This window comes from Gordonia sp. UCD-TK1, from assembly GCF_001691435.1.
GTDB classification, from domain to species: Bacteria; Actinomycetota; Actinomycetes; order Mycobacteriales; family Mycobacteriaceae; genus Gordonia; species Gordonia hongkongensis.
In genome coordinates, this window is sequence record NZ_LZMP01000031.1 from 1 (window position 1) to 42,170 (window position 42,170).

The following is a 42,170-nucleotide window of genomic DNA, read 5'->3' on the forward strand; positions in this document are numbered from 1 at the left end:
TGGTGATCACCGCCGGTGACAACGTCGAGCGGATGGGCACCGAGGCACGGTTCGCCAAACTCGTCGGCGCCGCCCCGTTACCGGCATCCTCAGGCAAAACCAGCCGTCACCGACTCAACCGGGGCGGGGACCGGCAAGCCAACAGTGCTCTGCACATGATCGCGGTCGGACGCATGAAATCCCACGCCCCCACCCGCGCCTACGTCGAGCGACGTTCCGCCGAACACAAAACGAAGAAAGACATCCTCCGCTGCCTCAAGCGCTACATCGCCCGCGAAGTGTTCCGCGACCTCACCACTGACCTCGGAGCACTTGACAAGCTATAGGACCCTCTCGCTTCGCTCGCACCTCAGGGAGCGGGGCTCCTTCCTGTTCTYGAGATCACGCGGTTCCGAAGATGCGATCGCCGGCGTCACCGAGTCCGGGGCGGATGAAGCCGTTGTCGTCGAGTTCGCGGTCGACCGCCGCGGTGAAGATCGGCACGTCGGGGTGTGAGCGATGCAGCACCTCGATGCCCTCCGGGCAGGCGAGCAGGCAGACGAACTTGATGGACTTCGGACCGTACTCCTTGATCCGGTCGATCGCGGCGACCGCCGAATGCCCGGTCGCCAGAAGCGGATCGACGATCACGACATCACGCTCGGACAGCTCCGACGGCATCTTGAAGTAGTACTCGACGACGACCATGGTCTTCGGGTCGCGGTAGAGGCCGATGTGTCCGACGCGCGCGCCGGGAACCACGGTCAGCATGCCGTCGGCGATACCGGCGCCGGCCCGCAGGACCGCGGCGAACACCAGCTTCTTGCCGTCGATGACCCGGGCGGTGGTGGTCTCGAGCGGTGTGTCGATGGTGATCTCGTGCATCGGGATGTCACGCAGGACGTCGTACGCCATCAGGATCGAGATCTCGTCGAGCAGACGGCGGAAGTCGTTGGTCGACGTCTCCTTGCGACGCATCAGGGTCAGTTTGTGTTGGACCAGCGGATGGTCGATGACGGCGACGCTGCCCATGGGTTCCTCTCGGTCGGTGGTCGGCTCAGAAAACAGTGCCGGTACTGCGTATCGTCAACGGCGGCAACCCATCGCGAAGTCGGCTCGCGAGCACGCGGCCGGCCGCCCACGTGCCACCCTCGAGCACGCAGGCCAGGGGCATCGAGGCTGCATCGGCGTCGAGGCGGTCGCGTACGAGGTCGGCGATCTCGTCGAGAAGGGCGACGGTGAGCGCCCGCCATTCGACGACGAGCTCGTCGCCGACCTCCCACTCCCGGTCCGCCCAGGCCTCCTCATGCAGCGCGAGCACACCCGAGTCGAGGAGAAGGCCACCGTTGCGGTATTCGGGGAGGCCGGTCAGCTCGTCGAGTCCGGTCACCTGGACACCGGCCCAGCGGAACGGTTCGAGAAGCGAATAGGTCAGCCACTGGGACAGTTTGTGGAACGGCACCCAGCCGGCGGTGAGGCCCGGGCCGACGACGGCGTCGTGATGCCAGCAGTCGCCCAGTGGGTGGGTGTCGATCGTGTTGTCCGACGGCCAGATCGGGCCCAGATACTCGAGTACCCCGCTCAGGATGTCGACCGCGGGCACCTCCGCACGACCACCGCGGGTGAGGTGATCGAACAGGCCGCCCGGCCGGGCGGCCGGTCCGAAGATCTCGGGGCGGCTCGACAACACCTCGCCCAGGCGGCGCAGGAGATCGACCCGCCCGGGCAGGCCCGTGAGCGGGTTGTCGGGACCCACCTGGAAGGCCGCGCCGAGAGTGTCCGCCGTGACGCGGCCCAGACCGGCGGCGTCGACCCGCAGGGGATCGGCCGGGTCACTCGAGAACACCCCCTCGCAGAACGCCACCCAGCTCGCGACGCCGAGCCCCTCGGACCGGGTGAGAACCAGGTCGCTCGACCGTTCCCGAAACGACCACTCGGGTCCGGCGCCGGCATCGAGGAGAACGCTGACCAGCACGACGTCGATGAGCGCGCGGGTTCGCTCCGCCGAGCCGGCCGGGGGCAAGGCGGCGTCGAGAGCGCCGAGGCGGTCGATACCGCCTGCCTCGAAATGTCGCCACCTGCTGTGAAAAGGGATGTCTCCGTCGGGATATCGCAACCGAGTCGTTTCCACGACGATGTCAGCTGCCGCGTCCCGCGCATCGTCGTGGACGATGAACCACGACGACTCGCCGGCCCGCGCCCGTTCGAGGAGTTGCCGCGACCGGCTCCGGACGGTGGCGGTGGAGCGCAGCAACCGGGCGGCCTGTGAGGCGGACAGTTCCACCTCTGGTGCACCGGTCATCACAAGCCCCGGCCCTTGACCTGTCGCAGCTGTTCGGCATCGGGCACGGGTCCGGGCGTGAAGTAACCGGCAGCCATCTTCGCGTCGATCTCGACGCGGGCGTCGGCGGGGATCAGTTCGTCGGGGATGTTGACCCGTTCGCCGACCTCGATACCCGAGCCGGTGATGGCGTCGTACTTCATGTTCGACATCGACACCAGGTGATGGATCCTGGTGATCCCGAACCAGTGCAGGACGTCGGGCATGAGCTCCTGGAACCGCATGTCCTGTACGCCCGCAACGCATTCGGTGCGGGCGAAGTACTGGTCCGCGGTGTCACCGCCGAGTTGGCGTTTACGGGCGTTGTACACCAGGAACTTGGTGACCTCGCCGAGGGCGCGTCCCTCTTTGCGGGAGTAGGCGACCAAGCCGACGCCGCCGCGCTGGGTGCCGCGGATGCACTCCTCGATTGCATGCGTCAGATATGGACGGCACGTACAGATGTCGGAGCCGAACACGTCGGAGCCGTTGCACTCGTCGTGCACCCGTGCGGTGAGTTCCACCGAGGGGTCGGCGAGGTCGCGGGCGTTGCCGAAGATGTAGACCGTCTGCCCGCCGATCGGCGGGAGGAACACCTCGAGATCCGACCGCGTGACGAGTTCGGGATACATGCCGCCGGTCTCCTCGAACAACACCCGGCGCAGCTCGGCCTCGGAGCAGCCGAACCGCTCGGCGACGCCGGGAAGATGCCACACCGGTTCCACGGCCGCCTTGGTGACCAGAGCCGCGCCACTCGGCAGCAGAACCTCACCGTCGGGGACCAGACGGCCCTTCTCGATCGCCTCGGCGATCTCGGGAAGGATGACGTGCGCCTTGGTCACCGCGATGGTCGGCCGGATGTCGTAACCGCGAGCGATCTCGTCGGGGAAACTCTCGGCGACCGTCGCACCCCAGGGATCCAGCGAGACGATCGCGCGCGGATCGCCCCACTGTGGATACGGTCCGATGTGGTCGGTGGGCGAGGTGTTGGTGAGATCGGCTCGGTGCTCTCGTGCAAGGGCGCCGGCGGCGACGGCCAGTGCGCGATAGACGCTGTAGGAGCCGCTGTGGGTGCCGATGACATTGCGATGCGCACGTGTGCCCGTCGTCCCGATGACGGGACCGCGTTCCGCCGCGGTGGCCGCCCCCCAGTGGATGGGCGGGGCGTCGACCCCGCCGCTGTGTGAGGTCAGTCGGATGTGGCCCAGGGACCTGTGTTCGCCGGACATCGTCGTCATCCTCACCTTCGTCTCGAGGCAGTCACCCGCCACGGAGGGAAAGCGCCAGCATAGTTCCGGATGTCCCTGTGCGCCGGGTGATGCGAAACGCCACGACGGCGGCACCCACGAAGGGTGCCGCCGCCGCATCTGAGTGCTTCGACGATGAACCGGTCTCGCTCAGAGTTCGAACCGGTCGAGGTTCATCACCTTGTCCCAGGCCGCGACGAAGTCGTTCACGAACTTCTCCACTGCGTCGTCGGCCGCGTAGACCTCGGCCAGGGCGCGCAGCTGTGAGTTCGACGTGAACGCCAGATCAGCGCGAGTGCCGGTCCAGGTCTGCTCGCCGGTGGCGCGATCGCGCCCGACGTACAGGTTCTCGCCTTCCGACGCCGACCAGGCCGTCGACATGTCCAGCAGATTCACGAAGAAGTCGTTCGTGAGGACGCCGGGACGGTCGGTCAGGACGCCGGCCGTCGAGCCGCCGAAGTTGTTGCCCAGCACCCGGAGTCCACCCACCAGCACCGTCATCTCGGGGGCGCTGAGAGTCAGCAGCGACGCCTTGTCGACGAGGGCGAACTCGGCCGGGAGACCACTGGTCTTGCCGACGTAGTTGCGGAACCCGTCGGCGGTGGGCTCGAGATGCGCCATCGAATCGGCGTCCGTCTCCTCCTGGGTGGCGTCGGTACGTCCCGGGGTGAACGGCACCGTGATCTCGACTCCGGCATCCCGCGCCGCCTTCTCGACTGCTGCCGTGCCGCCGAGGACCACCAGGTCGGCGAAGGAGACTTTCGCGCCGGCCTCGCCGGTGAACGCATCCTGGATGGCTTCCAGGGTGCGGATCACGGTGGCCAACTCGTCGGGTTCGTTGACCTTCCACGATGCCTGCGGCTGCAGCCGGATCCGGCCGCCGTTGGCGCCGCCGCGCTTGTCGCTGCCACGGAAGCTCGACGCCGCCGCCCACGCGGTCTTCACGAGTTGCGCCACAGTCAGTCCCGAGTCGAGGAGCGTCGCCTTCAAGGCTGCCACGTCGGCATCGGTGACGAGTGGGCCCTCGTGCGCCGGGACATTGTCCTGCCACAGGTATGTCTCGGTCGGAACAAGCGGACCCCGATACCGGACGGCGGGTCCCATGTCGCGGTGCAGGAGCTTGAACCAGGCCTTGGCGAACTCGTGCGCCAGTTCCTCGGGGTGATCGAGCCACCGCCGGGTGATCTTCTCGAAACCGGGGTCGTAGCGCATCGCGAGGTCGGTGGTGAGCATCGACGGGTGGGTCTTCTCGTCGCCGAATGCCGTGGGGACGGTACCGGTTCCGGCGCCGTCCTTCGGACGCCACTGGTTGGCTCCGGCCGGACTCTTGTAGAGCTCCCACTCGTAGCCGTAGAGAGTCTCGAGGAAAGCGTTGTCCCATCGGGTCGGGGTCGGATTCCAGATCACCTCGAGGCCGCTGGTGATCGTGTCCGCGCCCTTGCCGGAGCCGTGCGAGCTGGTCCAGCCGAGACCGGCGTCCTCGACGGCGGCGGCCTCGGGTTCGGGACCCACCAGGCCGGCGTCACCGGCGCCGTGGGTCTTGCCGAAGGTGTGGCCCCCGACGATCAGGGCCGCGGTCTCGACGTCGTTCATCGCCATCCGCGCGAACGTCTCGCGGATGTCGGCCGCGGACGCGAGGATGTCCGGATTGCCGTTCGGTCCTTCCGGATTCACATAGATGAGCCCCATTTGCACTGCCGCAAGCGGTGTCTCGAGTTCGCGGTGGCCCGAGTACCGCTGATCCGCCAGCCACTCGAGTTCGGGGCCCCAGTACACCTCGTCGGGCTCCCACTCGTCCACGCGCCCGAAGGCGAAGCCGGCGGTGGTGAACCCCATCGACTCCAGGGCGACGTTCCCGGCGAAGACCAGGAGGTCGGCCCAGGACAGTGCCGTGCCGTACTTCTTCTTGATCGGCCACAGGAGGCGGCGCGCCTTGTCCAGGTTGGCGTTGTCCGGCCAGCTGTTGAGCGGGGCGAATCGCTGCATTCCGGCTCCGGCACCGCCACGCCCGTCCTGCACCCGGTAGGTACCCGCGGCATGCCAGGACATGCGGACGAACAGACCTCCGTAGTGGCCGAAGTCAGCGGGCCACCAGTCCTGCGAATCGGTCATCAAGGCGGTCAGGTCGGCGCGCAACGCCTCGACGTCGAGATCCGCGAGCGCCGAGTCGTAGTCGAAGTCGGCGTCCATCGGATTCGCGACGTCCGGATTGTGCTGAAGCACCTTCAGATTCAGCTGGTTGGGCCACCAGTCGCGGTTGCCGCCGCCCTGGGTGGGCGGCGTGAGCCGACCGTGCGCGACCGGGCAACCGCCCGCGGCGGGCTCGGTGTTCGCCTCGGCGATCGGGGGATGTTCCTTCGCGTCGCGGATGGGCTCGTGGTCTTGCTGCGCCATGCGGGGTTTCCTTTCGGGCACGGTGAGAACTGCGATCGCCGGGTCGGTGATCGCAGGGGAGGAAAGCGTCGTGGTCGGGGGTCTATCGGTCGGGGCCGGCGCCCGGAGCGGGTCGGTTGGGTTCGGGGATGCAGTCGGGGCAATGACCCCAATAGATGACCTCGGCTTCGTCGATGACGAAACCCCGGTCGTCGGACGGGGTCAGGCACGGGGCCTCGCCGACTGCGCAGTCGACGTCCCCGATGGATCCGCATGTACGGCATATCACGTGGTGATGGTTGTCCCCGACGCGTGACTCATATCGAGACACATGGCCGGACGGCTGGATGCGTCGCACGAGACCGGCCGAAGTCAGTACGCCCAGAACGTCGTACACCGTTTGCTGCGAGACCTCCGGCAACCGTTCGCGCGCGATTCGGAGGACCTCGTCGGTGTCCGCATGAGGATGTGCTCGGACGGCTTGCATGACCGCGATGCGCGGACGGGTCACCCGCAGTCCGGCGGCGCGCAGGTGCCGGGCGCAGTCCTCGTCGGTGAGCATGGTGACCATCGTGCAGTCTTATCTGGAATGATTCAAGTTAAGAAGGCGAAGTGAGGTGGCCGTCACGGGCGCCGTCGTAGTATCTGCTCATGCGGACAGCGACGCCGACCACCGCTCGGGCAGCCCCATGACCCCGTACGACGAGATCGTCGACGAGCTGTACGGTCTGGCGCCGGCGGCGTTCGTGACACGCCGGAACGAACTCGCTCGGGAGATCAAAGCGGACGGCGACCGTGACCTGGCGGGGCGGATCGCGAAGTTGCGTCGGCCCACGCAAGCTGCATGGGCCATCAACCAATGGGTTCGCGCGCACCCCGACGACAGTGCCCTCATCGCTGGGTTGGCGTCGGATTTGACTGCGGCCCAGCGCCGCTCGGCGGTCGACAAGATGAAGACGTTGTCGCGACGCCGTCAGGATCTGATCAACGAGTCGGTGACCGCGGTCGCCGCCACGGCCGCAGATCTGCGAGTGCCGCTGGCAGACAGTGCCATTCGCGAGGTCACGCAGACACTGCGAGCCGCGGTGGCCGACCCGGAAGTGCTCGAGCAGGTGTTGCGGGGAAACCTCATCGCATCCGCCGAATACAGCGGCTTCGGGCCCGCCGGCGTGTTCGTCGTCCCGGAGCCGTCAGAGAAACCAGACGCGGACGAGTCCGAGGCCAGCGGCGCGGTCACAGACGGTGCCGACAGAGTGGGTGCCGAGAGGGATGTCGCCGACGACTCGGACCACACGGCGTCTGACGAAGCGGAGCGTCGTCGACGGGACCTCGAAGCCCGACTGGCCGAGGCCGAGACAGGGGAGCGAACGGCCCGATCCGACCTCGACGCCGCCTCCCGAACTGTGGACGGGGCTTCGTCGGAGGTCGACGAGATCGTCCGGCGGGCTCAGGAGTTGCGGGCCGAGCTGGCTCGTTGCGAAGAATCGCTGCGGTTCGCGCGGCAACGACTCTCGACTGCGGAACAGGGCCGGGCCGAGGCGCGGATCGCGCTCCGTGAAGCCGTCGCGGCCACCAATGAGATCCGCTCGGCGCTCGCCGAGCTGTGAGCCGACGAAGGCGTCGAACCCGAAGTCTCCGCCGTGGTTGCCCGTCTCCCACGGTCAGCGCGTCAAGTGAAAGCGCAGCAGCTCGGTGGTGCCGTTCAGCGCGCGGCCCCAGTAACCGCCGCGGCCGTCGGCTCGAAGCTCGTCACGCACGAATTCCACGGCGGTTCCCGAGTAGTCGACGACGATGACCGGTGCACCGTCCTGCACGGAACGCCCGGGGTACACCGCGCCGGGGAAGGCCCACCCGATCGCCGTGTTGTTGACGACTCGCGAACCCGTGAAGTTCTTGCCGAACCACACCGTGTCGGCGATCGGGGCGCTGGTGACGTCGCCGCGGTAATACCCGGACGGCATCGGCGGTGCAGCCTGGGCGGTCCCGGGTGCGGCCAGTGTCACGGCGCCCGCGAGGGCGCCCGCAGCGACCGCGACGGCACCCCGGCGGAGGTGGGAGGTGGGTGAGGTGTCCATCTACCCATTGAACGCCTCCGCCGGCTCGCCGGCTCATGGTTCGTCGGCGCCGTCCTCGCGTCGCCGAGGATCAGTGACCGACGAGGATCAGTGGCCGACGAGGCGGAGTGAGTCGTCGCGGCGGAGCACGAAGAAGTACGGCTTCGGCGACCCCTTCAGGTCCATCGCGCCCAGGACGGCATCATCGGAGAGACGGTGGAAGACGTCGTTGATCGGCAGCTGATCGTAGGACATGGTCGCGGTGTCCGTGCCGCGGTACCGGGTGGTGCGCAGCCGGGCCCGTGCTCGTCGGGTCTGACTGAGAAGGCGGGTCGCGGCGATCGGCGTCCCCAGCGACAACGACTTGACCCCGGGTGCCTTCTCGGCGATCCCCAAACCGCCGAAAGCGATCGCCGGGTTCATGGCCCACAGTGCCGAACCGTCGCGTGTCGGAAAGAGCAGGGGGTGGACGGTCTCGGCGTCGACGAATTGCTTGCCCCACCAGCCGCTGGCCGCGAGGAAGCCGTCCAACGGGTGGTCGGTGGGCAGCTCGGCGCCGCGCCAGGTGCCGATCATGAAGTCCGGTTCGATCGCGGGGGCGGAGTCGAACAGGTCGAGGGCCTCGGCGGTCGTCGTCGGCGTGGTGGTCAGGATCTCGCGCACATGCATGTCGACGATCGTACGTGTAAAGACACAAGATCTGAAGAATGTCGCAACGGATCGGGGAGCCATGCCCCGGGGTGTGCGGCCCGTCCGGAATAGCCTGCACGCACGCCGGGTTGCCGCAGGCATGAACCAACCCGCGTATGACCCTCGTGATCTTCTCGCCGAAGGCGGAGTCGGCGTCCTCGCCACGATCAAGTCCTCGGGACTACCACAGCTGTCCCCGGTGACCCCTTTCTACGACCGCGACGCCGGGACCATCTACGTCTCGATGACCGAGGGCCGGGCCAAGACCGCCAACCTCCRACGCGATCCGCGCGCCGCGTTGGAGATCACCGGGCCCGATCGCTACACGTGGGCGACCGCCGAGGGCACTGTGACGTTGATCGGCCCGGGCACCGAACCGGACGGGCCCGAGGTCGAGGCGCTCGTCGACTACTACCGCAAGGCGGCAGGCGAGCACCCGGACTGGGACGAATACCGCAGGGTCATGGTCGCCGATCGCCGCGTCCTGATGGTCATGTCCGTGGACCGGGTGTACGGCGAACGTCTGCGCTGATTTTCACGATCGAGGACCCGGGTTGTCCTCGTCGTGTCGCACAGTGGACGCATGACAACCGACTTTCAACTTACCTTCGACTGTGGTGACCCGGCTGCTCTGTCCGCATTCTGGGCCGAGGTGCTCGGTTACCGGCTCCAGGACCCGCCTACCGGATTCGACAGCTGGGAGGCGGCGCTCGACGCATTCGGTGTGCCTCCGGAGCGTCGGAACGACGCCTCGGCCGTTATCGACCCGGAGGAGCGCAGGCCACGGTTGTTCTTCCAACGCGTACCCGAGGGCAAGACGGCGAAGAACCGGGTGCACCTCGACGTCCGTGCTGCCCCTGGCCTGAGTGGCGACGACCGGATGCGCGCTCTCGAGGCCGAAGCCGACCGGCTCGTCGGACTCGGTGCGACCCGGGGCGAACGACACGACCCCGCACCTCCGCTCGGCGAGGGGCACATCGTGATGCGCGACCCCGAGGGCAACGAGTTCTGTCTGGACTAGGGGTTTCGTAGCAACAATGCGCGCTATGTGCGCTCTGTTGCCACGAATTCCGATGTCAGACAGATATTTCCGGCTCTACCCAGGGTCCCGTCCAGGTCGGGCTGCTCGAAAGTGACCTCGGCGAAGCGTCCCTGAACCGAGAGCGTCGCGATGGTGTTGCCGAACAGCGGGCCCAGGGTGTTTCGCCAGGCGACGGGCAGTTCGGGCGAGCCACCACGACGCGCCCAGCGCCGGACGACCGCGGCGAGCCGATTCGACCACCCCAGCCGGAACACCACCTTGATGTACGGCGGGATCGCGTTGTGCACCGGCGAACACACGAGCTGGTGGACGTCGGCGCTCGTCGTGTCCGGGAAAGTCGCACGCGCGGCATAGCTGTGGTGGACGTCGCCGGACAGCACGCTGACCGTCGCCGGCCCGGGGTCGCGCGCCGCAACCTGCCGGATCATCTCGCTGAGCCGGACGAAGGAATCGAAGAAGGCCGGCCAGTGCTCGAGGTCGGCACCCTGCCGGATCTTCTCGGCCAGCTGTCCACGACGGCCCGGCCGCCGGGCGCCGATCTCGTTCACGGTCTCCGCATCACCGATGACCGGCGGGAGCAACCACGGCAGTGATGAGCCGAGGACCAGGTGGTCGAGTCGCTCGATGTCGTCGTCGACCTGGCTCTCTACCCAATCGAATTCGTTGTCACTTACCATCTTTCGTGTTCCGTCGGACAGGATGCGACCGTTGCGGGAGTCGATCATGACCAGCCTGGTGTTGCCCAGGTTCCACCGGAAACTGAACCGGACACCCTTGGTTCCGTCGGTTTCCCGGTCGGCGCGATCCGCGACCTCGACCAGGTGGGGCCAGCAGTCACCGTCGATCTCGCGGACGCGGCGGTAGTCCTCGGACTCGGCGAGTTCGGCGGGGGAGAGGTTGCCGAGGTGCTGATACACCCAGTACGACGCGAGGCCGGCGCGGATCCGGTCCTGCCACCACGGCTTCTCACTCATCTGCCGACGCCAGGTGTCCGAGGTGTTCCAGTCATCACGGATGTCGTGATCGTCGAAGATCATGGCCGTCGGCACGGTCGAGAGGATCCATCGGATCTCGGGGTCTCCCCAGGTGTGCCGATACAGTCCCTCGTACTCCTCGAAGTCGACGACCTCGTCGGACGGTCCGGCGGTCGAGGCCCGGCTCGACTCCAGCGACTCCTTCACCTGCGGGGTCAGCTCGTCCGCGTACACCTGATCGCCGAGCAGGATGAGGGTGTCCGGCCACTCCTCCACCGGGAGGTGGCGCATCCGGACCGCGTAGCAGTCCAACGCGTCGAGTCCGAGCTTCTCGTCGAGCTTGGGGTCCTCGGCCCGCGGATACCGGCAGGACCCGAAGACGAACCGGTGCCGGTCCGCGGTGTCCGGTCCCCGGGTCCGGATGACGCTGGGCGGGAACTCGGTGTCCGGGAGGGGCCACTCGAGGGCGCCGTTGACGCGGACCTGATACTCCGAGACCGTGTCGGGCACCAGGCCGCTCACCTCGACCAGCGCGTAGTGATGACCGGACACCTCGAACGTCCGGGTCGCACAGCCGAGGACTTCGACCTCGCCGGGTTCGTCGGTCTGCACCCAGACCAGCGCGGAGGTTTCGCCGACGTGCCGGAGGATCGGACCCAGAACCAAAGCCATTCGATCAGAGTAGGCCGTGGCGCGGCGTCGCGCGGCCACGTCGATCGTGAGCGATGAGTTCGCCGGGTCGTGCCGGTCTGCACTCCTGGCGCCCTCACCACAGCGGTGACGTCTCGCGCCGGGACACCGGTGCACCGGAGTATCGATGGAGGAGCAACCAATGGTGATCGTTGCCGGCAGTCTGCGAGTGGACCCGGACCAGCGCGCGGCGTACATCGCCGGCTGCGACGAGGTGGTCGGTGCCGCCCGTCGGGCACCGGGGTGTCTCGATTTCGCAATCTCCGCGGACTCGATGGACCCCGGCCGGATCAACATCTTCGAGCGCTGGGACTCGCAGTCGGCGGTCGAGGCTTTCCGTGGCGACGGGGTCGGCGAGGACCAGTCACGGGCGATCCGGTCGGCGTTCGTTGCCGAGTACGACGTCGCCGACGTGCGGATACTGGCGGGCCCTCCGGCTTGATGAGCACACAACCCGCGGCGACATCGAGCGTCGTAGGCTGTGTGCGCACTTCCAGAGGGGATCATGACCGGAATGTCCGACATCCAACAGACTCTCGCCGACGTCCTCGGCGAGCTCCGCAGTCTCGACGACCCGCGGATCCGAGCGGTCAACGAGAAACACGGCGACGACCACGGGGTCAATCTCACGAAGCTCAGGGCGATCGCGAAACGACTGCGAACGCAGCCCGAACTTTCCGCAGAGCTGTGGGCGACGGGCGACACCGCGCCGCGTCTGCTCGCACTGTTGATCTGTCGCCCGCGGGCGTTCGACCCCGCGCAGCTCGACACGATGATCCGCGAGGTCGACCGGCCGAAGGTCCACGATTGGCTCGTCAACTACGTCGTCAAGAAGAGTCCGGATGCCGAGGAGTTGCGGAGGTCGTGGATGGCCGACGCCGAGCCCGGTGTCGCCGCGGCGGGATGGGCCCTGACCGCTGATCGAGTGGTCAAGAAGCCCGGTGACCTCGACACGGCCGGGTTGCTCGACACCATCGAGTCCGACATGGGGAACGCACCGCCACGCCTGCAGTGGGCGATGAACACATGCCTGGCGACCATCGGCATCGAGAATCCCGACTTCCGTTCCCGTGCAATCGACATCGGTCAGCGGTTGCGAGTGCTGGAGGATTACCCGACCTCCCCGGGCTGTACTTCGCCGTATGCGCCGGTCTGGATCGCCGAGATGGTACGGCGTCGATCGTCGTGACCTGAGCGGCAGCTCGTTGCCCCGTCGCTCAGGCGTCGGATCCCGACACTCCCGGGGATCCTCTGCTGCTCAGTMATTGTGGCGGCTGTGGGAAACCGGCATGACGACCGTGGTGAGGTCGCCGCCGTCTGCGGACCGAATCGTCATCGGGAGGTCCCGATTGCGGACGTCGATCWTCATCTCGGCCCCGATCGACACATGGACCGCGGGGTAGAGCGTCGAGACCTCGAACCACAGTGCGATCGGGGGGCCGCAGGTCTCGGCTGGCACGACGGCGAGTTGTGCCGACGAGGCGTCGCTCAGTGTGAGCGCCGCCGACGTGAAGTCCAGGTGCACCCGGTCGGTTGCACAGCGCTCCAACGATTGCAACACAGCGGTTTTCGCGACACTCGCACGCATGGTCACCGTGGGCAGGGCTTCGATCATCACCTGGTGCGCGGGAAACGGCCCGTCGAGTAGGCGGCACCATAGATCGTCCCGACCGTCGAGCCGGAATCGAACTGCGCCGGCCACGGCGTCGATGACGACGACGCCGCCCCGTGCCAGGTCGGACAGACCATCACGGAGGTCGGCCGCACACAGCGTTCTCGACTCCGCGGCGATCGACATCTTGATCGTCCTGGCCTCGCGCCGAATCCGATCGGCATCGGCTGCGACGGTCCGCACGTGCTCGTCGATCAGTCCGCCGGCGGTACCCGGCTCGGCGGCGAGGACCGTGCGGATGTCGGCGAGCGACATCCCGATCTCGCGGAGTCGCCGGAGTGCGATCGCGTGCCGCTCCTGCGACGCGCTGTACTGGCGATATCCGGTCGACGCGTCGACGGCGGCCGGGGTGAGCAACCCCGAGTCGTCGTAGAACCGCAGCGCGGACGCGGTCAAACCGGTGCGTTGCGCGAACGCGCCGATCGGGACGAGTTCGCTGACTTCGGGAACGGAGGGCATATCGCAGATCATCCGGCTTCGACCAACCTGAAGGTCAAGAGGAAGCGAGTCGGCGTCCGAATCGGGTCAGATGAGACCGAGTGCGAGCATCGCGTCGGCCACGCGAGTGAACGCCGCGATGTTGGCACCGGTCGCGTAGTTGCCCGGCGCCCCGTATTCGTCTGCCGTGTGCAGGCAGTGGTCATGGATGGCCGTCATGATCTCCGACAATCGGTCCTCGGTGTGCGCGAACGTCCACGAATCCCGAGAAGCGTTCTGCTGCATCTCGAGTGCGCTCGTGGCGACGCCGCCCGCGTTCGCGGCCTTGCCCGGGGCGAAGCCGACGCCGGCGTCTGCGAAGATGCGCACCGCCTCGGGGGTGCTGGGCATGTTCGCGCCCTCGGCGACGATGCGACATCCGTTCTTCGCCAGTTGAGTGGCGTCGACCCCGTTCAGTTCGTTCTGCGTCGCGCAGGGGATGGCGATGTCGGTGGGCACACTCCACATCGATCCGGTGTCGACGTGACGGGCGGACCCGCGGCGGGCGTCGGCGTAATCCGAGATACGGCCGCGCCGAACGTTTTTGATCTCCTTGAGCAGTTCGAGGTCGATACCGGCATCATCGACGACGTAGCCCCCGGAGTCCGAGCACGCGATCACGCGACCGCCGAGTTGTTGCACCTTCTCGATGGCGTAGATCGCCACATTGCCCGAGCCCGAGACCACCACGGTCTTGCCGTCGAGATCATCACCGGCCGCGGCGAGCATCTCGCGGACGAAGAACACCACGCCGTACCCGGTCGCCTCGGTGCGGACCTGCGACCCACCCCAGGCGAGTCCCTTGCCGGTGAGCACGCCGGACTCGTAACGGTTGGTGATGCGCTTGTACTGGCCGAAGAGATAACCGATCTCGCGACCGCCGACGCCGGTGTCACCCGCGGGTACATCGGTGTACTCGCCGATGTGGCGGTAGAGCTCGGTCATGAACGACTGGCAGAACCGCATGATCTCCGCGTCGGAGCGTCCCTTGGGATCGAAGTCGGCGCCGCCTTTGCCGCCGCCGATCGGGAGCCCGGTCAGTGCGTTCTTGAAGATCTGCTCGAACCCGAGGAACTTGACCACGCCCAGGTAGACGCTGGGGTGGAATCGAAGGCCGCCCTTGTAGGGGCCGAGTGCGGAATTGAACTCGACCCGGAACCCGCGGTTGATCTGCACCTGTCCCTGGTCGTCGACCCACGGCACTCGGAAGATGATCTGGCGCTCGGGCTCCGTCAGTCTCTTGATGATCCCGGCGTCCGCGTAGTGGGGATGTTTCGCCAAGACCGGACCCAGACTGTCGAAGACCTCCCGGACGGCCTGGTGGAACTCGGCCTCCCCAGGGTTCCGCGCAACAACCTGCGCGTACAGATCGCTGATCTTCTCGTCGAGCACGATGGCGACCACTTCCTTCTCCGTAGGTGTGGGACGGCGACGTGCCCAGGTGAGCACGCCGCCACCCGCACCCTATCGAGTGACAGGAATTCGACCGCAGACCGGTCCGTCGGACGACGACCGCGGTGTGTCCGCAGTGAGGTGGTCGGACCCGCTCACCTGCGGAGCAGTCCGGTCGGGCACCGCTATGCGCGGATCACGCGCGGGCCAGAACAGGTCGTCGCACCTGGAGCGACGGATGTCGGGTCACGATCTCATGCCTGGACGTCGGATCGGCACCAGTGGTGAGCGTCAGGATCCAAGGCACCGACTCGGCGTCGTCGGACACCCACGGATCCAGTTCGAGGTGGGCCAGGATGTCGCGTGACAGGCTCTCGAGTCTCGCGACGGTCAGTCGTCCGGACGAGTCCGCGAAACCGAAGCACACATCCCGCCCCTCCGGTACCCCGAACACGTCCACGTCGTTCTCGCGGTGCCATTGCCGTCGGAGGAGCAACGACTCCGACTCCTCGACGACAACCGAACACCTGGCGGGGTGGGAAAAGGCGTCGTGCGCGCGAGTCGACGCTTGCTCGACGAATTCTCTGACCCGACCGGGGGAGCCACACACGCGTATTCGGCACTCCATCACAACCGCATTCACGGCCACTCTTCCTTTCGCTGCTACCGGCCATCTGCGACCGGTGCCATGGACTCTAGCCCAGAAAAAAATAAAAGCCAGTCCGGCGCATTTCGCAGGCCCACAGTAAATGAAACGTACTGTGTGACAACGTATGAAGTCGGCAAGTCGGCATCAGATCGGACGGGCTGGACTTCTGCCATTTCTGGGCTATGGTCACGAAGGAGAGCGGGAGCGAACCGTTGTAGACCACGACCGATTCGAGGATAAATGGCGGAAAGGAATTCGAGCTCGAAAAAGCGGCGGCAAGAACTCAAGGAACGTCGTGAGCGAAAACGGGCACTCGAGGATGTCTCGTTGATTCGGAAGAGGAAAAGCGCGCGTTGACGCCGACGCTCGCGTCAGCCCGCGCTTTTCAGTGCCCGGGCGATCGTGGGCCAGGCTCGGTGCAGATCCTGGTTCCAGTAGCCCCACGAGTGGAGACCGGCACGGAAGTCGTAGGTGATGTCGACCCCGGCTCGGTCTGCGCGACGCTTGAAGCTCTCGGTGCATCGGGCGACGATGCCCTCGAGCACGCCTCCGACGGGTGAGGCCAGCCCGGCCAGCCCTAGGGCCGGGTCGGGCAGACCGTTGCCGACCGCTACATACACGGGCTTACCGCGTAGCGCGGACACGTGACCGGCGGGATTGTGGGCATCCCAGTTGTCGTGATCGAGCGGGCCCCACATGTTCTCCGGGTTCCCGCCTCTCGTCGTGACCGATGTGGCGGTCGCCTGCCGGAACTCCGGCGACCCTTGATCGAGGCACCCGCTGAAGGCGACCACACCCCGGTAGAGATCTGGGTTGCGGACCGCGATGGACATCGCGCCCAACGCCCCCATCGACAGCCCGCCGATCACGTTCCGTCCGTTGCCCCGGAAGCGTCCGTCGACCAGCGGAGGGAGTTCCTCGGTCAGGAAGGTCTCCCACATGTTCCGACCCAGGACGGGATCGATTCGGCGCCAGTCGGTGTAGTACGAGCCCGTACCCCCGATGGGCAGAACCACGTTGACCTTCTTGTCGGCGACGAAGCGCGCGATGTCGGTCTGAAAGGTCCACCCGCTCTGCGTGTAGCTGGTGTAGACCCCACCGTCGATCCCGTCGAGGAGGTATACGGTCGGCCGTGGGCCGGTCCGCTCGCGGGGGGCGAGCACGCTCACCCGAACGGGCCGCTTCATGGCGGCGGAATACACGGTCATCGTCGTGCGTGTCGCCGTCTCCGAGGACACCGCAAGGATCCGCGCCGAGTCGCCGAGCCTCGGCGGGGTCGCTCCCGCCGGCTGCCCCGTCGAGACGCTCGCGACGACCGCGATCAGAAATGCACAACCGAGCCCTGCGGCTCGCTGCCAGCGTGACACTCTTCGTTCCCCCTCGGACACTGCCGTCACGACCGGCGACCCACCCCCAGGTCGACGTCCGGCATTCGCCGCGTGTCGGTCGATCACGGGTCCGGACACGGACCGCGGACCCATTAGAGCAGGTCTGGGGCCGCCGTGTGACCGAAGCGCGCCGACGACCGAGGTTTTGCGTACAGGGACCCGGGTACCCGAATGATCCCGGGCTGTGGACAGTCGGGATTCACACGACAGAGGAAGGTAGGTGCTCTGATGGGCACATATGTCACCGCGAATCCGACCACCGGTACGACCGAACGGGAATTTCCCGGACTGAAGGACGACGAGGTGGCCGGCGTGGCCGAACGGTCACTCGCGGCATACCAGGAGTGGCGAGCGACCGAGGCATCCGAACGGGCCGCAATTCTCTCCCGGACCGCTGACGAGTACGAGAGGCGAGCCGATGAGCTCGCGGCCGTCATCACGACCGAGATGGGCAAACCCGCCAAGGAGGCGGCGGGAGAGGTCCAGCTGGCCGCGGACATCTATCGCTGGTACGCCGAGCACGGACCGGATCTGCTCGAGACCGAGGCCCTCGACCCGCAGGGCGCGGACGCGTCGATCGTGCAGGTCGCGCCGATCGGACCACTGGTGGGCGTGATGCCGTGGAACTACCCCTACTACCAGGTCGCACGTTTCGTCGCGCCGAACCTGTTGGCCGGCAACACCGTCATTCTCAAGCATGCGTCGATCTGCGCGGCGTCGTCGGCGCTGATGGCTGAGATCCTGCACGACGCGGGTGTCCCTGCCGACGCGTACATCAACGTGTACGCGAGCAGTGATCAGATCGCAGACCTGCTCGCGCACAACGCGATACGCGGTGTATCGCTCACCGGCAGTGAGAAAGCGGGTGCAGCCGTGGCAAAGGTTGCCGCGGAGAACCTGAAGAAGTCCGTGCTCGAGCTCGGCGGTTCGGACCCGTTCATCCTGCTCGACTCCGCCGACATGGAACGCACGACGAAGATCGCGGCGGGCGCACGGCTGTCGAACGCGGGCCAGGCGTGCAACTCGCCGAAACGGTTCATCGTTCTCGACGAGTTGTACGACGACTTCGTCGATGGTGTGGTCAAGCAGTTCGAGTCGACGGTGGTCGGTGATCCGTCCGACGATTCCACTCAGATGGGTCCGCTGTCGTCCCTGTCGGCGCGCGACACCGTGGCCGAACAGGTCGAGACCGCGGTGAAACAGGGCGCCACCCTGCGGACGGGTGGGAAGCCGCTGGAGCGCGACGGAGCCTTCTTCGAACCCACTGTGCTGACGGACATCACCCCGGACATGGACGCCTACTCCGAGGAGATCTTCGGGCCGGTCGCGATGGTCTACAAGGTGTCCTCCCCGGAGGACGCCGTGGCGCTCGCCAACGATGTCGAGTTCGGATTGAGCGGCTCGGTGTGGAGCGGTGACATCGGCAAGGCCGAGGAGGTCGCCGATCAGCTGGAAGTCGGCATGGCGTATGTCAACGAACACGGCACCACGCTGCCCGGCCTTCCGTTCGGCGGGGTGAAACGGTCCGGCTATGGTCGCGAACTCGGGCGTTGGGGCATGGGCGAGTTCGTCAACACCAAGCTGCGTCGCACCGCGTCCGAGTAGCCGGACGATCGGCGATGGCCGGACGGGCCGATGCGGAAAGCGTCGGCCCGTCCCGCTGTCCGGCTCGTGATCCGACGGCCGGCCGTCCGACGTGTCAGCCGTTGGTCTGACGCGCCCGGTCGACCGCGACGGCCACCCCGTGATGCCACGGCACTCCGTGCCCGGGAAGCAGAGACTTCGCGTCCGTCGCTGCCAGCGCGTCGAGCGACGCCCGATTGCGATCGAGGTCGGCGGTTGCGGAACCGGCGATCATGCGCGGGCCGGTCGCCGCGGTGTACGGATCGAGGGTGACGAGCGCGTCGCCGGCGATGACCGCGTCGCGCAATGGAAAGTGCAGCGACACATGGCCGTAGGTGTGACCGGGAGTCGGCACCACCTGCGCGCCACCGGGGAGCAGGGCATCATCGCCGAAAGGCGTCACATCCAGGTGATCGACGCCGCGCACCGTGAACGCACCGGCCGCCGCCATGCGTCCGAGCAGGCGTAGCGAACGCGGATGACGAAGGGGCACTCCGAATCTGGTCGCGTTCTGATGCGCGTAGCGGTAGGGATGGGACGCCAGCCACGCATCGTCGCGATGGACGTGGACCGGGATCCGCCACTCGCGCGCCAGGCGGCGCGCGGTGCCGACGTGATCGAAATGACCATGCGTGATGATCAGGTCGGTCACGGCATCGGTGTCACGGCCGAGTTCCCGGATGGCCTTGACGAGGGGTTCGTACGAACGGGGGAGTCCACAGTCGACGAGGATCAGCCGGTCCTGGTCCTCGATCAGGTACTGATTCGTGTAGGCGTACTCGAGCCAGTGGATGCCGGGGACGACGCCACGATGGAAGGTCATGACGAGACGCGTACCCGGTGGTCGCGGCAGCAAACCGGGACGACCTTCGAAGTTTGGACAAGACCGGGGGTTTCTGTAATCACCCCGGCCTCTGGCTCGACATGCGGGTTACAGCACCGCAGGAGCGTGACTGCGACAGTAACAGGAACACCCCGGTGAACGCGAATCACCGATTGCCGACCTGATGTCGATCGTCGATGAAGACCTGCCAGCACAGGTCATTGCGGGCACGCTGGTCGTCGAGCACCAACTCGCGTACCCGAACAGGGAGATGTCTTCGCTGCCAAGCGCATTCGTGTCTACCCGCGTCGACCCCGTGTGCGGACCGGACCGCCTTGATCGCGTACGCCGCGGCACCGAGGTCGTGCGATGCGACGTGCGCGGTCACCGCCGCTTGCCCGGCGGCGTAGGCGGCGAACCGCGGTGCGCCACGTAGATCGCGGGCGGCACCCATGGCGTGTCCGCCGGCGGCGCGCGACTCCATCATCGCCAGTTCGCCCCGGGTCCACGCGCGGACCGCCGCGATTGCCTCCCTGGGGCGAGCGTCATCCGGCCGTGCCGACTCGAACAAGGGCAGAACGTGCTCCGCACACCGTGCCGCCCAGAGCGCCAGCAAGTGGTGATCGGCGTCGGTGAGTGTCCCGCCACGACGGATGGTGACCAAGCGGGGGTCGAACACTGTGGGGAGGATCATCGCGACCTCTCTGCCGGCACGGACTCAGCGGCGGCGCCGGGCGATTTGCACCTCGACGTCCTCGGGTGTGAGAACCGCGGTGGGTTCGGCGACGACGCCCACGCGTACGGGCGCCTGGGCTCGGTCGGTGACGGTGAGCGGCGGGCCGTCGGGCTGCAGATGGTCGTTGCCCCACTGCATCAACGACATCACCACGGGAAACAGATCGCGGCCCATGTCGGTGAGCTGATACTCGAACCGTTCGCGCTGCCCGGCGTCGCGGTAGGGGACCTTGGTGAAGATCCCGGCCTCGGTGAGTTCGCGCAGGCGGGCCGACGCGACCGCGTCGCTGATCCCGACCCGCCGGCTGAACTGATCGAACCTGGTGGCGCCGTAGAAGGCCTCCCGCAGGATGAGGATCGCCGACCGGGTGCCCACCAGGTCGATCGCCTTCGCGATCGAGCAGCCGCTCGCCTCCCAGCTGTCGCGTTCGGCCAGCGGGCCCTTCAGGTGCATCATGCCCCCAGCCTACCCTGACTTGACAAGATCATAGCCAGAGCGTAGACCTGACTTTGGCAGACAAAAGTCAGCCATCATCCGGATCGGGTTGCGTTCCGATCCGCACACTGACGGAGGATCAGTCATGAGATCTGCGGTCATCGTCGACGCTGTTCGCACACCCATCGGCAAGGGCAAGCCCACCGGCGCCCTCCATGACGTTCATCCCGTCGACCTCCTCGCGCACAGCCTCCGAGCAGTCGTGGACCGTTCGGGTGTCGATCCCGAACTCGTCGACGACGTGATCACCGGTGTTGTCAGTCAGGTGGGGGAGCAGAGTTTCAACATCGCGCGGCGCGCGCTCCTGGCCGCCGGCTACCCCGTATCCGTGCCGGGGGTCTCCGTTGACCGCCAATGCGGAAGCGGGCAACAGGCCATCGCGTTCGCCGCGCAGGGCATCATCGCGGGCACGTACGACATCGCGGTCGCCGCGGGTGTCGAATCGATGTCCCGTATCCCGATGGGCTCGGCCGTTGCCGGTACCGCCGATCTCAACGGACGGGCGTTCGGCGAACGATACTCGCAGGGCCTCGTGGGTCAGGGCATCTCGGCGGAACTGATCGCCGCCCGCTGGGCCATCTCGCGACGTGAGATCGATGAATTCTCCTTGCGGTCACACGATCTCGCCGCCACTGCCACCAAGAACGGACTCTTCGACGACGAACTCGCGCCCATCGCGGGGCTGACGTCAGACGAGGGAATTCGTCTCGGGGGCAACCTCGACGACCTCGCCCGGCTGCGGCCGGCCTACTACGACGAGGCGATCGCGCGTCGGTTCCCCGAGATCGACTGGCGGATCACCGCGGCGAGTGCGAGTCAGATCAGCGACGGGTCGTCGGCGGTGCTGCTGATGAGCGAGGAGAAGGCCGTCGAACTCGGTTTGCGTCCGCGCGCACGGGTGCACACCATCGCGGTCGCCGGCGACGACCCACTCCTGATGCTCACCGGCATCATCCCGGCAACGCGGAAGGCACTGTCACGCAGTGGTTTGCGTGTCGAGGACATCGACCTGTTCGAGGTGAACGAGGCGTTCGCGCCGGTGGTCCTGGCGTGGTCGCGGGAGTTCGGGGTGGACGTGGATCGAGTCAACGTCAACGGCGGTGCGATCGCGCTCGGCCACCCGCTTGGTGCCAGCGGTGCCCGCCTCGCGACCACGGGACTCAACGCGCTGGAACAGCGCGGCGGTCGTTACCTCCTGCAAACGATGTGTGAGGCAGGCGGATTGGCCAACGCGACGATCTACGAGCGACTCAGCTGAGCCGTCGGCGGTCCGGGCGGGCGTGCTCGTCGTCCATTCGGCGTATCTCGGTCGCACACGTTGCGTCCGCCCGGTACCGTGATTGCGCATACCCGCTGTTCGGGGCGGGGCCGATGACTGCGGGGACCTCATGAACCCAACCGACCCGAATGCAGCAGCGCTCGTCGCGACGCGGGAGGCCACCGTTCTGGCGCATCTCGAGACCGAGAATCGGCACGACGTCGCTGCCACGCTGGCGACGTTCAAAGACGGCGCGGCACGTACCGAGTTGCCTGGTGAGATCGCCGATGGCCACGACGCGGTATCGGCCTCATATCACGAACTGTTCACCGCATTGCCGGACATGCATTTCGATGTCGATCCCGAGACGCTGTGCCATCACGACGATCGAGTCATCTGTGAGACGCGAGTTCGCGGAACACATCTGGGCCCATACCGCGGACTTGCCCCGACGGGTCGGCTCTCTACCTGCCCATCGTCGCGGTGTTCACCTTCGCGGGCTCAGATCTGGTTGCGGAGCGCGCCTACTTCGACCGTCTGGAAATGTTCATGCAGCTCGGGGTCGCGCGGGATCCGAACACCCTCGTCGGCCGGATCGCCACGCTGCTCAATCACCCGATCACGGTCATCGGTGCTGCTGTCCGACGCCGAACCAACCGGTCCGCCGCGTCGGCTTAAGCCCGCTGTGGATCACACGCCTAATCGGCGCCTGACCACATCGATGTCGAACGACGTCGGGTCGAAGGCCGAACCAGGTGTCAGGCCCGCCCACTCGCGTAATTCCAGATGGCGCGGGTGCGTCTCATCGTTGACGGCCTCGATGAAATCCGCCCATCCGGGAACTCCGCCGACATCCTCGAAAGGGGCGGTTCCGCCGCCGGCGACGATCGACACCGGCGGTTCGCCGTCATTCATCGGGGTGAATGCCTCGACGACAATGCTCACTTCCCAGCCGTCCCCGAAGTCGTACTCATAGGACACCACGTCGCCGGGCTCGTCGACCAGCTCACCCAGAGTCGAGTCGAAGACGGACTCCGTGTACCTGCCGGCCCGTGCGGTGCCCATCGCCTCGTCTGATAGATACCGGTGCTCGTGGCCGAAGCATGGAGTCGTGAACGCGTAGAGATGCGTATCGTTCCAGGCGAATGCAGCTTGCAGCACTTCGTGGAGTTCGTTCAATGGAACCAACGCGAGTATTCGAATCCGTCGCCAGACTCTGGGTCGGACGCCGGCGAGTTCGGCGCGCACAGTGATCATGGTCGTCGCCTCCCCGCTTTCCGGAATGTGACGTTCCGGAAATCCGTCCCACACAGCGGGTCGCAACCCCTCGGGGACGACGTAGTCACCGTCCTCGTTGAGGACGAGCCACCCGTCCTCGATGATGTGCTCGATGCGAGAATGGGCCCTGGGCATCTCCGGTGAGATCAGCCCGTCATCGCGCAGGGCGGCGAAGCGATCGGCGGCAAACGGCATGATCGTCAGACCGTGGTATACGACGCGCGCGACGATTCCGTCCACAAACTGTGCCATTGCACTCGAATCAGAGGTCAACGCTCTGCCGACGGCCGCAGCCAGCGTGCTGCGTCGCGTCGTCAACGACTCTGATCCACGCCAGGACGCGGCCGCCGGGCCCGGGTAGACATGGGATGGAGTGATTGCGATCAACTGGGCATCCCGGGCGAGCTCCCAGATCTCAGCAAGAACGCGATGATGTTTCATTGCCTTGAGTGCTGCTGCTGGTGGCTCGATCTCCAGCGCATGCAATAGGTCCGGAAGCAGTGCCGGCTTGAGCCATCCACTTGGCGTCACCGGCCGTTTGTGGCCGATCCAGTCCATCAACACATCGAGCCGCTGCAAAACCCGAACCGATTCCAATGCATCGCGCTCGGTGGAGCTGTCGATGTCGTCTACATCGACCTTCAGCCCGCCCATGGAGTCGAGGAGGTATTGCTGGCAAGCCCCCATTACGACATCGGCGCTGATGGCTGCAGTCCACCTGGAAGTGGTGACGAGGAAATCGATGAACAAGCGCAGTGCGAAGACCGCAATGCTTGCCGGTAAGGCGTCGTCCTCTTCCTCTTCCATGTACTCGGCGAAGTCGATTGCCGCATCGACCTCCTCGAGCGACCACTCGGTGGGCCGATGGTCTGGCAATGCGTAGCCGACGGCAAAGTCCAGCGCTCTGACGGCGTCGACGATGGCTGCCTGCTTGTCCGGATCGTCTTCGAATTCCACACTGGGCAGCCAACGTTCGAACTCGCGTATCAGCATGTCGATCTCCGAGGTGTCGCGACCGCGAATCGGGATCACATTGCTACTTCGGCGCGCGGCCCGCTTCTTCGTCTTTTCGGTCCGCTTGGCGCCGCGGGACTGCTTGTTCTTCCGGCTCATCGGCACCGATCCTATCGCGAGCATCGCCGTCATCGGCCAGGTCGAGTGCTGGTCCGGCCGGCGGTCGAACGGTCCCGGCTCCTGAGGGCCGGGACCGTCGGCTGTTCGGTATGAAGAGTCCGGACTTTCCTAGTCCTGCCTTGGTCCTGCCTCCACCAACTCGTCGTCCTCCGGGACATCTTCCTTGTTCGCCAGCGCGCTGGGCCACCACACGGGACGGCCAATGTCGTAGACGAGCGCCGGGACCAGCAGCGTCCGGACGATCAACGCGTCGAGGAGGACGCCGAAGGCGACGATGAACGCAATCTGCGCCAAGAAGATCAGCGGGATGACCGCCAGGGCGGAGAACGTCGCCGCGAGGACCACGCCGGCCGAGGTGATGACTCCGCCGGTGACCGTGAGCCCACGGAGAACACCTCGGCGCGTACCGATCTGCAGTGCTTCCTCGCGGACGCGGGTCATCAGGAAGATGTTGTAGTCGATGCCCAGCGCGACCAGGAACACGAACGCGAACAGCGGCACGACCGGGTCGGCGCCGGGGAATCCGAGTATGTGGTTGAACACGATCGACGAAATTCCCAGAGTCGCCGCGAAACTCAGGATGACGGTGGCCATCAGGAGAATCGGGGCGACGATCGCCCGGAGCAGCGCGCACAGGATGAGCAGCACGACGATGCTGACGATCGGGATGATCAGGTTCCGGTCGTGGATGGCCGTCGTCTTGGTGTCAAGGTCGACCGCGGTAGGACCGCCGACGAGCGCGTCGGCGCCGTTGACGTTCCCCACCGCGTCGCGAAGACGCTCGATGGTCTCCTCGGCGGCCAGGGAATCGGCCGGATCGGTCAGGGTCGCCTGCAGAGCGACCCGTCCGTCGACCGTCTTGGGGGCGCCGCCCGGATCGGTGACCGGGACGACCTCGGCGACGCCGTCGACATTCGCCGCCGTGTTCTGCACCTGCTGCAGCGATGCGGCGTCGGCGATGATGACCGCGGGTGAACCGTCCCCGGCGTCGAAGTGGGCGGTGAGGACTTCTTGGCCCTCCTGCGACTCCACCGCTACGAGGAAGGTGTCGGACTGCGCGACACCGTCGGCCTTGAACTGGGGGAGGAACAACGCGAAGAGCACGAGGAGCAACGTCGTTGCCACCCAGAAGCGCCGGGGGTGCCGTCCGATCCGGTTCGCCAAGGCGCCCCAGAAGCGATGGTTGCTGCTGTCCTCACGCTGCGCCGACGCCGGGTCGACGACCGGTCGCTTCGGCCAGAAGGCACTGCGTCCGAGCAGGGTCAGCGCCGCAGGGAGGAACGTCATCGACGCCAGGAACGACGCCGCGATACCGATCGCGGCAACGGGACCGAGACCGCGGTTGGAGTTCAGATCCGACAGCAGGAGGCACAACACACCGGCGATGACCGTGCCGGCGGAGGCGGCGACGGGTTCGAGGGTCGCGCGCCACGCGGCCCGCATGGCGTCGTACTTGTCGGCGGTGAGTCGCAGTTCTTCTCGATAGCGGGACACCAGGAGCAGGGCGTAGTCCGTCGCCGCACCGAACACGAGGATGAAGAGGATGCCCTGGCTCTGGCCGTTGAGGGTGAGCACGTCGTTCGACGCGAGCACGTAGACCAGCAGACTGGCGAGCCCCAGCGCGAACACGGCGGACACGATCACGACGAACGGCAGGATCGGACTGCGGTACACCACGATGAGGATCAGGATGACGACCGCGCCGGCAACCAGTAGCAACAAGCCGTCGATCCCGCCGAACGCCTCGGTGAGGTCGCCCGCGATGCCTGCGGGTCCGGTCACATACACCGACAGTCCCTCGGGCGGGCCGTTCGCGAGTTCCGCACGCAGAGCCTCGATGCTTTCCGAGATCTCCCCGGAGGAGTCGACGGGCACGATCATCTGGATCGCCTGACCATCCTGCGAGCGGATCGGCGGAGACGTTCGCTCGGAGATCCCGTCCGTGCCGGCGACCTTGCCCACCGCCTCGGACACGAACGCGAGGTCGGCGTCGGTGATGCCGCTCGTACGTTCGGCCACCACGACGGCCGGGATCTCGGAGGAGTCCACGAAGTCCGCTTCCAGGCGGGAGACCTCGGTGGCTTCGGCGGATGCGGGCAGGAACGACGTGTTGTCGTTCGCCTGTACGTCACCGAGTTTTCCGGCGAACGGTCCGCCGACAGAACCCAGCGCCAGCCATCCGATGACCAAGAGGGCTGGCAGAATCCATCGCAAGCGACTGACTCGTCGAGCAGAGGTGGGTGGGTTCACGGGCTTCCGTTCGTCGGTTGCGGGTGGAGTGCGTGAGCACCATGATGTTCAGCAGGCTGAACAATTGCAAGTCTGCGGGGTGTGACGTAGAGAATCGGCAGGACAAGGTGGACGACGGAAACGACGGGATGGACGGGTGGCCGACCGGTCGGCTGCTGTCGGTGGCGGCACGGCTCGTCGAGCACGCCTGGGAGGCGGTACTGCGGGAGTACGACATCTCGAGCGCTGGACTCGTCGTCCTCCATGTGGTGAGCACGGGACCGGCCACCCAGCGCGAGGTCGCCAAGAAGGCCAGGGTGACCGATCAAACTGCGAGCCGCACCATCGAGCGACTGGAACGGATGGGTTACGTGCGGCGTCAGGTCGATCCCGACGATGAGCGGAGAAAGCACGTGAGCGCGACTCCGGCCGGTGCCGAGGTCTACCGCGCATTGCTGGAACGGGAGCGAACCGACCCGGCGCTGATCGCGTCCATCGGCGCGTCAGAACCGGAACTCCGTCGATTGTTGCTCGAACTGATTCGCGTGCAACAGGATCGGAGCTCGGGGCCGTCATAGCGTCGCGTCGGTTGCTCAACCCGCGTCGCGGGCTGCTTCGAGTCCGGCGACGAGTGCGTCGACCTTCGCCCGGTTCTCCGCCGACGTCATCAGCCCGACGAACGGCGGGCGCGAGAAGGTGAGGGTCACCTGGAGGAGCTGTTCGCGTTCACCGCCGAACAGCTTCTTCCGTCGGTTGGTCTCGGTGACCTCCGCGGAGACGAACGATGCTGCCGGCAACCGGGTCTTGGACGTGCCGCCGCGGAGTTTCTCGAACCACTCGCCATCGAGTACGACCGTTTCGTTCGACAGACCATGGATCTCGAGCACGTGCTACCCCTCGCCCTGCGGATTGTGTCGTGATCACGATATCCGCCGAGAACGGCGATGCCGGGGTTTGCGGCAGATCACAACACCGTTGCCCTTCGACGCCGGCGCGCACTACTGTGCCGATCGTGCATACACCGACCTGCTGGGCCCGCGCTCGTTCGGCGACCCGTGGCTGAGGTGAGACTTCGGCAGGCCGACGACGCCGACACGGACCGCCTCGTGGCCGTGTGGCGTTCGGCGGTCGAGGCTACGCATCACTTCCTGACTCCTGCCGACATCTACGGCTACGCGGATCGGCTCGCACGTGACTACTTTCCGGCGGTCGAGTTGGTCGTCGCGGAGGCCGACGGAGTGGTCGTCGGCTTCAGCGGAACCGCAGAGAATCGGCTCGAGATGCTGTTCGTCGATCCGGCCGCCCACGGGCGGGGCATCGGCACGGTGCTGCTCGATCACGCGGTCGCGCACGGCGGCGTCGACGAACTCGACGTCAACGAACAGAACCCGGGCGCCGTGGAGTTCTATCGGCGCAGGGGGTTCGAGCAGGTGGGCCGCTCGCCGGTGGATTCCGACGGCCGGCCGTTTCCGTTGCTGCACTTTCGGCGCGCCGGGGTCCCGTGAGACCTAGTTTCACGCCGCGGCGAATCGCGGGTGCAGAACTTGTTCACCGTCACCACGGCCATTCGAGGCCTCTAGAAGTCTCGCGGACGAGTGTCGGCTCACGTTCGGATGTGTCGAACTGCGACTGCTGCCCTACGCAGCTGATAACGCGCCGAAGACAAACGGGGACGGGAGAGTTCGAGTCCGGCATCGTCGGCGATGAATCGGTCCTCGCCAAGCCGGGCGACGCACCTCCCAGTCTGTTTCATCGCCCAGGTCTCATCGGCGCCGAGGATGGGGCCGAGACGGTGAGCAAGGCGGGCTCTGAGACGTCGATGGATCACTTCGACGGAAGCGGTCAGGGTGTAGTGCCTGACATCGACGCCATGCTCTTTGAGTCCACCGACGATCTCGTCGAAGTACTCAGCGTCGACGAGCGTCATGGGAACGATCACCGGGGAGTCGCTGGATTGTTCGGCATCCAAGAGGGTTTGGGTGACGCCCGTGCGCCACTGCGGTAGGTCCTGAAAATCGTCGCGCCGGGCGGGCGGCAGCATCTTGTGCATCGCGAATCCGAGGAGTTCGGGATCGGCCACGTGCGACGCAGTCAGCCGGCGGTGAAGCTCGTGTGCGGTCTGTGTCTTACCGACGCCGAAGGCGCCGTTGATCCAGATCAACATGACGTGAGGTTACCGACAGGTGGGCAGCGCTTCCGGTGAAGCGGTCAGGGGCGATGTCGGTCCGCCGGTCAGGATTCGTGCCTCCGGTCTTTCTTGGTCTGACGTCGCGCACCGGCGGCGATGGTCGAGGCCTCGTACTTCTTTCGACCGGGTGATTCGCGGGTGTCGTCGGTCCGGATTCGTCCCGACGACGCCACTTTGCCCTTGCCCTTGTCCTTGCCTCTGCCCTTGCCGGTGTCCTTTTGAGATGTCGGGCTGTCGGTACGCGCCCGGACCAGTCGCTCGGCCTTCAATTCGAGAGCGGCGTCTCGAGAAACCCTGGCCAGTCGACGGCTCACGCGGCTCAAGGCGTCCTCGAAGACCTCGGCTTTAGCGGCGTTCCGGGCATTTGCTGCTTTCGCGCTCCCACGGCCGCCTTTGGTCTTGACTTTCTCAGCACCCGCACGGCGGTAGAGGGTGACGTGCTTGTTCCGTGCGCGCCGGATTCGCGAGTGCAGATCGATCAGTCCGTCCTCGTCGAGGCCGGCCATCTGTGATTTCTTGGTCTCGCGGACGAGTACATATTCGCTTTCGGACAGGGAATTCAGGGTCTTTTTCATGCCGGTCCTCGCTCGTCATGCCGTCACGTTGCAGTCCTGATGTTAGGTGCCGGCGCGCGCTCGAACTTCGGTTCTGTCCGATTCGGGTCAGATGAACCGGCTCAGGTGTCAGAGGGGGCCGGCGGCGAACCCATCGGCCGGTCGTAGGCTTTCTCGACCTCCGGACGAAGTCGTGCGTCCTCTTCGGCCTTGCGGGCGGCAGTCGTCCACATCTGGGTGACCATGGGCAGGTAATAGGTTGCCGGGGCGCCGAGAATGTAGGTGGCGTTGCCTTCGACGAACGTCTTGTTGGCCGGATCGTCGAGCCCGATCATGCTGTAGTCGTTGTGTACCGGGCGGCCTTCACCACGTCCGCCGACCGAATCCGACGCACTGTGGTTTCGTCGGGCGGCGTCGTTCATGAGGTCGCGGTTGGGTGCATCGGCCCAGAAATCGTATTGTCGCGCAACTATCTTGACGGTGTATCGGGTGTCATCGGGAAAGTTGTTGCCGCCGTAGTCCGCGCGGCATCCTCCCTGGTTGGCGCAACCGTTGTATTTCGATTCGAGATCACCGGTCAGGACGAACGTCACTGTGGCAGGGTCGATGTCGCTGGTGGGACCGTAGGTGCGCAGCCAATCATCCTGAACTTGCGCGCCTTGACTGTGTCCGACGACGATCTTCCGCCCGGGGATCTCGTGCAGCATCTCGTTCAACTTGTCGCGTCCGCGGTGGGTGTTCGTCGCGCCGGGAAAGTTGTTGTACGGCACGTTCACCACTCGATTGGGTGGTGCGAACAGCTCACCGCGCAGCCAGTTCATCGGAAGCGAGCGGAAGGCCGGGTCCAGTGTCAGCACTGTCGCCCCACCCGGGCCCGGCGCTGCACCTGCGACATTCGGTGTCCATTGCCCGATTCCGATTGCCACAATGAGCACCAGGACTATTCGCGAATATTGCTTCATTCTAAGCCGCCTCAGAGGTCTGACGAATGTCTATCACATCGCAAATCTCGCCGGGGGGATGCGAGAAAAGGGACGGCGGTCCGACGATAGGCGTTTAACGCTGTTGTTTGCCGATTTGTATCGCGAATAGACCCGGAATCACACCGAATCGGGTGCGTAGAACTTCGCGGTGGCCGCAGCCGCGGCCGCGACCTGCGCGGGTTCACCTCCGGCCGCGAGGTGTGCCTCTCCCCAGGCCGCCGCGCTACGGCGGATGAACTCGCGTCCCTCGGGAGACTTCTCGATTGCTTCGTGGTCAGCGGTTTCGCCATCGACGAGCAGCCGGGTCAGACCGAGGAGCAATAGATCCCAACCGACCCCGCCGGCACCTGGTCCGTACGTCGCGAACAAGGGTTCTCCGACGAATGCTGCATGGATGAGCTCCAACTCGGTGCCGCCTGCCTGGCCGGGGGAGAGGCGCACCCGCACTTCACTGGTGCTAGGCCACTCGTCGGCGTCGGGACGTAGAGCCAGGTCACCGTGAGGAGGTGCGGGGGGAGTGGACCAGCCATTCGTCGACGTCTCGCAATGGACCGGGTGGTCGACCCACTAGTCGCCGCCACCCGAGCTTCCGCCAGAGGAATCGGAGCCGCCGTCGCCTGACCATCCGCCATCGAAACCGAACCAACTCGAGGACGAGTCGGAGCTTCCCGTATGACGACTGTGCGGCGGCCGGGACGGAGCCCCCGCTGGCCTCTCGGCCCCTCGGCCTTGCACGTGCCTGTTCGCCCCGAAGTCCCGTATTGCGATCGGGAGCACCAGGGCGAGCACGAAGAGCAAGGCGGCTACGACGACGATCAGCCAATCCGGCGCCCCGAGTAACGCGGTGACGATGGTGGTTCCGATCGCGACGAACATCAAGACCGTTCCGAGCGTGATGCGCGGCAATGCTCCTCCTTGATAGCGACGTCGAGGTCGTGTCCGACTGCCGTCTCCGCGACAGGTTACGCAGGTGTTCGTCGGTGTCTCCGTCGAAACTTCACAGGGCCGACGGCTCATCGGCACGTTCGAGTTGACGCGTCCGGGATCATTGGCGACATGGAAACCAAATACGAGGCTTGGCCCGCACTACCGGTGGAGTCGTGGGTCGACACAAGGGACACCGTCCAGTTGTGGACCCAGATCGTCGGCAAGACGCGTCTCGCTCTCGGACCCGAGGTCAACCACTGGTGGGGCGTACCGCTGTATGTGGACGCGCGTGGCCTGACCACGTCCCTGATGGCCGTCGGAGACCGCGGCCTCGAGATCCGCTTCGACTTTCTGGACCACCAGCTGCTCTTCCTCGTCACCGATGGCAGCACCCGTCAGATGAAGCTGGAACCGCGGACGGTCGCCGATTTCTACGCGGAGTACACCGCTCACCTCGCCGACCTCGGCTTCGACATCGCCATCGTCGGTACCCCCGTCGAACTGCCTGATGCGACCCCGTTCGCCGAGGACACCGCCCACTCGTCGTACGACGCCGACGCCGTGTCTCGGTTCTGGCGGTCTCTCGTCAGTGCGCACCGCGTGCTGTCGGAGTTCCGCGGCCGCTTCCGCGGCAAGTCGTCACCGGTCCACTTCTTTTGGGGCGCTTTCGATCTGGCCGTCACACGGTTCTCGGGACGCAGTGCACCCCAGCATCCGGGTGGGGTGCCGAATTGCCCCGACTGGGTGATGCACGAGGCCTACAGCGACGAGGTGTCGAGCGCGGGCTACTGGCCGGGTGGCGCCGAGGAGGGGGCCTTCTACGCCTACGCCTACCCACATCCCGAGGGCTACGACACGCACCCGGCGGTCGAGGCTCCGGCGCGGTGGGATGCCGCACTGGGCGAGTACATCCTGCCGTATCAGCTTGTACGCCAATCGCCGGACCCGGACGCCGTGGTCCTGAAGTTCCTCGAGCAGACTCATCGAGCGGCGGCGGAGACGGCGGGCTGGGACTAGACGCGAGCCGGCGGCGGACGTTTCCGACGTCCAGACGTCGAGGTCTGTTCATCGTTCGTCCTGGCCGGTTGCAATCTCGCTCAGCGGCGCCGCTCGCCACCTAACCCCCGAGCCTATCCGGCGAGCAGAGCGTCCAGCGCTTCGAACGCCGCGCGCCAGCCGGCGGCCGCGTACTCGTACTGCTCGTCGGTGAGGTTGCCACCGGTTTGGCTGAAACGGATCTCGGTGCCGTTGTCGACTGCCATGAAGTCAGCGGTGAGGAGTTCACGTTCATCACCCGGCTCGTCGGTCATCGTCAGTACGAGTCTGTTCGGTCGGCTGACCTCGACGTACTCACCGCGCCAATGGACTTCGGGGAAATCGCCCCCAACGATCATTGTTGCTGCCCAGGTGCCCCCGGGTCGGGCGTCGAGCGATACCGATTCGACGGGGACCTGGTTCGCGCTGCCGCCGAAGAACTCGGCGAACAGAGCCGGCGTCGTCCACGCGTCGAACACGGCGGCGGGAGAAGCGTTCAGTGTGTAGGTGAGGGTTGCCCCGGTTGCGTCCGTCATGGTGTGACTGCCTTCTGGTCGTCGACGTCGGCCGACATCGATGTTTCGCCGCGGACGGCTCGGTCCGCAGGAGGGCAGACCCTCGTTGCTCGCAGAACTCATCGGGCTCACGGCGGGGAGGGTGCGGTTGGGCAGAAGCAGTCGGGCGAGTCCTGATCGGTGCCGATCTACCAATCAGGTCTGCTAGTTTCTCGGCGACGTGCCATTCCAGGCGAAGAGAACCGGTGGGTATCGATTGTGAACGAAGAACCGCGAGCCGGCGGCAAGGCGCCCGCGATGAGGCCGTCCGAGGCGCCGATCGAGGAAGTGCTCGACCGAGCAGTCGGTCCACGTCGGGACGAGGCCGATGAACTGGTCGCCTTGCTCGGTGAGATCTCCGGACACCGGCCCGTCCTCTGGGCCGGCCGCATGATCGGCTTCGGCGAGTACGAGTACCGCTACGCCAGCGGGCATGGCGGTCGGGMGCCGGAACTCGCTTTCGCGCCCGGCCCGAAGAATCACACCATCTACCTGGTCAGCGACTTCGCCACGCAGTGGCCAGATCTCATCGACCGGCTGGGAAAGTGTCGCGTCGCCAAGTCGTGCCTCCACGTCACTCGGCTCCGAGATGTCGATCTCGCAGTGCTGACAACGCTTCTCGAACGATCGTTGGCGCAGACACGCTCGTCCCACGGAGGTTGAGATCACCGCGGGTCCGGTATCCCGCTCAATCGAGATATCCGGTCTCCGGGTTGACGTTCGAGAGGAACTCCCTGATCGACTCGCGGTGGTCGCGAATCGTCGGCAGGGGGAGTGGCAGCGGGGCGGGCGGGAGCCCGTCGTCGCTCTGCCACGCAACTCGCGGCCCGCTGGAGCCGAAGCCGTACCCAGGGTTCGGGCCCGACGTCCACTTGCTTGAATACCCACCGTCGGCACGGACTGTCACTTGAAACAGTTCTCCGTCGACGACCAGATCGACCGGGCAGTCAGCCGGCGCCGGGCGCCAGTCATCGTTCTGTTGCGCAATCATTCGTGGGACGTTAAAGACTCACAGCAGTACTCGCATGGCATTTTCCCGCAAACGGGGGGGCGTGACTCTGAGTGGTGATCAGTGGCCGGGAAAGTAATCCGGCCCGGGGTCATCCGCGGCCGCGGTGGTCGACGCGAGACCGCAGGCGATGCCAGCGCGGCATCAGTTTCCTTAGCGTTCGGTGGGTGGTCACGAGGTCGCGGCGCCGTGCAACCGGGCGGCTTGTCGTCACGAGTTCAGATTGTCGCGCCGCGACTGTCACGGGGTCACCCCGAAGCGGCTCGGAACCGCTTGGTGAAATGCGTTGAGTCGCTGAACCCATGAGCGCGGGCGATCATGGCGTCACGGGCACGGTCGAGGCGGCGTCGGATGACGTGATCCATCAGCCGCCTTTCGGAACTGGGCCAGTCGGCGTACAGCTCCCGGGTCGACACGTTGTGGGCCGCGGCGATCGTCTCGGCCGACAGGCCGGCGTCGGTCAGCTGCTGTGTTGCTTCCCAGGACCCGCGGACACGTTCGCATGCACCTCAGCGATCCGGACTTGTCGCCGGTGTCGATCGCGCGGGCGCACGGCATCACCGTCCGAAAACTGTTCCAGCTCCTCGCCGATGCCGGCACGAGTCTCGAGCAGTGGATCATCACGAGTCGACTCGAGGGCGCGCATGATGACCTCGCGCCGAGACCGCTCATCAACCGGTCGCGGCAATCGCCCGGCGCTGGTGCATCACGAATCCGTCGCACTTCAGTAGACGATCCCGCGCGATGTACGTGATCAGTCCGCGGGCGTGGCGGGTTCTCGCGGCGTCGCGCACACGAGAGCGGATAGGAAACGGCTGACTGAACGAATTGCGACCGGTCTCGGAGAGCTGGCCTCGGAAAACGCGATGTGATGTCACCAGCCGCGTCGCCGGTCAGTCGATTGCACCTCCCGTGCCACCCTACGTTCGTGTCCATTAGCACCGTGCCTGCGGGGAGGTGATTCGATTTCATTCATGAGTCGCGGGTGTCGTCAGGGCGGCGTATCTGAGCAAGACTGCGCCAGAGGAGAAGGGTCGGCATTCCATCAGTTCCAGTCGGGTTGAAGGCTGGTGTGCGTCGAGGACGGGTTTGCCTTTGCAGAGCAAGATCGGGTTGACGATGAGGTGGAACTCATCGACCGCGTTCATCGCATTGAGTGTCGCGATCAAGCTGAGGCTGCCGTAGACGACCACATCGCCGTTGGCGCGATCCTTGATGCGCTGGATCTCGCTGGCGGTCACTTCTGTGACGTGCTGGGTCACCGGCCATGCGGCGATGTCACCGGAACGGGAGGCGACGAACTTGTCGAGCTGGTCGAGGCGACGGGCGTAACGCCGATTGCCGTCGTCGGCGTCGATCGTTCCGGCGGCGACAGCCGGCCAGTAGGAGGCGAAGTCGGCGTGCGTGATCCGGCCGAGCAGGAGCGCGCCGGCGTGCTCGACGAGGGCGAGTTCGTAGTTCATGAGGTCGGAATCGGCGAGTAGCCAGTCCATGGAGTCATCGAGGCCAGCGACATAACCGTCGAGAGTGGTCCACATGCTGATGATCAGTCTGCTCACGATCCTTGCTTCTTTCTCTGGGCCCGAAAAGTCATCGGAGCTGCGCGTCCCGCAGCCAGGGCTCTGCACGTCCTGGCGACGATGGGGGGCTCGTGGCCCCGATAGGCGGTATTTGTGAACTCCTCGCCCGGATAGCTCCGGTCGGGACGGTTGCGCTTTCCGTTCCGCGTATGCGACAGCGCCTCGGGACTACCCGGACAGCACAGCATTCAGCGCTTCGAACGCCGCGTGCCAGCCGGCCGTCGCGTACTCGTACTGCTCATCGGTGAGGTTTCCGCCGGTTTTTTGAAGCGGAGCTCGGTGCCGGCGTCGACTGCGATGAGGTCCACGGTGAGAAGTTCACGTGCGTCGCCCGGCTCGTCGGTCATCGTCAGCACGAGTTTGCTCGGTCGCTGCACTTCGATGTACTCCCCGCGCCAATGGAACTCGGGCATTTCCGCGTCGGCGATCATGGTTGCGGTCCAGGTGCCTCCGGGTCGGGCGTCCAGCGTGACCGAGTCGACGGGGACCTCATTCGTGGCACCGCCGAAGAAGGCGGCGAAGAGTTGCGGCGTCGTCCACGCGTCGAAGACGGCGTCGGGGGAGGCGTCGACGGTGTGGGTGAGGGTTGCTCCGGTTGTGTCGATCATGGTGATCCTGCCTTGTCGTCGTCGATGTCTGCAGGCATCGGTGGCTCGGTGCGGACGGTCTCGTCCCACCCGGGCAGACTCCCGGCGCGGCGGGAACCCATCGGCGCTCGGACGACGGAAGCGCTGGATGGGTCCAGTCGGCGATCCGCATCAGGATGGAGCGTTTGCCGCCTAGACGCCTTTGTTCTCAGCGCGGTGTGGTCGACCGCATTGGCGGATCGGAAAGATGGTCCGGCCGGACGATCATCCGAGGCCACGGCGGTTGCCGCAGGACCGCCGCCGATCCCAGGGCAGCTGCGACGAGACCGGTGATCACCCCGATGAGAGCCACTACCGTGTCGGGCGCAGGTCGGCGCCGAGGGTGGCCGCTGACCAGCGGATTCGGCCCGGGTGTCACATTCTCGTCGCCGCCGGTGTCTCGAGGGCGAGCACTATCGAACACCACCACGGAAGGCGGGACCATGAACACCACCGACATCAACCAGATCGGCGACGACAAGGCTGACGGGGAGCGGACGCACGTTGTCGTACTGGGTGCGGGCTACGCCGGCGCGATGGCGGCCAACCGGCTCCGGCGTGATCGTGCGGTCGACGTCACGGTCGTGAACCCACAGCCGTTCTTCGTACAGCGCATACGGCTCCACCAGTTCGTTTCGGGGACCGGTGATCCGCAGATCGCATTCGACGATGTGCTGGCCGACGACATCCGCGTTCTCGCCGACACCGCCACGCGCATCGACGCCGACGCACGGCGAGTCCATCTGGCGTCGGGCGCGCACCTCGATTACGACTACCTCATCTACGCGATCGGCACCCGCCACCGCACCCCCGAGATCCCAGGGGCCGCGGACCATGCGCTGTTCATCGCCGATTGGGAGAGTGCACAACGCATGCGCGAACGCGTCGAGGATCTGGCGGCGCACGAGACGGTCACCGTCATCGGCGGGGGACTCACCGGGATCGAGGTTGCGGCAGAACTCGCCGAGAGCGGACACAGCGTCCGGTTGGTGGGCGGCGGTGAGTTCGCGGCTTCGGTGAGCGCCCGGGCTCGACGCGCCACGGAGACGCAGCTGAATCGACTGGGTGTCGATGTCATGGACCAGGGACGTGTGGTCGAGCTCGGGGAGCGGACCGTCACCGTCGACATCGACGGTCAACGAATCGTGCTACCCAGCGCGGCAACGGTTCTCGCGACCGGCTTCGAGGCGCCGGAACTCGCGGCCGCCAGCGGCCTGGAGACCGACGAGATCGGCCGCCTGCGCGCCGACGCCGCCCTGGCCAGCATCGACGACGACCGGATCATCGGCGCCGGTGACGCGGTGGCTGTTGATGGCATGACGCTGCGGATGAGCTGTCAGGCCGCTGAACCACTGGGCGCCCAGGCCGCCGACGCGGTCCTCGCGAAGATCGCCGGTGAGCAGCCGAGCCCTGTCGACCAGGGCTTCGTCGCGCAGTGTGCCAGCATCGGCCGACATGCGGCCACCCTGCAGTTCACGCGCCGCGACGATTCGCCGACGCCGGCGGTGGTGACCGGTCGTCTCGCAGCCTGGACGAAGGAGTTGGTGTGCCGAGAAACCGTGGCCAACATCCGGCGTGAGGCCGCGCGGCCCGGTAAGTTCAGCTGGTTCGGTGCAGCGAAGAGCGCGACCGCCGAGCGTGAACCGGTCGGACGATGACGAACGGCCCGTCGACGAACGGAGTAGCTATGACAGGCGGTCAACTCGACCGTCGCGCAGCACGATTCGCAGAACTGCGGCCGTTGCTGTTCACCGTCGCCTATGAGATCGTCGGTTCCGCCGCCGACGCGGATGATGTCCTGCAGGAGAGCTACCTGAGGTGGGCGGAGGTCGACGACGTCGAAGTCGCCGACCCGAAGGCCTACCTCGCTAAGATCGTCACACGCCAGGCACTCAACACCCTGCGGTCGCGCTCGCGGCGTCGTGAGGAGTACGTCGGCCCGTGGCTCCCCGAGCCGATCCTGCTCGACGACCGCGACCTCGCCGACGACGTCGTACTCGCCGAGTCGGTGTCCACGGCGATGTTGGTGGTGCTGGAATCGCTGAGTCCGGACGAGCGTGCAGTGTTCGTGTTGCGCGAGGTGTTCGGGTTCTCCTACGCCGAGATCGGATCGATGGTCTCGAAGTCGTCGGCCGCGGTGCGCCAGATCGCGCACCGCGCCCGGTCGCATGTCGAGTCGCGGCGGCCCCGGTTCGAGCCGGTCGACGCCCAACGCGCCGGAGCGGTTGTCGAGGAGTTTCTCGCCGCCGCGCAGTCAGGTGAGGTCGAATCGCTCATGGCGCTGCTGTCGCCCGACGTCGTGTTCACCGCCGACAGTGACGGCAAGGCCACGGCGGTGAAACGGCCCATTCAGGGTTCGCTGCCGGTGGCGCGCCTGCTCACCGGATTCGCGCGACTCGGGACGACGATCGACGACTATCGCGCGGAGGTGGCGGTGCTCAATCACGAGCCCGGCATGCTCGTGTACTTCGACGGAAAACTGCAGGGCGTGTTCACGTTCCACATTGTCGACGGCGTGATCGACCAGATCTACGCGATGCGCAATCCCGACAAGCTCGCCGGGGTCGAGGAACCGCGAACGATCGCACGGTGACGTTCACCCGGCACGTTTCTATGCGGGAACAAGGCGATGAGGGCCGCGCCGGGCCTTGTTCTGCGACGATGGTCCGATGTTGCACAACTTGTCGACTCCCGCATCGCTCAGGTCGGTGCTGCGAGTTCGCACTGGTTTTCGGCATGGCATGCCGACGACAGAGTTGCGGATGAATCTGGCTCCTGACGCAGTGTGGGCGACGATCACCGATGTGAACGCCTGGCCGTCATGGGGACCCACGGTTTTCGGGGCGCAGGTAGACGGTGACGTCGAGTTGGCCTCTGGGACACGCGGAACGATCACGACTGTCGCGGGGGTACCCGTGCCGTTCGAGATCACCGAGTTCGTCGACGGACGATTGTGGGCGTGGAAGGTGGCGGGTGTGAACGCGACGCGGCACGAGGTGATCCCGGTGGCGGGTGGCTGCATTCTCAGCTTCGGTGCGCCGGTCTGGGCGGTACCGTATCTGCCGGTACTGGCCATCGCGTTGCCGCGGATCGAACGGATCGCGTCTGGTCTCGGAAGCTGACCTCGAAAGGCGCTGCTGCGTCAGAGATGTGATGACACCGGCCCCGCCGCGTCAGTCGATTGCCGCTGCCGGCGGCCTCAGGGCATCGCGCTGAACGAAGATACCGACAACGACGCCGACGATGGTCAAGAGCACGACCAGGGCTACCCCCGGAATCACGTACCCTATCCCGTCGGGGCAGACCCACACCTGCTGCCCATCGATCGTGGTCGAGGAACAGCCCAGGTGCAGCACGGACTCGGACAGATAGATCAGCGGCCACGCCAGAGCGACCGCTGTCGGTACCGCGACCGCAACACTGACCAGGAGGATTCCGATCAGTGTCGACAGTGAGCGCAGAAGCCGCGAGTCCGTCATCGCCTCACTGTACGAGCGACCGTCGCCCAATATCAGTGCCCCGGACCGACGCCATCATGAGAGCAGTCCACTGGGTGTCACGGCCACCCACCGGCCATCGCTGGGTGGTAGGTCTTTCCACCCGCGGGAGTGGGCACGGTCGCAGATGATGCGTTCGCATCGCGGGCGGTCGGCGGGGGAGGCGTGCCATCGTTCGACGGCGGCGGCGATCGTGGGAAGCACGGTCACGTGTGGACCCATCGTTGGGTGGCGGGACTCCGCAGCGTATATGTCGCTCCAGAAATGACTCCCGACGACTGGGTGGACAAAACCGTCACCGATTCGGGCCGACATCATCTTGCTGTAGGCGCGCGTGCCCGCAGCATGAACTCCGTCGTCGTGGTCGCCGCCGAGGGCGAACATCAACTCTTCACCGAGCTGCTGCTGATGAACGGTTGTCATCGAATGCCCGTCGATGACCGGTTCGCCGGGTGCTCGGCGGCGAAATCTGGACATGATGTCGGCGACCGTGGCGGCGATCTCCGGGGGGATCAGCGGCGGGACAGAGTTCGCCGGCTCGTCACTGGTGAAAGCGAGGTACCGGAGGCTCTCTCCGACGAACGTGTCCCACGTTCCCTCCACGATTGAGTACTGGGTGACGGAATAGATGAATTGGTCGAATACGTCACGGGCAAACGGGACGCTCCGGCGTAGCAGGTCGACCTGGGCGAGAGGTACAGCACGGTGCAAGCGGGATTCGAGGAGACGGTCCTCGTGGTACAGACTCACTTCGATCCCCATGCACTCGGCAAACCGACGGTCGACGCCGTCGGGCATGAGGTCACCTGTGACCAGTAGAACACGGAAACCACCGGATGTGATCGGTCAGCCTTCACGTCTTCAGAGCTTGACGGCAGTTTCCGGCCAACCGGCCACGTATCACTCTGCACGACAGACGTTCTCGTGGTGAGAGCTGTTGGTGTAGAGGTGGTAGTCGCAGCTCGGGGTGTACATCCGAGGCCCACCCGGTGGGGGAGACACGACACGCTGAATGGCCGGCCCAGATCGCGAGGTAGCAGTCGTCGGAACTGCGCGTCACCACAGCCAGGGCTCTGTACGTCCGGGTGACGACGGCGTGGTCGCCGCCGACGTAGAGAGGGTGAACGCCGTCGCACGGCTCAATTCGCGCAGCGTGTGTTACCGTACTGAAACACTCGTTTCAGTGAGATTACTCGGAGGTCGCGATGACCCAGGGAACAGCAGCGGCGTGGTCGACCCCGCCGTCCGGTGGTGTCGTGCTCCGTCCGTTCGGCAAGCCAGGCGACCTCGGGTGGGTCGTACAGACCAACGGCGAGGTGTACGCGCGCGAGTTCGGTTGGGACATAACGATCGAGACGCTGGTCGCCGACATCGTTGCCGCCTTTGCCCGCAACCACGACGAAGACACCGAGGCCGGCTGGGTCGCCGAACTCGACGGCGCGCGGGTCGGCTCGGTGTTCTGCACTCGTGGACAGGATGAGCGCACCGCCAAGCTGCGAGTGCTCGTGGTCGATCCGAAGGCGCGAGGGCACTCGCTGGGTCGACGTCTGGTCGGGACCAGCGTCGATTTCGCGAGGCGAGCGGGCTATGAGCGGATGGAACTCTGGACGGTCGACTCCCTGACTTCAGCTCGTCGCGTCTACATTGACGCCGGATTCGCGCTGGACACCGAGTGGTCGAGCCGCCTGTTCGGAAAAGATCTGGTCGAACAGACCTGGTCACAAACTCTGTGAGCGCGCCACGGCCTGAGCTGGCGACAGGCTCTGCCCGTCGAGTCCAGCTCCTCGACGCCGCATACGCCTACATCGTCGACAACGGGGCAGCCTCCCTGTCGCTACGACCGTTGGCGACCGCGATCGGGTCGAGTCCGCGTGTGCTGCTGTACTTGTTCGGCAGCAAGGATGGACTCATCCAGGCACTGCTGCAGCACGCTCGCGCCGACCAGATGGAATCGATGGCGGGGCGCGTAGTCCTCGCAAAACAGCCTGCTGCACGGGATATCTTCGCCGTTGCACGAGCGGTGTGGGAATGGCTGTCCACGCCTTCGCAACGACCGGTACTGGCATTGTGGGTCGAGGCTTACGGTCGAGCGCTCACCGACCCCGACGGCCCGTGGAGCCTGTTCGCGCAGGGGACTGTCGACGACTGGCTGACGATGCTCGCCGAGGCGCAACCGACAGGCGTCCGGCAAACGTCGAAGGCCGAAAGTGAACGGACGGCTGTTCTCGCCGTCCTCCGTGGCGGTCTCCTCGACCTGCTGGCAACCGGCGACGTCCGACGAACCACAACCGCTGTCCACATGGCTCTGGACTCTCTGGCTGGACGAGTCGTGCCCGAGGGCCCGCAGTAGTGGGTGATCGGCGCGGGTTAATACAGCAGATGAGTATGCAATCATCTACTGGTAACCGTGAATATCGAACAGATCAAGTCCCGTTAGGACGAACACGCCTCGTCTGTATGCAGCGTCCGAGGACTGGACTGTGCCGTAGTCAGTCACTCACCCAGAGATGAGAACTCGGGTGCAGCTTTGCGCTGGTTCATCTGCTCCCGTATGAATCGACGCGTTCGCCTTGGCCCCAGCGAAGGGGACTTGGACCTAAGGTCGTCGATCATCGCTGCGATCTCGGGTGTCAGTGGTTCGGAGCGAGCAATTCCGAAATAGATTGGAACGCGGTCAGCATCGCTACTAGAGTG

General features: G+C 66.0%; 46 protein-coding genes and 1 pseudogene. 19 read left to right on the top strand and 28 right to left on the bottom strand.

What is annotated here, in order from left to right:
• A partial coding sequence (locus tag A9310_RS16915; protein WP_175401138.1) for a transposase occupies positions 1 to 326 on the top strand: 326 nt, incomplete at its 5' end.
• 55 nt (positions 327 to 381) lie between these two features.
• Here A9310_RS16915 and upp read toward each other — a convergent pair.
• The 5 genes from upp to A9310_RS16940 form a co-directional block, all read right to left on the bottom strand.
• On the bottom strand, positions 382 to 1,011 hold the full coding sequence (gene upp, locus A9310_RS16920; RefSeq protein WP_058253501.1) for a uracil phosphoribosyltransferase: 630 nt from the start codon (positions 1,009 to 1,011) through the stop codon (positions 382 to 384).
• Between the two features lie 25 nt (positions 1,012 to 1,036).
• Positions 1,037 to 2,281 (bottom strand): URC4/urg3 family protein, encoded by a 1,245-nt coding sequence (locus tag A9310_RS16925; protein ID WP_065631636.1) that lies wholly within the window; start codon positions 2,279 to 2,281, stop codon positions 1,037 to 1,039.
• Positions 2,281 to 3,528 (bottom strand): GTP cyclohydrolase II, encoded by a 1,248-nt coding sequence (locus A9310_RS16930; RefSeq protein WP_058253522.1) that lies wholly within the window; start codon positions 3,526 to 3,528, stop codon positions 2,281 to 2,283. Before A9310_RS16930 ends, A9310_RS16925 begins: the two co-directional genes overlap by 1 nt.
• Positions 3,529 to 3,696: 168 nt before the next feature.
• Positions 3,697 to 5,940 carry a catalase/peroxidase HPI gene (katG, locus tag A9310_RS16935; protein WP_065631637.1) on the bottom strand — a complete coding sequence of 748 codons (2,244 nt, stop codon included), beginning with the start codon at positions 5,938 to 5,940 and terminating at the stop codon, positions 3,697 to 3,699.
• Positions 5,941 to 6,022: 82 nt separating this feature from the next.
• Entirely contained in the window at positions 6,023 to 6,481 is a 459-nt protein-coding gene (locus A9310_RS16940; protein WP_065631670.1) for a Fur family transcriptional regulator, read from the bottom strand.
• 127 nt (positions 6,482 to 6,608) lie between these two features.
• Between A9310_RS16940 and A9310_RS16945 the strand changes: the two genes are divergently transcribed.
• On the top strand, positions 6,609 to 7,526 hold the full coding sequence (locus tag A9310_RS16945; protein WP_065631638.1) for a hypothetical protein: 918 nt from the start codon (positions 6,609 to 6,611) through the stop codon (positions 7,524 to 7,526).
• A 54-nt stretch (positions 7,527 to 7,580) separates the two neighbouring features.
• On the opposite strand, the gene A9310_RS16950 is transcribed toward A9310_RS16945, so the two are convergent.
• Both A9310_RS16950 and A9310_RS16955 read right to left on the bottom strand, forming a co-directional pair.
• Positions 7,581 to 7,994, bottom strand: a complete 414-nt coding sequence (locus A9310_RS16950) for a hypothetical protein (RefSeq protein ID WP_254661284.1) — start codon at positions 7,992 to 7,994, stop codon at positions 7,581 to 7,583.
• Positions 7,995 to 8,081: 87 nt separating this feature from the next.
• Positions 8,082 to 8,642, bottom strand: a complete 561-nt coding sequence (locus A9310_RS16955) for a GXWXG domain-containing protein (RefSeq protein WP_065631639.1) — start codon at positions 8,640 to 8,642, stop codon at positions 8,082 to 8,084.
• Positions 8,643 to 8,763: 121 nt separating this feature from the next.
• Between A9310_RS16955 and A9310_RS16960 the strand changes: the two genes are divergently transcribed.
• Positions 8,764 to 9,195: a PPOX class F420-dependent oxidoreductase gene (locus A9310_RS16960; RefSeq protein ID WP_065631640.1), complete on the top strand. Its 432-nt coding sequence runs from the start codon at positions 8,764 to 8,766 to the stop codon at positions 9,193 to 9,195.
• A 51-nt stretch (positions 9,196 to 9,246) separates the two neighbouring features.
• The gene (locus tag A9310_RS16965) at positions 9,247 to 9,684 is read left to right on the top strand and encodes a VOC family protein (protein ID WP_058253494.1); all 438 of its coding nucleotides are present in this window, start codon (positions 9,247 to 9,249) and stop codon (positions 9,682 to 9,684) included.
• Between the two features lie 23 nt (positions 9,685 to 9,707).
• On the opposite strand, the gene A9310_RS16970 is transcribed toward A9310_RS16965, so the two are convergent.
• Positions 9,708 to 11,351, bottom strand: coding sequence for an alkaline phosphatase D family protein (locus A9310_RS16970; protein WP_065631672.1), 1,644 nt, complete (start codon positions 11,349 to 11,351; stop codon positions 9,708 to 9,710).
• A gap of 160 nt (positions 11,352 to 11,511) precedes the next feature.
• Here A9310_RS16970 and A9310_RS16975 point away from each other — a divergent pair, with 160 nt between their 5' ends.
• Positions 11,512 to 11,811 carry a putative quinol monooxygenase gene (locus A9310_RS16975; RefSeq protein WP_065631641.1) on the top strand — a complete coding sequence of 100 codons (300 nt, stop codon included), beginning with the start codon at positions 11,512 to 11,514 and terminating at the stop codon, positions 11,809 to 11,811.
• 63 nt (positions 11,812 to 11,874) lie between these two features.
• A complete protein-coding gene (locus A9310_RS16980; protein WP_065631642.1) occupies positions 11,875 to 12,558 on the top strand; it encodes a DNA alkylation repair protein in 684 nt (227 codons plus the stop codon).
• Between the two features lie 69 nt (positions 12,559 to 12,627).
• Here A9310_RS16980 and A9310_RS16985 read toward each other — a convergent pair whose 3' ends face one another.
• The 4 genes from A9310_RS16985 to A9310_RS17000 all read right to left on the bottom strand — a co-directional run bounded on the left by A9310_RS16985 (position 12,628) and on the right by A9310_RS17000 (position 16,926).
• Positions 12,628 to 13,500, bottom strand: coding sequence for a MerR family transcriptional regulator (locus tag A9310_RS16985; RefSeq protein ID WP_065631643.1), 873 nt, complete (start codon positions 13,498 to 13,500; stop codon positions 12,628 to 12,630).
• A 66-nt stretch (positions 13,501 to 13,566) separates the two neighbouring features.
• Positions 13,567 to 14,922: an NADP-specific glutamate dehydrogenase gene (gene gdhA, locus A9310_RS16990; protein ID WP_065631644.1), complete on the bottom strand. Its 1,356-nt coding sequence runs from the start codon at positions 14,920 to 14,922 to the stop codon at positions 13,567 to 13,569.
• 184 nt (positions 14,923 to 15,106) lie between these two features.
• A complete protein-coding gene (locus A9310_RS16995; RefSeq protein ID WP_083207427.1) occupies positions 15,107 to 15,406 on the bottom strand; it encodes a hypothetical protein in 300 nt (99 codons plus the stop codon).
• Positions 15,407 to 15,930: 524 nt separating this feature from the next.
• Positions 15,931 to 16,926 (bottom strand): alpha/beta hydrolase family protein, encoded by a 996-nt coding sequence (locus tag A9310_RS17000; RefSeq protein WP_058253487.1) that lies wholly within the window; start codon positions 16,924 to 16,926, stop codon positions 15,931 to 15,933.
• Positions 16,927 to 17,175: 249 nt separating this feature from the next.
• On the opposite strand from A9310_RS17000, the gene A9310_RS17005 reads away from it, so the two are divergent.
• The gene (locus tag A9310_RS17005) at positions 17,176 to 18,552 is read left to right on the top strand and encodes an NAD-dependent succinate-semialdehyde dehydrogenase (protein WP_065631645.1); all 1,377 of its coding nucleotides are present in this window, start codon (positions 17,176 to 17,178) and stop codon (positions 18,550 to 18,552) included.
• Between the two features lie 94 nt (positions 18,553 to 18,646).
• On the opposite strand, the gene A9310_RS17010 is transcribed toward A9310_RS17005, so the two are convergent.
• The 3 genes from A9310_RS17010 to A9310_RS17020 form a co-directional block, all read right to left on the bottom strand.
• Positions 18,647 to 19,393, bottom strand: coding sequence for an MBL fold metallo-hydrolase (locus A9310_RS17010; protein WP_058253485.1), 747 nt, complete (start codon positions 19,391 to 19,393; stop codon positions 18,647 to 18,649).
• 166 nt (positions 19,394 to 19,559) lie between these two features.
• The gene (locus A9310_RS17015) at positions 19,560 to 20,087 is read right to left on the bottom strand and encodes a putative immunity protein (protein WP_065631646.1); all 528 of its coding nucleotides are present in this window, start codon (positions 20,085 to 20,087) and stop codon (positions 19,560 to 19,562) included.
• Between the two features lie 24 nt (positions 20,088 to 20,111).
• A complete protein-coding gene (locus tag A9310_RS17020) occupies positions 20,112 to 20,585 on the bottom strand; it encodes a helix-turn-helix domain-containing protein (RefSeq protein WP_065631647.1) in 474 nt (157 codons plus the stop codon).
• 124 nt (positions 20,586 to 20,709) lie between these two features.
• Here A9310_RS17020 and A9310_RS17025 point away from each other — a divergent pair, with 124 nt between their 5' ends.
• From A9310_RS17025 to A9310_RS17035, 3 genes and pseudogenes are all read left to right on the top strand, one after another.
• On the top strand, positions 20,710 to 21,882 hold the full coding sequence (locus A9310_RS17025) for an acetyl-CoA C-acyltransferase (RefSeq protein ID WP_065631648.1): 1,173 nt from the start codon (positions 20,710 to 20,712) through the stop codon (positions 21,880 to 21,882).
• Positions 21,883 to 22,012: 130 nt separating this feature from the next.
• Positions 22,013 to 22,330, top strand: a pseudogene (locus tag A9310_RS26630) (nuclear transport factor 2 family protein); the annotation flags it as partial.
• Between the two features lie 35 nt (positions 22,331 to 22,365).
• Entirely contained in the window at positions 22,366 to 22,560 is a 195-nt protein-coding gene (locus tag A9310_RS17035) for a hypothetical protein (protein WP_065631650.1), read from the top strand.
• A 12-nt stretch (positions 22,561 to 22,572) separates the two neighbouring features.
• Here the strand turns inward: A9310_RS17035 and A9310_RS17040 are convergent, their stop codons facing one another.
• Complete coding sequence (locus tag A9310_RS17040; RefSeq protein WP_175401162.1) at positions 22,573 to 24,273, bottom strand: plasmid pRiA4b ORF-3 family protein; 1,701 nt, start codon at positions 24,271 to 24,273, stop codon at positions 22,573 to 22,575.
• 129 nt (positions 24,274 to 24,402) lie between these two features.
• A complete protein-coding gene (locus A9310_RS17050; protein WP_223258859.1) occupies positions 24,403 to 26,508 on the bottom strand; it encodes an MMPL family transporter in 2,106 nt (701 codons plus the stop codon).
• A gap of 77 nt (positions 26,509 to 26,585) precedes the next feature.
• Here A9310_RS17050 and A9310_RS17055 point away from each other — a divergent pair, with 77 nt between their 5' ends.
• On the top strand, positions 26,586 to 27,101 hold the full coding sequence (locus tag A9310_RS17055; protein ID WP_083207431.1) for a MarR family winged helix-turn-helix transcriptional regulator: 516 nt from the start codon (positions 26,586 to 26,588) through the stop codon (positions 27,099 to 27,101).
• Between the two features lie 15 nt (positions 27,102 to 27,116).
• On the opposite strand, the gene A9310_RS17060 is transcribed toward A9310_RS17055, so the two are convergent.
• Entirely contained in the window at positions 27,117 to 27,410 is a 294-nt protein-coding gene (locus A9310_RS17060) for a hypothetical protein (protein ID WP_065631654.1), read from the bottom strand.
• Between the two features lie 168 nt (positions 27,411 to 27,578).
• Between A9310_RS17060 and A9310_RS17065 the strand changes: the two genes are divergently transcribed.
• Positions 27,579 to 28,028 (top strand): GNAT family N-acetyltransferase, encoded by a 450-nt coding sequence (locus A9310_RS17065; RefSeq protein WP_238994896.1) that lies wholly within the window; start codon positions 27,579 to 27,581, stop codon positions 28,026 to 28,028.
• A 98-nt stretch (positions 28,029 to 28,126) separates the two neighbouring features.
• On the opposite strand, the gene A9310_RS17070 is transcribed toward A9310_RS17065, so the two are convergent.
• From A9310_RS17070 to A9310_RS17085, 4 genes are all read right to left on the bottom strand, one after another.
• The gene (locus tag A9310_RS17070) at positions 28,127 to 28,687 is read right to left on the bottom strand and encodes an AAA family ATPase (protein WP_065631655.1); all 561 of its coding nucleotides are present in this window, start codon (positions 28,685 to 28,687) and stop codon (positions 28,127 to 28,129) included.
• 68 nt (positions 28,688 to 28,755) lie between these two features.
• Positions 28,756 to 29,286: a hypothetical protein gene (locus A9310_RS17075; protein WP_065631656.1), complete on the bottom strand. Its 531-nt coding sequence runs from the start codon at positions 29,284 to 29,286 to the stop codon at positions 28,756 to 28,758.
• A 101-nt stretch (positions 29,287 to 29,387) separates the two neighbouring features.
• On the bottom strand, positions 29,388 to 30,122 hold the full coding sequence (locus A9310_RS17080; protein WP_226513400.1) for a PE-PPE domain-containing protein: 735 nt from the start codon (positions 30,120 to 30,122) through the stop codon (positions 29,388 to 29,390).
• 243 nt (positions 30,123 to 30,365) lie between these two features.
• Positions 30,366 to 30,689 (bottom strand): hypothetical protein, encoded by a 324-nt coding sequence (locus A9310_RS17085; protein ID WP_203235851.1) that lies wholly within the window; start codon positions 30,687 to 30,689, stop codon positions 30,366 to 30,368.
• A gap of 615 nt (positions 30,690 to 31,304) precedes the next feature.
• Here A9310_RS17085 and A9310_RS17095 point away from each other — a divergent pair.
• Positions 31,305 to 32,192, top strand: coding sequence for a DUF5996 family protein (locus A9310_RS17095; protein WP_065631659.1), 888 nt, complete (start codon positions 31,305 to 31,307; stop codon positions 32,190 to 32,192).
• Between the two features lie 113 nt (positions 32,193 to 32,305).
• On the opposite strand, the gene A9310_RS17100 is transcribed toward A9310_RS17095, so the two are convergent.
• Positions 32,306 to 32,746: an SRPBCC domain-containing protein gene (locus tag A9310_RS17100; RefSeq protein WP_065631660.1), complete on the bottom strand. Its 441-nt coding sequence runs from the start codon at positions 32,744 to 32,746 to the stop codon at positions 32,306 to 32,308.
• Positions 32,747 to 33,022: 276 nt separating this feature from the next.
• Between A9310_RS17100 and A9310_RS17105 the strand changes: the two genes are divergently transcribed.
• Positions 33,023 to 33,427 carry a DUF1801 domain-containing protein gene (locus A9310_RS17105; protein ID WP_065631676.1) on the top strand — a complete coding sequence of 135 codons (405 nt, stop codon included), beginning with the start codon at positions 33,023 to 33,025 and terminating at the stop codon, positions 33,425 to 33,427.
• A 25-nt stretch (positions 33,428 to 33,452) separates the two neighbouring features.
• Here the strand turns inward: A9310_RS17105 and A9310_RS17110 are convergent, their stop codons facing one another.
• The 3 genes from A9310_RS17110 to A9310_RS17125 all read right to left on the bottom strand — a co-directional run bounded on the left by A9310_RS17110 (position 33,453) and on the right by A9310_RS17125 (position 35,961).
• A complete protein-coding gene (locus tag A9310_RS17110; RefSeq protein ID WP_065631661.1) occupies positions 33,453 to 33,755 on the bottom strand; it encodes a hypothetical protein in 303 nt (100 codons plus the stop codon).
• A 986-nt stretch (positions 33,756 to 34,741) separates the two neighbouring features.
• On the bottom strand, positions 34,742 to 35,332 hold the full coding sequence (locus tag A9310_RS17120; RefSeq protein WP_065631663.1) for a dihydrofolate reductase family protein: 591 nt from the start codon (positions 35,330 to 35,332) through the stop codon (positions 34,742 to 34,744).
• A gap of 209 nt (positions 35,333 to 35,541) precedes the next feature.
• On the bottom strand, positions 35,542 to 35,961 hold the full coding sequence (locus A9310_RS17125; protein ID WP_254661285.1) for an SRPBCC domain-containing protein: 420 nt from the start codon (positions 35,959 to 35,961) through the stop codon (positions 35,542 to 35,544).
• Between the two features lie 461 nt (positions 35,962 to 36,422).
• On the opposite strand from A9310_RS17125, the gene A9310_RS17130 reads away from it, so the two are divergent.
• The 3 genes from A9310_RS17130 to A9310_RS17140 all read left to right on the top strand — a co-directional run bounded on the left by A9310_RS17130 (position 36,423) and on the right by A9310_RS17140 (position 39,101).
• The gene (locus tag A9310_RS17130) at positions 36,423 to 37,637 is read left to right on the top strand and encodes an NAD(P)/FAD-dependent oxidoreductase (RefSeq protein WP_065631664.1); all 1,215 of its coding nucleotides are present in this window, start codon (positions 36,423 to 36,425) and stop codon (positions 37,635 to 37,637) included.
• Positions 37,638 to 37,666: 29 nt separating this feature from the next.
• Positions 37,667 to 38,572 (top strand): RNA polymerase sigma-70 factor, encoded by a 906-nt coding sequence (locus tag A9310_RS17135; RefSeq protein ID WP_065631665.1) that lies wholly within the window; start codon positions 37,667 to 37,669, stop codon positions 38,570 to 38,572.
• 148 nt (positions 38,573 to 38,720) lie between these two features.
• Entirely contained in the window at positions 38,721 to 39,101 is a 381-nt protein-coding gene (locus tag A9310_RS17140) for an SRPBCC family protein (protein ID WP_065631666.1), read from the top strand.
• A gap of 51 nt (positions 39,102 to 39,152) precedes the next feature.
• On the opposite strand, the gene A9310_RS17145 is transcribed toward A9310_RS17140, so the two are convergent.
• A complete protein-coding gene (locus A9310_RS17145; protein ID WP_068970442.1) occupies positions 39,153 to 39,458 on the bottom strand; it encodes a hypothetical protein in 306 nt (101 codons plus the stop codon).
• Between the two features lie 54 nt (positions 39,459 to 39,512).
• Positions 39,513 to 40,274, bottom strand: a complete 762-nt coding sequence (locus A9310_RS17150) for a hypothetical protein (RefSeq protein ID WP_139104661.1) — start codon at positions 40,272 to 40,274, stop codon at positions 39,513 to 39,515.
• A gap of 407 nt (positions 40,275 to 40,681) precedes the next feature.
• On the opposite strand from A9310_RS17150, the gene A9310_RS17155 reads away from it, so the two are divergent.
• Entirely contained in the window at positions 40,682 to 41,209 is a 528-nt protein-coding gene (locus A9310_RS17155; protein WP_065631669.1) for a GNAT family N-acetyltransferase, read from the top strand.
• Complete coding sequence (locus A9310_RS17160) at positions 41,206 to 41,826, top strand: TetR/AcrR family transcriptional regulator (protein WP_223258858.1); 621 nt, start codon at positions 41,206 to 41,208, stop codon at positions 41,824 to 41,826. The genes A9310_RS17155 and A9310_RS17160 overlap by 4 nt, the downstream gene beginning before the upstream one ends.
• The last annotated feature ends 344 nt before the right edge of the window (positions 41,827 to 42,170 follow it).

Coding starts and splice junctions, on each gene's coding strand:
- upp (WP_058253501.1), bottom strand. CDS start 1,011: ATGGGCAGCGTCGCCGTCATCGACCATCCGCTGGTCCAACACAAACTG.
- A9310_RS16925 (WP_065631636.1), bottom strand. CDS start 2,281: ATGACCGGTGCACCAGAGGTGGAACTGTCCGCCTCACAGGCCGCCCGG.
- A9310_RS16930 (WP_058253522.1), bottom strand. CDS start 3,528: ATGTCCGGCGAACACAGGTCCCTGGGCCACATCCGACTGACCTCACAC.
- katG (WP_065631637.1), bottom strand. CDS start 5,940: ATGGCGCAGCAAGACCACGAGCCCATCCGCGACGCGAAGGAACATCCC.
- A9310_RS16940 (WP_065631670.1), bottom strand. CDS start 6,481: ATGCTCACCGACGAGGACTGCGCCCGGCACCTGCGCGCCGCCGGACTG.
- A9310_RS16945 (WP_065631638.1), top strand. CDS start 6,609: ATGACCCCGTACGACGAGATCGTCGACGAGCTGTACGGTCTGGCGCCG.
- A9310_RS16950 (WP_254661284.1), bottom strand. CDS start 7,994: ATGGACACCTCACCCACCTCCCACCTCCGCCGGGGTGCCGTCGCGGTC.
- A9310_RS16955 (WP_065631639.1), bottom strand. CDS start 8,642: ATGCATGTGCGCGAGATCCTGACCACCACGCCGACGACGACCGCCGAG.
- A9310_RS16965 (WP_058253494.1), top strand. CDS start 9,247: ATGACAACCGACTTTCAACTTACCTTCGACTGTGGTGACCCGGCTGCT.
- A9310_RS16970 (WP_065631672.1), bottom strand. CDS start 11,351: ATGGCTTTGGTTCTGGGTCCGATCCTCCGGCACGTCGGCGAAACCTCC.
- A9310_RS16975 (WP_065631641.1), top strand. CDS start 11,512: ATGGTGATCGTTGCCGGCAGTCTGCGAGTGGACCCGGACCAGCGCGCG.
- A9310_RS16980 (WP_065631642.1), top strand. CDS start 11,875: ATGACCGGAATGTCCGACATCCAACAGACTCTCGCCGACGTCCTCGGC.
- A9310_RS17005 (WP_065631645.1), top strand. CDS start 17,176: ATGGGCACATATGTCACCGCGAATCCGACCACCGGTACGACCGAACGG.
- A9310_RS17010 (WP_058253485.1), bottom strand. CDS start 19,393: ATGACCTTCCATCGTGGCGTCGTCCCCGGCATCCACTGGCTCGAGTAC.
- A9310_RS17015 (WP_065631646.1), bottom strand. CDS start 20,087: ATGATCCTCCCCACAGTGTTCGACCCCCGCTTGGTCACCATCCGTCGT.
- A9310_RS17020 (WP_065631647.1), bottom strand. CDS start 20,585: ATGATGCACCTGAAGGGCCCGCTGGCCGAACGCGACAGCTGGGAGGCG.
- A9310_RS17025 (WP_065631648.1), top strand. CDS start 20,710: ATGAGATCTGCGGTCATCGTCGACGCTGTTCGCACACCCATCGGCAAG.
- A9310_RS17040 (WP_175401162.1), bottom strand. CDS start 24,273: ATGAGCCGGAAGAACAAGCAGTCCCGCGGCGCCAAGCGGACCGAAAAG.
- A9310_RS17055 (WP_083207431.1), top strand. CDS start 26,586: ATGATGTTCAGCAGGCTGAACAATTGCAAGTCTGCGGGGTGTGACGTA.
- A9310_RS17070 (WP_065631655.1), bottom strand. CDS start 28,687: ATGTTGATCTGGATCAACGGCGCCTTCGGCGTCGGTAAGACACAGACC.
- A9310_RS17075 (WP_065631656.1), bottom strand. CDS start 29,286: ATGAAAAAGACCCTGAATTCCCTGTCCGAAAGCGAATATGTACTCGTC.
- A9310_RS17095 (WP_065631659.1), top strand. CDS start 31,305: ATGGAAACCAAATACGAGGCTTGGCCCGCACTACCGGTGGAGTCGTGG.
- A9310_RS17100 (WP_065631660.1), bottom strand. CDS start 32,746: ATGACGGACGCAACCGGGGCAACCCTCACCTACACACTGAACGCTTCT.
- A9310_RS17110 (WP_065631661.1), bottom strand. CDS start 33,755: ATGATTGCGCAACAGAACGATGACTGGCGCCCGGCGCCGGCTGACTGC.
- A9310_RS17125 (WP_254661285.1), bottom strand. CDS start 35,961: ATGATCGACACAACCGGAGCAACCCTCACCCACACCGTCGACGCCTCC.
- A9310_RS17130 (WP_065631664.1), top strand. CDS start 36,423: ATGAACACCACCGACATCAACCAGATCGGCGACGACAAGGCTGACGGG.
- A9310_RS17135 (WP_065631665.1), top strand. CDS start 37,667: ATGACAGGCGGTCAACTCGACCGTCGCGCAGCACGATTCGCAGAACTG.
- A9310_RS17140 (WP_065631666.1), top strand. CDS start 38,721: ATGCCGACGACAGAGTTGCGGATGAATCTGGCTCCTGACGCAGTGTGG.
- A9310_RS17145 (WP_068970442.1), bottom strand. CDS start 39,458: ATGACGGACTCGCGGCTTCTGCGCTCACTGTCGACACTGATCGGAATC.
- A9310_RS17150 (WP_139104661.1), bottom strand. CDS start 40,274: ATGCCCGACGGCGTCGACCGTCGGTTTGCCGAGTGCATGGGGATCGAA.
- A9310_RS17155 (WP_065631669.1), top strand. CDS start 40,682: ATGACCCAGGGAACAGCAGCGGCGTGGTCGACCCCGCCGTCCGGTGGT.